Here is a 57671-nt window from a genome sequence, read left to right as displayed (position 1 = left end):
TATGGGGGACCGAGCGGGCCTTTAAGACAGAAAAACAGGCAAAACAATTAAAAAACGAGGCCATAAAGGCTGAGCTTTCTTTTTTAAAGTCGCAGATTAACCCTCATTTTTTATACAATACCCTAAACTATATTTACTCCCTGGCCATTCCGGTTTCCGATAAAATGGCTTCGGCGGTATTGCGTTTATCTGACCTGATGCGCTATACCCTCACCGAAAGCGCGGACGGGAAGGTAAGCCTGGTACGGGAGGTAGAGTATATGGAAAGTTATATAGAATTGTTTAGAATGCGTTTTGACCCTAATTTTTTTGTGGAATTCACCACAACGGGGATTAGTGAACAACAGCGGGTTTCTTCTTTGATCCTGATCCCATTTGTGGAAAATGCCTTTAAACATGGTCTGGTTAATGATGCAGGTTTTCCTGTAAAAATCCATCTGGAAGTTTTAAATGGCAGGCAGCTGGTTTTTACAGTGCTCAATAAGATCAGCCATCACCAGAAAGACAGGTCCAGTGGTATAGGGTTGCTGAACATTTACCGCCGACTGGACCTGATTTATCCGCAAAAGTATGAGCTGAATATAGACAATGATGGAGCGTCTTATCAAAGCAGGCTGCGCATTGAGCTTTAAATTGTTTACCTTCAAAAACTCCAAAAAACCTTTACCAGATGATCCGTTGTATTGCTGTTGACGATGAAGCTTATGCTTCCGAAATATTGGCCACTTATATAAAAAGGGTCCCGTTTTTAGAATTGGTTGGGACAACAACCAACCCCTTTGAAGCTTTAGGACTGATCCAGGATGGAAAGGTAGACCTTGTTTTTCTGGACATCCAGATGCCGGAACTGACCGGGATCCAGTTTCTGAAAATATGCGGGAACAAGTGCAAAGTGGTATTGACTACAGCCTATCCGGAATATGCCCTGGATGGTTTTGAGCACGATGTGATTGATTATTTGCTGAAGCCCATTCCTTTTGAAAGGTTCTATAAGGCTGCGCAAAAGGCACAAACGATCCTGGAGCCGGCAGTGTCTGCTGCAGGGGCAGGGCAGAGGGCAGAGGGAATATCTGCTGTTGCTGCAAAACAGCCCGTACAGGATTATATTTTTGTGAAGGGGGAAAGTAAAAATAAATTCCTGAAGGTCAATTATGAAGACATCCTGTATATAGAAGGTTTAAAAAACTACATTTCCATTTATACACCTACACAAAGAATTGTAACGTATCAAAGCCTTCGGGATCTGGAAGGCCAGCTGCCACGGCCACCTTTTTACAGGGTCCATAAATCTTATATTGTTGCCCTGGATAAAATCAGGCTGGTGGATGGAAACAGCATTTACATTGAAGACAATTCGATCCCAATAGGAGAGACCTACAGGGAAGAGTTTTTTAAGCTGATCCGTGAACGTTAATACAAACTATATAAAAACGGGTGTCCGGTTTTCGACGTTGTACTTAAAGTTTTTAATTTCCTTTTTTAACAATTGTTCGAAATAAGGGTTTAATAATTTTGACAGGCCAATACCTAAGCCGCCGCCAGGGGGGTGGTAAGAAAGGACTATTTTGAGCAGGGTAATGTTGGGGTCTGCAGTTTTTTCAAATTCTACGCGGCCTACATGTCTTAACAAGCTGTCTTTGGTAGCTCTCCAGCCAATTAAATGACCGGGCTGGTCTTTTACAATTTGCGCTTCCCATTCCATAGAGAAAAGGTTGTGCAGTATGCCGGCTTTCCAGCTGGACAGTTTTTCATCCCGTACCTTTACATTTAGCAGGCGGTCAATATGGCCGCTCAGGTTGTTTAAGTTTCTCCACTGGGAATAGACTTCTGCAGGCGGGAGTTCTATTTCAAATTCACCCCTGATGTTGATGGCATGTGGTTTTTTTCCATTGATGCCCAGATAGTCATATAGAACGCAATTGCCGGTGAAACCCCGGTAAGCCAGGTAGGCGCCATAAAGAAACCTGCTCCGGAACGGATTTCCGATAGAGCGGCCCATGAGTACGCCACCAAGCAGCATAGAAATGAGGCGTTCATTTAGGCCAACATTTTCGTAGTGCTGTCTTTCGATAGAAAAATTTCCTGAACGGGCCCTGGGGCTGTGTAACTTCAACTCTGCCATTTTCTTTGGTTTATTTACAATAAACACCCAAAGGGCTGCAGTGTTTTGATGCGGATAAAAAAATGTGTTTGATAGGGAACGCTCAAGATCTGCCAATCTTTGAGCGCCCCTACAAACACTACCTAACCAATTGGAACTTCTCCCAATGATGTTTTTATGCCTCTGATGATGGTTTAATCAGTTGCTTTACTTTTTTCTGGTAAGACCAGTAGAATACGATAGGATATACAAATAAACTAAACAGGGTATTGGTAATCAGACCACCAATGACCACAATAGCCAGTGGTTTGGAAGCTTCAGAACCGATTCCTGTAGAGAGGGCTGCAGGCATCAGACCAATGGCCGCCATTAAGGCCGTCATAATTACCGGTCTTAAACGGGTGGCCACCCCATCTTTCACTGCATCTGCGAAAGTCCATGTCGGATGGTGTTTCAGGTCTGCGATGTTGCTTTTGAAGCGGGTAATGAGTATGACCCCATTTTGTACGCAAATCCCAAACAAGGCAATAAAACCTATCCCCGCTGAAATGTTAAAGTTCACATGCGTAATCAGCAGGGCGAAAATGCCACCGATCATTGCAAATGGGACGTTGTTTAAAACCAGGAGTGAATCTTTTATATTTCCGAAAAGAACAAACAGGATAAAGAAAATGAGCAGTAAGCTGATTGGAACAGCCTGGGATAACCTGGCCGTAGCACGTTGCTGGTTTTCAAAATCCCCGGCCCATTCCAGTTTATAGTCTTTGGGCAATTTGATCTGGGCATTTACTTTTGCCTGGGCTTCGGCGATGGTACTGCCCATATCCCGTCCGCGGATAGAAAATTTAATGGCACCATATCTTTTATGTTTATCGCGATAAATAATACTTGGACCGGTGATTTTACGAATGGTGGAAATTTCACTCAAAGGTACCTTTGCGCCCGAGAGTGTAGGGATGCGAAGCGCACCGATAGAAGCTTCATCTTTTCTGAAATCTTCCGGATAACGGATCCTGAGGTCAAATTTTCGCTCTCCTTCATAGATTTGTGTAGCGGCCTTACCGCCAATAGCCATTTCAATAATGGAATTGGCGTCATCTGTTCTTACCCCATACAGGGCCATTTTACTTTGATCGAGGTTGATCTGTAATTCCGGCTGGCCCAGGTTTCTTAAGATTCCAAGGTCTTCAATGCCATTAACCGTTTTGAGGATGTTGTATATTTTCTCCTCGTGTTTTTCTATGAAATCATAATCATTACCAAACATTTTGACCACGATAGAGCCCTTTACACCCGATACGGCTTCTTCCACGTTGTCCGATATGGGTTGTGAAAAGTTTAGGCTGATGCCCGGAAAGCTTTTCAGCTTTTGTTGCATTCTATCAATCAGCTGCTCTTTGGTTTCCTTGCGTTTCCATTCCTCCTTAGGATAAATATCGACCAGAAATTCCATGTTGTAAAAACCCGTAGCATCTGTTCCGTCATTCGGGCGCCCGGTTTGGGAAATAACCTGTTTAACTTCTTCAAAACTGAGGAAGATTTTACGCATCTCATTGGACAGCTTTTTTGTTTCAGTGAGCGAAACACTTAAAGGGGCACTTGCCCGGACATAAATAGAACCTTCATTCAGGCTGGGTAAAAATTCTGTACCCAGAAATTTAAAACTAAACAGACCAATGACCAGTACAACAATAGAAATGGTAAAAGCCAAACGCCGCGCTTTAAAACAGGTATTGTACAAGCTCATGACACCTTTAGTGAGGTATTCCAGAAAAATGTTGTGTTTTTCTTTTACATTTTTGTTGAGCAGGACACTGGCCATTGCCGGAACCAAGGTAAAGGTAAGCAATAAGGCACCCAGAAGGGCAAAACTTAAAGTCCAGGCTAAAGGAGAAAACATTTTTCCCTCTACTTTTTCGAAAGTGAAAATGGGCATTAAGCCGGTAATGATAATCAGTTTGGCAAAGAAAATACCTTTGCCATTTTCCAGACAAGCCTTTTTGATGATCCCCAGTTTACTCATGCCGTTGAACTTGTCCATTCCGTTTTTATGGGAGCTGTAATCCAGGGCCACAAAAATCCCTTCGACCATGACGACCGCGCCATCTATAATGATCCCGAAATCTATGGCGCCCATAGATAAAAGATTGGCCGACATGCCCTTTAATTTCAGGCAGATGAATGCAAATAACAGGGCCAGAGGAATAATCAGGGAAACAATTAAGGTGGTCCTCCAGTCTGCCATAAACAGAAATACAATCAGGGTCACAAAGATGATCCCTTCCAGCATATTGTGCATCACGGTGTGCGTAGCGAAGTTCACCAGGTTCTCGCGGTCATAAAAAGCACTGATTTTCACATCACCCGGCAGGATGTTATCGTTCACGTCCTTAATTTTTTCCTTGAGGTTATGGATCACTTCACTTGGATTTTCACCTTTACGCATCACCACAATACCTTCTACCACATCGGGGTCACGGTCCCTGCCTACTTGTCCTAACCTTGGTAAAGCAGACTCTGTTACTTCTGCAATGGTTTTGACATAAACAGGGGTGCCGTTAAAGTTGTCTACAATGATGTTTTTAATGTTGTCAATGTTGTTGAGCACGCCAATTCCCCTTACCACATAGGCCTGACCGCTTTGTTCAATAACATCGCCACCGACATTGATGTTGCTTTTGGAAACGGCATCAAAAAGCTCTGTGGCGGTAACCCCGTACTGTAATGACTTTTGTGGGTCGACGGTGATCTGATAGGTTTTAACTTCTCCTCCAAAACTCACCACATCTGCAACACCAGGCACCGAGAGCAGTTCTCTTTGAACCACCCAGTCTTGCAATGTTTTGAGCTCCCGGACAGACTTCTTGTCGCTTTTAAGGGTATAGCGAAAAATTTCACCGGTAGGCCCGTAAGGAGGCTGAACCTCTGGTTTTACCGAGGCCGGAAGATCGGCTTCGTCGAGGTGGTTGTTGACCTGTACCCGGGCAAACTGGTAATCGACATTGTCTTCAAAACTGATTTTAACAACTGATAAACCAAATAAAGAAGAAGAGCGAATGCTTGTTTTTTTCTCCGTAGGGTTCATTGCAATTTCCAGCGGACGGGTTACAAACTTTTCGACCTCTTCTGCACTCCGGCCCGGCCATTGGGTAATGATGGTAATGTTGGTATTGGTTACATCGGGGAAGGCCTCGATGGTTGTATTTTTAAAACTTAAATACCCGGCCAGAATCAAAATGAAAGTGGCAAAGAAGATAAAATACTTATTCTTCAGGGCAAAATTTATGATGGACTTAATGAACTTATTCATTATTGAGGATTAAAAGGTGAAGGAATATTAAGGTTTCAGACTGTCGTACAGGAACAGTTGCTTGGAGGCCACCACACGGTCGCCTGCATTCAGTCCTTTACTGATATAAGCCTTATCCTCGAATTTTCTGCCGATCTCCACTTCCTGTATCCTTACTTTTTTGACCGGGTCCAGCACAAGCACATAGTATTTATTGTTGTCGAAAATGAGGCAATCTGTATTCACCACCGGCAAACTTGCACCATTTTTTGTAGCGATTTGTACAGTTGCCATCATTCCCGGTTTGAGCAGATAGCCAGGATTGTTGATGACCACGCGCGCGTTCATTACCTTACTATCGTTGTCCAGCATATTGTAAATTTTGCTGATTTTGCCTTTAAACTGTTTGTCCGGATAGGACAGGATTGAGATGTTTACTTCATCCCCTTCTTTTATTTTTGAAATGTCCGACTCATAAATGTTAATCAGGGCCCATACATCAGACAGATCTGCTATTGTAAACAGGTTCTGGCTGTTGTCTGGCCGTACCTGCATGTTGTCGGTTACATTTTTATCAATCACAAAACCGGAAATTGGCGATTTTAGGGCATAAACTCCATTTTTGTTGCCACCATTCAGGGATAAAATCGATTTGCTCCTTTTATCTTCTGCCTGTTTGACGGTCAGGTCATTTTTTGCCTGTTCCAGTTCCCTTGCAGAGGCCAGGCCACTTTTGTACATGTCTTCGGCAAGTTTTGCATTCCGCTGTGCATTTCTTAATTCTGCAGAGGAACTGATGGCTTCTTTATCAAAACCAGCCATTTCTGCACTGGTCATGTTGGCCAGCAATTGTCCTTTTGTTACCCGGTCTCCGAGTTTTACAGGAGCTTTCTGTACCCGGCCGCTCACCATTGGGTAAATTTTAGCCATTTTTTCTTCATTGGCTGTTATTTTTGCTGAAAAATTCAGGTCTGCCTGGTTGTTTGCGCCTTGTACGGTATCTATCTGCAGTCTTTTAATCAGGGAGTCTGTAAGTACAAATTTGTCTTCTTTGGGGGCTTCTTTACTTTGTTCAGTACAGCTTTGTAAGCAGATAAAAGCAGTGATGGCAGTCATTGCTCCTAAGGTCTTGATGATGTTATTCATTTGTTTGCGTTATTTAAAAATGGTGGAACCGGTAACAAAATTGATTTCTTCCTTTGAATTCATGCGTTGGAACTTCAAGGTATTCATTTGCAGGGTGCTGGCTTTATAAGAGTCATAAAAGTCGAGGAACTCAATTAAGCTGATGTTCCTGTTTTTAAAGTTTTTGATTACTTCAGCAATAAGCTTATCAAAGTCTGCATTGAAGTTTTTATCGAAACCATGGTATAAATTTTCTGTTCTCAGGGCAGAAGCATAACTATTGTATACTTCGTTTTCCAGTACAGCTTCCTGTTGTTTCAAGTTGGATTTTCCGGCATCTATGGCAATTTTGGCCTTTTTGATTTCTCCCTGGTTCCGGTTAAACAAAGGAATGGGAAGTTTTACACCAATACCTGTATATTTTTCCGGGTAACTTCCCTTCAGGTCATAGGTAAGGGACAGCTCTACATCGGGAATGGCATTTGCTTTTTGCAGTTTCAGATTGCTTTCGGCGTAGGCAATACCGGTTTTTGCCAGTTGAAGGTCTGCGCGGTTGTTGCGGGCAGAATCCAGTAAGTTGATGTAAGCCTGTTTTTCGAGCTGGTAATTTTGTTCTTCCTCGGGGGAAACCACCAGTACCAGATTGGCTTCTGCTTTAATATTGGTTAGCAATTTAAGTTGGGTCTGAAGATCCTCTATGTCATTCATCAGGCTGCTGTATTCACCTTGCAGGCTGTACAGGAGTGATTTGATCCTGATGATGTCTTTCATAGCCACATTTCCCATTTTCAACTGTTGCTCGTTTGCACTGAGCAATAGCTTTAACGAATTGATTTGCTGCTGGTAAACTTTAGCCGATTGCTGATCATAATACGTTTTGTAAAATGTAGAACTCAGGTTGAATTTCAGGGTGCGGATTAAATCGAAATACTGGTATTCGGCCAGTTTAACCCCCGAATTGGCCACCTGAATGTTTTTGTTCCTTTTGCCTGCAAGTTTAATCATCTGCGACAAGGCAGCCTGGTATTGACCGGTGGCACTATTGGTTTCCAGGAATTTTTTGGTGTCTTTGTTGTACAGGAGGTTTTCGTAGCTGATTTGAGGGTTGTCAAATAACCTGGCCGTAATGACATCAGCCCTGGCCTGATCGACCTGGTATTGCTGCGCAATGAGCTGGTAATTGTTCTTGACAAAAAGCCTTTCGGCCTCCGGGAGACTTAATTTTAATGAATCGGTTTGGGCCGACGCACCGGATGCAAGGTATAGCAGTACCAGGCATCCTAAGAGTTTTTGAAGTTTCATTGGATGGTAATCATTTTTAAGATTAGCCAAACCTAGCCCAGTGGCATTAAAGTAAAATTAAAGCAAAATTAAAACGGGATTAAAATTTCGGGAAAAACACCAGGAAGCTTGTACCTATACCTTTTTTTGACGTTACAGTGATGCTACCATGATACATACTGATGATTTTATGGGCCATATACAGTCCCATTCCGTTTCCTGCGTGTTCTGCTTTCCCGGAAGAACTGTAGAAAGGTTTAAAGATATGCCCGATCTGACTTTCGTCCATTCCTGTTCCCTTGTCTTCAATATAAATATGAATGCCTTTGTCGTTAATGTCAAGAATGCATTTTACGGCTTGCTGATCTGAAAATTTGAAAGCATTGGAAATGATGTTGTCCAGTGCAATTTGTAACAGAGTAGGGTTGCAGGCAATGCTCAGGTGTTCTTCTTCCATTGGCAGATCGCGAACTTCAATTAATAACTGATGCGCACCGTTTTGGTTCCATTCCTGTTGCAATTTCCAAAGAAGTTCATCAATACGCAGCACAACCAGGTTGGTTGCTCCGTATTCCAGATCTGTTTGGGCGAGGTTAAGCAGGCTGCTGATGATTTTTTCCAGCTTTTCTGAATCTTCCAGTACTGCCTGTAATGCTTTTTGATAATCTTGCTTACTCCGTTCCTGGGACAAGGCAATTTCTGCCCCTATGATCATCCGGGTAATCGGGGTCCGGAGTTCATGGGAAGCATTGGCGACAAAGGTTTTTTGCAGGATGAAGGATTGTTCAATATGCTCCATCAGGTTGTTGAAATTTTGGGCCAGCAATTGGATTTCATCTTTGTTGTTGCCTTCCTGGACCCTGAAATAGAGATTGTTGGATTTTATGAGCTTGACCTGACTGATGAAGACCTCTAATGGCTGAAGTATCTTTTTTGCGATCCAGCGCGCGGACAACAGCAGGCCGATAAAGATGATCAGGAAAATGACCAGCATAATTTTCCAGAGTTTGTCGATCCTTTTTTGAGTGCTCTGGTCTATGGCAGAGGCCAGGATGACAAAATTCCCCTGGTTGTCTTTATAGTAAATGCCAACGACCTGTCTTTGGCCGTCTCTAAAATTGATTTTTTTTAGACGCCTTACTTTTTCTATGGTTTCGATGTTCCAGTACTGTTGGTCATCTCCAATAAAAGTTGCATCATTTTTATCGTTGTAAATCCGGATCACTTCCCCGTTTAATTTTTCCAGATATTGTGCCCTTACGCGGCTTAAAGAGTCACTGGAGATTTCATCTGCCTGGAGGTACAATTTTGCCGTAACCATCGTCCGGTCTGTAAGCCGGGCAAAAAATTCGGCCTGCATAAACTTATGGAAGGTAAAATAAACTGTAAAAAGAACCCCTAACAATACCAGTGTACTTATTAAGGTGAAGTACAATGCCAGCCGGTCTTTGATTTTCATCTTCTTATAGATCTTTAAGAATATAGCCCATTCCTATTTTAGTATGAATAAGACGTTTGTCAAATCCCTTTTCGATTTTTTTTCTTAGAAAATTCACATACACGTCAATGACATTGGTGCCGGTATCAAAACTGATGTCCCAGGCATTTTCAGCAATGTATTGTCTGGAAAGCAACCTGTTTGGATTTTTAAGGAACAGCTCCAGGAGGGTGTATTCCTTGGCCGTCAGTTCTACTGGTATTCCAGCCCTTTGTACAGTTTTGCTATAGGTATCAATCGTGATGTCCGCAAAACTGAGTAGGTTTTTAGGAGCAAAATTTTTGTGACTGCGTCTAAGCAATGCTTCCAGTCTGGCCAGCAGTTCTTTAAAATGAAAGGGTTTGAGCAGGTAATCATCTGCGCCCGAACCCAGCCCGATGACTTTGTCTTCAACAGAGCCGAGCGCAGTTAAGATCAGGATCGGAAGGTCTTTGTTTTTGTTTCTGAGTTCCCTGCACACTTCAATTCCATTTAAGCCAGGCATCATAATGTCCAGGATGACCAGGTCGTATGGATTTTTTTGAAATTCCTCAAGAGCAAGTTTTCCGTCAGGTACAGCGGTTACCTCATACTGATGCTCTTCCAGACCGGTTTTGATCAGGCTTGCTATTTTCACATCGTCTTCTGCCAGTCCAATTTTAAACATAGAGACAAATATAACGGAAAATCTGTGTTTTAATTTCGCCGGATTTGTCTTTAATTTGGGCCATGGAGAATGAATTCAAAAATCCTTATGTTTTATTTAATCAGGAAATTTTAAAGGATTGGAAAGAAAATGGGGTAAAGTATATTAAGGTGGTAGAACTTGAAAGTGATTTGGCGGTTAAGTTTTTTGAATTGATTCCAGATTCCGAAATACCAGATACAGCCGAGACAATTTACAGCATACATTCAGAAGATGTTTCTGAGCTGCTGGAAATCAACAGGCACGTCAAGTTTTTAGTTCACGAGATTTATCTGGAAGAAGATTAATTTGAAAACCTGCAGGTTTTAAGGCTTCAGACCAATTATGGAAATCAGGAAGCCTTTTGCTCTTCTGTGTTAGTAGCTGCCGGTTTTTCTTCATCAACGGAATTGATGTTCCGATGAATTTCTCTTTTTACACCTTCAGAGGCATCTTTAAATTCACGGATCCCTTTGCCCAGGCCTCTTGCCAGTTCCGGAAGTTTTTTTCCGCCGAATAATAAAAGGACAACCACCAGTATGAGCATGATCTCCCCACCGCCCATATTTAAGAATTCTAATAATACCATGTCTTTTTTTTCTTAAAAACAAAGTTACATGCCTGAAATTAAACGGGGATTAAAATGCCATTAAAATTAATTAATAGTGTATGTTTATATAGGGACCCGGGTTAAACTTAGGCCTCTGTTTTGAAAACGGAAATAATCAAAGCTCTTTTGATGCTTGTCTCTGATAGGTGGCCTGATGTTACAGTTTTTTTTGTCATTTTTTTGTAATAAAATATTTGTTGGTTAATTGTAAAATATTGTAATGTATCAAAATTGTTATATTACTGACTCAACTATTTATTAACCTAAATCTTTTTTTATGAAAAAACTCCTACAGAGTTTGTTCCTCCTGCTGCTGCTTGCAGGTTTTGCGAAGGCACAGGAAAGAACAATTACCGGTACAGTTACGGGCAAAGAGGACAACCTACCTCTTCCGGGTGTGACCATCCGTTTTAAAGGTGCCCGGGGTGGCACTCAAACCAGTGCAGATGGCCGGTATTCGGTCAAAGTTCCTGCTTCAGTAACCACCATTGAATTTTCTTCATTAGGTTACATTTCCCAAAGCAGGGAAATTACCCGGTCGGGTGTCATTAATGTTTCATTGGAAAATGAAGCAAAAACCCTTAGTGATGTGGTCGTAGTGGGTTATGGAACCCAGAAAAGGGGGGAGATTACCGGAAGTACTTCTTCGGTAACCGGGGCTGCAATTGCAGAAAAACCCATTCAAAGTCTAGAAGCCGGCTTGGCAGGAAGGGCCTCAGGGGTGCAGATTACGGTTCCCTCGGGCTTGTTGAATTCTGCACCTGTGTTTAGAATCAGGGGTACAAATTCTATTTCTTTGAGTTCCCAACCCTTATTTGTTATTGACGGTATTGTAGCAACCCAAGGGGATGCTGCAAATGTGGGTAGTCTTACTGCTTCAGCTACGAACCCCCTGGCAAGCATAAACCCCAATGACATTGAGAGTATTGATATTGCCAAAGATGCCGCCTCAACCGCAATTTATGGAAGCCGTGCTGCAAACGGAGTTGTATTTGTGACCACTAAAAGAGGTAAAACCGGTGCCCCAAGAATCAATTATGATGCCTGGGTAGGCTGGTCGAGCCCATACAGATTGCCAAAATTACTCGACGCCTTTCAATATACCGATTACAAAAATGAAGCAGTAGCGAATGCAAACGCAATCCGGGCGGGAAGCGTAAATATTACGGTTAATGGGGTTTCCCAGCTTCCGAAGTTTGCTTTGACAAACGGACCTGACGGGCAACCAATTAATACCAGATGGTATGACTATGCTTACCATACGGGTTTTTCCCAGACCCATAATGCCAACGTTTCAGGGGGAACTGAAAGTACAAAATACTATATGGGGCTTGGTTATACCAATCAGAATGGTATTTACATCAAAAACAGTTTTAAAAGATTAAATGCCGTTTTTAATGTAGACAGCAAGATCAATGATTATTTGAGTATTGGTGGTAAACTTTCTTATTCCAATGAAAAAAACCTTGCAGGGATCAATTCGGGGTCTACCTATGGTGATGCCTACGGTACTTCCGGGGTGGCCAGAACCGCTTTAGTTAATGCGCCGAATGTTTCTCCTTTTAACAATGATGGCAGTTATAACCTGGGGGCCACATTTGTAGGACCAATGAATAATGTGGTTAGTGGCGGTCAGGTGGGTTTTTACAACTTTGCGCAAGTTTTGGCTTTTAACAGGGAAAATAATGAAACAGACCATATGCAGTCAAATGCTTATGTTCAGGTTAACCCTTTTAAATGGCTGACTTTAAAATCCCTGTATGGAATAGACAATATTAATAGCGATAATGATATTTTTTACAATCCGGTGCATGGGCCCGGACAGGGGGTGAGCGGAAATGGAATTGCCATTTTCAGGAAAAGAAAAAACTGGATGTGGACCAATACCGCTCAGGCCAATTACAGTGTAAATGATCATAACTTCAATTTTTTAGTCGGTCAGGAACAACAAAGGAATACGGTACAGGGTTATGGTATCGACCGCCAGGGGCTAACGGATCCGGCATATACAAGCGTAGAAGCTGGCTATACCCTGAACAATGCGACAGCAATGATTTATGGTGAAAATTACCTGCTGTCTTATTTTGGACGTTTGAACTATAATTACAAGGGTAAATATTTTTTAAGTGGAAATCTCAGACAAGATGAATACTCTGCACTTGGTCAGAAAAAAGGAACTTTTTGGGGTGCTTCAGCTGGTTGGGAAATTAACAAGGAGGATTTCTGGGCAACTTCCGGCCTGGCAAATATTTTTAGCAGTTTGAAATTAAGGGGGAGCTACGGAAAGGTAGGGAATATTGGAGGGATAGATAATTACGCCACATTTACGACCCTTACTTCTGGTTTGTATGGCGGCACACCGACTTCAATTTATAATGCCACAGGTAACAAGGCTTTAAAATGGGAAACCAGCAAAAAGACAGATATAGGTGTGAATTTTGGCGTTCTTGACAACAGGATTACTGCCGAAATTGCCTATTACAAAAATAACATCGATGGTTTGATTATTAATGTGCCACAGGCGCCTTCTGCGGGTGTGCCTTCGAGTATTTTGCTGAATGCAGGCTCTATGTACAACAAAGGTTTTGAGTTTAATATTAATGCCGAACCTTTGAGGTCCACAGATTTTAGCTGGAACTCTAATTTTAACATCTCTTTTAATAAAAATGAGGTTACAGCCCTGGCTCCCGGACTAAATGAAATCATTTTTGCTACAGGAAGTACCACTACAGGAGAGAATGTAAACAGAACTGCGCCTGGTTATTCTATCGGTTATTTATATGTAGTGAGAACGGCGGGTGTGGATCCTGCTACGGGTAACCGGATTTTTTTGAATGCCGCAGGAAGGCAGGTGACTTACCAGCACATTGTTCCAACGGGTCAGTCCAACTGGAAATATTTGGATAACGGGTCAGCTGCACCTGCGATTACGCAAAGTGCCGATGCGGTTATGTATAAAAACTCTGCCCCAAAAGTTTATGGTGGATTTGACAATACCTTCCGTTATAAAGGTTTTGACCTGAACGTAATGCTGACTTATCAATTGGGTTTTTATGTTTCTTATGGAACAAATGCCGGTTTGCATGATCAGCGTTTCTGGAATAACGCTGTGGATGTATTAAACCGCTGGCAGAAACCAGGCGATGTAACCAACTTCCCAAGAGCGGTGTACGGAGATAATGTTTCTTATGGCAACACCATTCCTTTGGACATCAATGTTTTTAAAGGAGACTTTTTGAAGCTTAGGAATGTTTCTTTGGGTTATAATATTCCAAAATCGGTTCTGGCTAAAGTGAAAATCAATAACCTGCGGGTATATGTAGCCGGTCAGAACCTGGCCATCATTACCAAATACCCTGGACCGGATCCGGAGGTTTCCTCTAACGGATTGAATTCTGCTGGTCAGGGTTCCGACAGAAATGCAGGCCCTAATGCAAGAACGTATACCATTGGTCTTAACATAGGTTTTTAACTGGTCAAAAAATAAAATTATGATTAAAAGAAATATATATATAATGGCATTGTGCAGTGCTGCAATGCTGTTTTCGAGCTCCTGCAAAAAGGATCTTTTGAACCCGGTCCCTGAAACGACCGTGTCAATTGAATTTGCATTTGACTCCCCTTTTCGTATCGAGGCGCAGGCTTTGTCTTTGTACGGCTCTTTAAAAAGTGGAAATTTTTATGGCGGAAGGTATGTGGTGTATGGAAATTTGAGAGGTGAGGATTTTATCAATGAAACCAGTAACCTGGTGACTGCTTCAGATGTTTGGAGTATGAATTTAGCCAATAGTGCAACCTCTGTTAAAACCGCCTGGGCTCAGGGTTACCTGACCATTAACAGATGCAATGTTTTTATTGATGGAATGAATTCAAAAGGAACTTCCGTAGTTGGCGCTGCGGCCGGAATCAAATACATTGCCGAAGCAAGACTGGTCCGTGCTTTATCCTATTACAGTTTACTGCAGCTGTTTGCCCGCCCTTATGCGGATGGAAACGGTAGTAAGCCAGGTTTGCCGCTCCGTTTGGTTGGGGTTACTGCTCAAGGTTCGTCAGACATGGCCAGAAGTACGGTAGATCAGATTTATACCCAAATACTATCGGATTTAAATTTTGCCGAAACCAATTTACCTTTAACCAATACAGGGAACTTTAATGTGACCAGGGCACATCGGAATACAGCGATTGCCTTGAAAACAAGGGTTTATCTGAGTATGGGTAAATACCCGGAAGTGATTGCTGAAGCCAATAAAATAGTTCCGGCAGTTGCTCCATTTAAAGCAACGAGCGGAGTTCCAAATGATCTTCAGGCAGATATTACTGCGGTTTTTAAAACTTATACGACCAGCGAATCTGTATTTTCATTACCGATGAGCACTTCAGCGAGTCCGCTGGATTATCCGGGTACCCAGAATTCACTGGCTTCTTATTTTTACTTTACTGCAAATACACCAGGAACAACTGAGTATTCTTTGAACCCTGCGGGAATTGTTGCAGATGCAAACTGGAAAGCAACAGATAAAAGAAGAAGTTTGTTGTTTACCAAAGCAGATGGAAAGCGCTTTATGGCCAAATTCACGGCACCAAGCCCTTATACAGACTGGGTGCCGGTGATCCGTTGGGCAGAGGTGTTGTTAAACCTTGCAGAAGCCAGGGTACGGAGTACAAATACGGTAGATGCGCAGGCTTTGCTGTTGATTAATGCTGTTCGTCAGCGGTCTGATCCAAGTACCACACTTGCACCAGCAACAGTAGCTGCATTTACAGATGCCTTGCTTAATGAAAGAAGGATTGAGTTTTTAGGTGAGGGTTTAAGAGGTCCTGACCTGACCCGGTTATTGTTAACCATTCCTGCTAAAGGAAGCGCGCCTTCTAAGGGCCCTACCGAAGCTGGATATATATGGCCAATTTCTTCTGAGGAATTGTCTTTAAATAAGTTGATGACTGATAATTAAAATTCTTTTAAAATTGGGGGTCTGTGCGGCTATCATACAGACCCCCTTATTTGTGTCTATAGCTACAAGCATACCTCCATACAATTAAAATCTGGTTTTACCGGAAAATGCTTTTTATCAGCAGGATAGACATTTTCATTAGAGTATTGCAAGGATATATTTCTGGTTATTTTAACAGCAGAACTTTGTGCGTTTAATGAATTTCCATTACCTTACGGCTACAAACCAAACTAAATCATTCTTTTTCATTTGAACCAGGGAAAGGGTGTGCCTAATACTAAACCAACCATGAGTAAGAATTTGCCTGTTGCAGATGTGGAGATGCTGTTTCGGTTAAAAAGTGGAGACAACAGGGCTTTTGATTTTTTTTACAAAAAGCACAGGGGCCAATTGTATGCCAATATTCTGAAATTGATCAAGATTCCGGAAATTGCCTCAGATATCCTTCAGGAGGTGTTTGTTACGATATGGAACCATAAACACACTATAGATGTGGAGCAGTCTTTTGATAGTTATATTTTTCGGATTGCCCAGAATAAAGTTTATGATTTTTTTAGAAAAGTTTCCAGGGATAAAAAACTGGAAGAAAGACTGATGACTTTGTCGATGGGAGAGGAATACAATCCTATAGAAGACGGTTTACATTTGAAAGAACAATTTAGTTTACTGGAACAGGAAATAGAGCAATTGCCCCCTCAATGCCGAAGGGTGTTTAAAATGTGTAAAGTGGATGGAAAAAGTTATCAGGAGGTGGCTGAATTGATGAATATTTCAACAGCAACGGTTAACAATCATATTGTAAAAGCAACCCGGATACTCAAAAGAAACCTTTCGCATATTGATCTTTCTGTAATTTTAATATTAATGAAGCTCTTTTACAGATAAGAGGACTTAGTTTATTGCCTGTTTATCTTTTTTTTTAAAAAAAACTTTAATGGAGTAGTTGGTTTTTTCTTGATGAGCGTATTAGCTTAAAATAAGAAAAATAAATGCAAGCCATCTCAGAGTTATTCCATCGTTATCTCAACAATCAATGTACTGCTGAGGAAGTCAAAATTTTGCTGACTTATTTTGGTGAAAATAAAAGCCGGCAAGACCTGGAACAGTTGATTTTAAGTCAGCTCAATTCTCCTGCGCCTGAAGGCTTTGAGGAGCGGCCAGAGGTTGTTGCACTTTTTAAGCAAACAGATCTTTATCTGAATAACGAGATTTTTAATAAAAAAGAAGAAAAGAAAATCCGTTTTCCTTTTTACAAAGGTTTGGTGATCGCTGCAAGTGTCGCACTGCTATTTTCTGTGTCCCTTTATTTATATATACAATCTAAAAAACCGCATTCTTTTTCTCAAAGCCTGGCCGCTATGAATGTAAAACCAGGTACAGATAAGGCTACACTCACTCTGGCCGATGGTACTACTGTTATACTGGGTACCGATGACCAGAATGCAGTTTTAAATGACAAAGGCATCCGTATTAAAAAAACAAAAGACGGTACACTGGTTTATGAGATTCAAAATCAGGCCGAGGCAGAACATGCCGGGGGCTATAATGAACTCAGCACCCCAAGGGGGGCCAAATACCAGGTGCTGTTGCCCGATGGGACTAAGGTTTGGTTGAATGCTTCTTCTACATTACGTTATCCACTGGTGTTTGCAAAAGCCGAAAGAAGGGTGGAGCTCAAAGGCGAAGGATATTTTGAAGTTGAAAAAGTTTTTAAAGATAACCAGCGTATTCCTTTTTACGTGGAAACACCCAAACAGATTATCCAGGTACTGGGAACAGAATTTAACATCAGTGCCTACGATGACGATGCCGAAGCCAGAACAACATTGGTTTCAGGAAAAGTAAATGTATGGGGACGTAAAGGAAATGAGCATGAGATTTTAAATCCTGGTGAACAGGCCATTTCTGTCTCTGCAAATTCCATAGAAGTGATCAAAGTCAATCCGGAGATTTCCAGGGCTTGGAAAAACGGGAATTTTATGTTTGAAGATATGTATTTAAAAGACATTCTGAAACAGGTTTCCCGCTGGTATAATGTTGAAATTGATTATGAGCACCTGCCCCAGACCCGCTATAATGCTTTGGTGTCCAGATCGGAACCCTTATCAAATGTGCTCAGAATGCTCGAAAAGACAGGAAACATCAAATTTAAATTAACCAATAATGTGATTAAAGTAACTTATTAAATGAAAAGGCCTATGTAACATACGATACGTTCTTAAAAATGAACCGGCTGCGCGGCAACGCAACCGGTTCTATCAAGATAACCGTCAATCAATAAACCAACTGTTAACCAATTACCTTACAAACAAAAGTATGAATTTAAAAGTTCAGCGCAAGCTATTGCCATACCTATGGCAAAAATTTAGCCTTGTGAAAAATTTTATCTATAAATTTTCATTAGCCATGAAGTTGACCGCTGTTTTACTAATTGTTGCAAGTTTGCAAATTTCAGCTAAAACATTTTCGCAGAAAATTACACTTTCTGTAAAAAATACAGCACTTAATGAAGTTCTTCAGGAGATTAGAAAACAAAGCGGCTATAAGCTGGTCTACAATACCGACCAGTTAAAAAAGTCTCATCCGGTGAGTATGTCTGTCCATGAAGCTTCATTGGAAGAAACGCTGGCTAAAGCAATGACCAACCAGCCCTTTGAATTTGAAATAGAAGACAAGACCATATTAATTAATCCCTCTCTTCGAAAAACGGCAACGGAGCTCACGCCTGCTGTACAAAAAATTGTCATTACAGGTAAGGTTGCCGATGGCAAAGGCCCTCTTGTGGGGGCTACTGTAATGGAAAAAGGTACTAAAAATGTGGTGACCACAAATGACAAAGGTGAGTTTTCCATAAAAGTTGATCAGGCCGGAGTAATGCTTGTTTTTAGTTATATCGGCTTTAGCAAAAAAGAACTGCCGGCAAGCACCACTTTTATGAATGTTGTTCTTCAGGGCGGAGATATGGGGCTTAATGAGGTGGTGGTTACGGGATACCAAAAGATCGATAAAAAGACATTTACCGGCTCGGTGAGTCAGGTCAGCAAAGAACTGGTGAACCGCTCTGGTTATACCGATGTTTCCAGAATGCTGCAGGGGGCTGCTGCCGGCGTGAGTGTAGAAAATGTTTCGGGAACATTTGGGGCCACACCCAAAATCAGGATCCGGGGTAATGCCTCCATCAGTGCCAACCAGGAACCCCTTTATGTGATCAATGGGGTGCCCATTGCATCACCGGCAAACATCAGTGTAAACCAGTTGTATTCAGGAGATCCTGCATCTTTACTGGGTTCGGCAATTGCCGGATTAAATGCTTCTGATATAGAGGATATTACTATTCTTAAAGATGGTTCGGCAACCGCTTTATATGGGACCAGGGCTGCCAATGGTGTAATTTCCATTACCACCAAAAAAGGGAAGAAAAACTCTACTGTCATTAATCTGAGTACCGCTTTTACTGTAGGGGTTAAACCAAACATTAACCAGTACAATGTGATGAATTCAGAACAGCAAATGGACCTTTCCCGTGACTTATTTAATTATGGTTATTTGTCTGTTTTAAATTACCCTTCTACAACAGGCGCATTTAGCGATCCCTATATGAGGTATGCAAACAACCAGATCAGCAAAGATCAGTTTAATGCCGAGCTGAACAGGGCCCGTTCGGTGAACACCGATTGGTTTGATGTGCTTTTCAGGAACAACCTTTTGCAGGAGCATAGTTTATCTTTTTCAGGCGGCGGTGATAAATCGACCTATTATTTATCAGGAAGTTATGCGAATGATAACGGATCGGCTGTGGGGTACAACATGAAAAGGTATACCACGGATTTTAGGGTAGTCCTTAACTTGACCCCAAAACTTGATGTGGATTTTAACCTGAATGCCTCTTTTCGTAACCAGCTTTCACCAGGTACCTTTAACGGGACACAAAATAATTTTGAAACCACCCGTGCCTTTGAACTGAACCCTGCTACTTATGCCGCAACAACCAGCAGGGCGATGTCTCCATATGATGAAAATGGAAATTATAAGTACTATTTGCGTAGTTATGCCCCTTTTAACATCCTGGAGGAGATTAACGAAAATTTTAACACCCTGAAATCACAGGATGTTCGTTTTGCAGTCCGCCCGACTTACAGGATTACAAAAAACCTGACTTTTGAAACCCTGGTGTCTGCTAGAAAAACTTCTGCGAATTACGATCACGTGATGACTGAATATTCTAACGTAGCGGCAGCTTACCGTGTAGCCACGAATGATAAACTGAGGTCATTAAACCCTTATTTGTATAAAGATCCATCTGATCCCAATTCTATTCCGGAGACCATTTTACCGCGGGGTGGGATATTGGAAGCGCGTCAGAATATCGGAAACTTTTTTTACATGACCAATACACTTTCATGGAAGCAGCAATTTAATCAAAAGCATAATTTAAGTGTTTTTGGAGGATTTGAGCTGGCTTCAGATAAAGTGACCAGCAGTTTTACCCGCGGTTATGGTTATATGTATTACGGAGGGAAAATTATTTCTCCAAGTATTCTGGCCATGAAGAAAGCGCTGGAAACGGACGACCGTTATTACATTGAAGGATTTACTCAGGAGAACAGAACCGCCTTGTTTATTTCCACTCAGTATAGTTTTGACAATAAATATAACATTGAACTTGCCGGAAGGGTGGATGGCAACAACATGTTTGGAAGAAAAACCCAGACCAGATTTTTGCCAAATTACAGTATTGGTGTTTCCTGGAATGTGGATAAAGAAAAATTCTTTAGTGCAATCAATAGCGCTGGTAAAATTGATTACTTAAAAATCAGGGGTAGTTATGGTTTAAGGGGAAATGCGTACCAGACTTCTCCAAATATCAATGCCAATTATGTGAACCTGAACCGCCCTGATGCAGTAAATAGCGAAATAGGAATTAGAATTTTTGCGCCTGAATTGTATAGTTTAAGTTGGGAAAAGGATTACACAGCCAACCTTGGCTTTGAAATCGGTTTGTTTAATAAATTAAACCTGGTTACCGAATTTTACAGCAGAAGAAATAAAGACCTGATTAAATCCAGTACCGTAGGTTATGAAGATGGTTTTTCTTCTAAAACCATCAACTGGGCTTCTTTAAAAAATGAAGGTATTGACATTACCCTTGGTGTAAAGGATATTGTGGCTACACGGAATTTTAAATGGGGCGCCGATTTTATATTCGGTTATGTTAAAAACACCATGACCGAAGGTGACCTGTTTTCTCCTTTACTGACCGAGAAAACCAAGCCTGACGGCTATGGTACTAAAGGCAAACCTTTGTATGGCTTGTACGCCTATAATTTTGCCGGTTTGGATGCCAACGGACAACCTTTGTTTAAGGATAAAAGCAATGGCAATGTTGTGGATAATATCGTGCTTTCCAGCACAAATGATGGCTTGATCACTTACATGGGCCCCAGACAACCAACCACAACTGGATCTTTAACCAATACTTTTAAATACAAGTCACTTGAATTGAGGGTCTTTTTGACCTATAGTTTAGGCAATAAGGTATTCCGCTCTCCTATGGTGAAAAGGATTTATGCCGATGACCTAGCTGCCTCGCAGGACATTGATGCCCGCTGGCGTACTGCCGGCGATGAACGGCTGACCAATATTCCAGGTTTGGTTTCCAATATCCAGAATGCTTATTTATCCTCTGCTTTTATCCAGAACGAATTTGCATACAACCGCAGTGATTTAATGGTGGTCAGCGCAGATGTACTGCGTTTAAGTGAGGTCATGCTTTCCTATAACCTTGGACCTAAAATTCTGCAAAACACCCCATGGTTAAAAAGTGCACGACTTACATTTTCGGCCAATAACATTCATTACTGGGCAAGCAGCAAACTGAGGGGAGTGGACCCGCAAAGCTTAATTACCGGGGTGAGCTTGCCAAACCCAAGAAGTTATACCTTAAGATTAATTGCACAGTTCTAAAATATAAAACAATGACTCTATTCAATATAAAAAATAGTATAGCCTCATTATTGACCGTGCTTGCACTGTGTTTTGTGGGCTGCAAAAAATTTACAGAGAAACCCTATGACAACAGGATTGAACTGAAATTTACGGAGCATTATCAACAGATACTGGCCGATGCCTATCCGGCCAGGCATGAAATGTTTACAGATATCCTGACCGATGATTATGATTTTCATACCAATTTGGCCCAGGCTTCCATTGTGGGTTACTTTTTACCTATGTATTTATGGAAGGACGATTATCCGGATAACAATTTTACGGGGCCAGACCTGGCTTACCGGGAGTTTTATGCAAAAATATACCGGTCAAATATTGTTATTAGCGGCGTGATGGGCTCTGAAAAGGGTAGCGCGGAACTTAAAGCTGCTGTACTTGGGGAAGCCCTTGTGCTTAGAGCCTATTGCCATTTTATGCTGGTCAACTTATTTGGACAGCATTATAACCCCTCAACTGCGGCCAGCGATCTTGGGGTGCCGGTTGTGACAGAAGTGAACGAGGACAATGTAAAGCATTATGCCAGAAATACGGTTCAGGAAGTGTATGCACAGATTGAGAAAGATGCGGCCGAAGGGATTGCGCAACTCCAGAAAGGAGGCAACAGTGTCTCTAAGAATCCTTATCATTTTTCACTGGCCAGTGCCAATGCCTTTATGTCCCGTGTAAAGCTATACAAAGGGGAATGGGCAGCTTCAATTAAATTCGCTGATGCTGTAATTGCAGATAAAGGCCGGATTGTAAGAGACCTGGCAACTGACCTGACCTTGATTACCCAGAGTGGTATACAGTTTTTTACGGCCAAATATATGGACCCGACCACTCATCCCAATATATTACTGGATTACTACAGCCCGAGCTTAAGTTTTCTGGCGCCAACAGGATTTACCTTGTGTGGATTTTTTCCGGCAGACAACATTACCCCTGTGTTTACCAGTCAGGATCTGAGGGCCAAACTCTTGTATCCGGTTGGAACGGTTATCGACAAAAGGGTTATGGTGACCAAATATGAAGTTCAGCCAAACAATCCGAATGGTTCTTTCAGGGCTTCTTATCTTTCTATGGAAGAAGTTTTACTCAACAGGGCAGAAGCAGTGCTCCGGAGTGGGGGGACTGTGCAGGATGCGCTGACCGATCTGGAAGTTTTACGTAAAGCCCGGTACAGTCCTTATACTGCACTGAACCCAGCAGGTTTAAGCACTGCCGATTTATTGACAACGGTATTGCTGGAACGCAGAAAAGAATTTATTAATGAAGGCCTTCGCTGGTTTGACGTAAAAAGACTGGGGTTAAAAGTAGACCATAGCTTGTCCAGGGGACAAGCACCTGAAACTTTGCAGGCGAATGATTTAAGAAAAGTACTCCAGATCCCGAGAAAAGAAAGGGAGGGTAATCCAAATATTCAGTTAAATCCAAGATAGAACAGATGACCATCCATTCATTCAAACAGATTTAAAACAACATTAAATGAATAGCATCATGAAAACAAGATATTTAACCGGCCTTTTAGTTGCATGTATTGCAGTGGCCCTTATTGCCAGCTGTAAAAAGGACAGTAAATTACCCGATCAGACCCCTATAGACTATACGGCCATCAAGACCGGGGTGCCCAATGCCCTGGACAAATTAACCGATACCCTGTTTAAAACCTATGGGGTGCGGGTGTTCTATGAATTTAACCCCCGGGTTATAGATCCGACTACTTTTTATGTTCCGGCGCAATTTGATAAAGCGCAACTGTATACCAAGTATGTGATAGAGAAAACCTGGCTGGAACCCCTGAGCAAAAGCTTTCCAAAATTTTTGAATGACCAGAAACCTATTGAATTTCTTATTGTTGGTACCGGAATCCATTTTAATTCCATTAACAGTGGAACTGCAGCCGGTGCAGGATTAAATGCACAGTATTACCGGCTGGGAATGGGCGGGGTAGATAACCTGGCTTTTACCAAAGCGGGAATAAGGGAACATATTTGTATCCTTTATCATGAACACGCCCACCAGCTGGATCAGAAATATGGTCGGGGATATGCCTATGACCGGGTTTCGCAGGGGACATATTACCAGTTGAACTATGCCAGCAGAACAGATGCCCAGGCGCAGACGGATGGCTTTTTCAGGGCTTATGGTGGTTATGCACCGGAAGAGGATTTTGCAACTTCAGTAGAAGCCATGATCCGTTATTCAAAAGCCGATATATTGAAAATTGTAGCTAAAAATGCAAAGCTCGCAACGAAATATCAGATGGTCTATAAATTTTATCTGGACAAAGGGATAGACCTGCACCAAATGCACGATGTGCTGGATGATGTTGTTAACCGCTTACCCCTACAGTAATTCTAAAACGAACCAAAATGAAAAAACTATATAACCTAATTTTCCTGGCTATACTTTTTTGTATGGTCCTGTCCTGTAAAAAGGAAGCCTTATTGGATGGAGGACAATCCATTGAAAGATCAGGTAAACTGGAAAGGGACCTGAAGGCCCAAATGCATGATGCCAAGGATGGCTGGATCTTATTTGTATCCTCGCTGAACACCGATGTTAAGACTGCAACCCCTTTTATCATGAAGTTTGATACGACTCAAAATAAAGTGAGCATGACTTCAATTTATGGAAATGCCGTAGAGTCTTATTTTAAAATCTCGGCTTCAACAGGTATGCCTTTGCTGAGTTTTTCGACTGGATCGGCAATTTCAAGTGTCTATGAAATTGGTGGTACAGAAATTACAGACTACTTTTTTAAAATTGTAAGGGTAGTTCCCGATACGATTGTGATGCAGTCTTACCGCCAGGGCGGAACCTATCAAAAAGAAGGTGGTGCAATTCTTAAACTGATTAGAAATACCAAACCTGCCTGGACCCGGGACTGGCAACAGGAAACCACAAAAATTTACACCCAGGCTCCTCAGTTTTTTGGTTTTTACATGACAGCCAACCTGCGTTATGCCAGTGGCGAAGCTTTTACTCCGGCTACCATTGCATTTTTGAAGCAATCGGCAGGTAATTATGCTTTTTTTAAGGCCAGTTATCCGACAACGGTAAATAATAAACAAGTTGAACCCATTACCTGGGCTTATTATGCAACTCCATCTACTGGAATTGGGCCCTTGGGCATGCTTGGGTATAACTCTTTATTTTGTGAGGTGAGCAACGGCTATAGCCCGGCAAGTTTATTCAGCACCGGGCCTGCTACCCTTCAAAAATTATTTAAAACAAATTACTTTTTAATCAGAAAAGTGAATGCGACCTCAATTGATGTTTTTGCGCTGGACAAAGACGGAAAAGAGATCATTACCGGGACAATTTCCCTCAATTAGACTTAGGTTAGTAATATATAGCGAAAAAGTGGTTTGGCGGATGCCGGCCACTTTTTTTGATTTTAATGCGCCGGGACTTTAGTGAAACTGAAACTCGTCATTTTTATGCTCCATTAAGTACAACATAGCCTCACGGACTGCAGTTGCAGGATCTTTAGGATTAAATTCAAGCTCTGTTCTGGCTTTGGAGATGTCGAAATCCTGCTGAAGGCCCGAAAACATTGCAATGTCTTTTGTGGTTAGCAGTGGCGCTTTTCCACTGATTTTGCTTCCCATTTCCATGAGCCAGGCGACACCGTACAATAAGAACCTGGGTACTGAAACAGGTAGTTTTATCTGCAGTTCGGGGAAGAGCTCCTGAGCGATTTTAGTGGTTTCTTTTATGGAAGTACATTTTTCATTGGCAAGGATATAACGCTCCCCTGTTTTTCCCCTGGTGGCCGCAAGGTAACAGCCCTGGGCTACATCCTTTACGTCAATCCAATTTAAGGTAATGTTGGTTTCTACGGGGATTTCCTTTTTAAGGATGAGCCGGATAATGTTATAGGAAACACTCAGGTTGTCTGTTGATTCTGCCCCAATCATGGCAGAAGGAAGTACTGCAACAAGTTCAATATGGTGCTTTTTGGCCAGCTCAAAAGCCAGCTGCTCCCCGTCATTTTTCGAATTGTAATACATGTCCCGCCGATCGGGGTTGTGGCCATAACTCTCTTTTGCTGGCAATACAGCGTAATTGAGTGCAGCAATAGAGCTCACATAGACAATACGTTGTACCCCTGCCTGAGCAGCGGCTTCAATCATATTTTTTGTTCCCTGGAGGTTTACATCATAAATTTCCTTTTTAGGGTCTTTTGCCCATAGTTTGAAAGCTGCCCCAACTGCATAGAGTATTTTTACCCCTTGCATGGCTTTGATCAATGAGGCCTTGTCGGTAATGTCTGCCTGTACAATTTCGCAGTCCAGGCTGTTTAACGCAGAGCCGCTCTTTAAGGTCCGGACGGAGGCGCGTACAGGGATACCTTTGCTGATGAGCAGTTTTGCTAAATTATATCCGAGATGACCATTGGCCCCGGTCACCAATGCTAAATTTTCTTGTGTCATGTTTTTGATTTTAATGAACAGCACAAAATTCTGTTGTATTTATCCGGATATACTTGACATTTGTTAGTTAATTGTTTTTTCTGCGGATCCGGCTGAGGCTTTCGGGTTTCATTCCTAAAAAAGAGGCAATGTACTGCAAGGGGACCTGGAGCAGGATTTCGGGGTAGTTTTTTAGGAGGTTTTGATAACGTTGCTCGGCACTTAAACTGGCCAGTTCTTTGGAGCGGTTCTCGTTGTAGGTAATGGATTGCTGGAAAACCAAAATGCTGTAATCCTTAAAGCTGCTGCTTTGACTGCAAAGTTTATCCAGGCCAGACTTATCGATTTTAAGTAGTTCGCAATTGGTAATGCATTCTACATATTCATTTGATTTGGTCCCATTGATAAAGTGTGTGTAAGAGGTTATAAATCCGGGCGGGCAATTGATGTGCGTGGTCAGCTCGTCACCCTGCTCATTGTAATGAAATAACCTCATGAAACCAGATACAATATAATATAAGTATTGTGGAACCTGCCCGGCTTCTTCTATGACCCGGTTTTTTGGGAAATGAACGGGTTCGAAGTAAGTGCTGCACAATTGCTGGTCTGCCTGGGACAGTTTAATTTGGGCGGAGATGTTACGGATCAGGTGCTGGTGCATTTTTTTTAACTTTTTGCAAGGTCTGTAAATAATTCCTTTTTGAAGGGAAAATGATACAAAAAATTGAACCCCTAAAAAGCAGCCGATGCTTGTCGATTTAATCGGGGCGTTGGTCGATGAATAGCTGTTTATGGTATAATACAGGCATTTTGGCTGAAACGTTTGTGAATTAATGGTGTCTTATGTTCAAAAGGAATTAAGAAAATTAAAATATTAAAGATATGAAAACTGCTATCCAAACATTATTCGCCAGCGCATTAACTGTTCTGGTATTAAGCTCTTCAGCATTTACAACTTTTGCAAAAGACGGAATTGAAAAAAATACTTCCAGCCATGTTTCTGCAGCAGCAGGTTATAACATGATCAAAGTGAATGGAAATGTACAGGTTTACATTAGCCAGGGCAACAAAGAAAGCATCCGTGTGGTGACCAGCGCAGCCGGAGATAAAGTCTCTGTTCAAAAAGAAGGCAAGAAACTGCTGATCAGTTCCAGCGAAGAGATGCCAGCCAGTGTGTACGTTTGTGTGAAAGACCTGAAAAGGATTGAAGCATCTGACCGTTCTAGCATAAAATCACAAGGTAATATCGATTTGTCTGTACTACAGGTATTTTTATCAGAACAAGCTTCTGCCGAGCTGAATGTCAACACAGAAGGTTTATATACTGTGGTTAAAGATGGTTCTGATTTAAAATTAAGTGGTAAATCCGAAGAGCACATTTTGGTAAAAGGTCAGTCATCGACCGTAAAAACAACGGGTTTTGTTTCTGGCAAAACAGAAAGTTCTGAGCTTAGCTTTGCTGCTCCGGTTGATTTGGATGCACAGTTTGAAGAAAGCCTTAAACTGGAAATGAGCCCGGTTAAAGTTTCTGTTTTTAGCCATACAATTGATTTGGATGCACAATTTGAAGAAAGCCTTAAACTGAAAATTAATCCGGTTAAAGCTTCTACTTTTAGCCACACAATTGATTTAGATGCACAATTTCAGGAAAGCCTGCTTACAGGACAAAGCCTGCTGAAATCATAAGCGATCACTTTTTACACACACCAGCCAGGAAATCATTTAGCTTTCCTGGCTTTTTCGTTTTATAAATTAAAATCTTCCCATCTTTGTAGCTGAAAATATCCCAGCCCAATGTCTGCAAAGTCAAAAAATTTCTATACGATTTTAATTTTAGGTTCTTTGTCCGCTTTAGGGCCATTTTCCATCGATATGTATCTTCCGGGCTTTGATGCCATTGCGAAAGACCTTCATACCACCATTCCAAAAGTTTCCCTGTCTTTATCTGGTTTTTTTATTGGTATATCGGCAGGACAGTTGCTCTATGGGCCGCTTTTGGATAAGTTTGGGAGAAAAAAGCCGCTTTATTTTGGGCTGCTGATTTATATACTTGCTTCCCTGGGCTGTCTGGCGGTCACTGACATTAATCAGTTGATTGTGTTGCGTTTTGTTCAGGCTATAGGGAGTTGTGCGACTGCTGTGGCATCGGTAGCTATGGTCCGTGATCTTTTTACCATAGGGGAGAGCCCTAAGGTTTTTGCCTCCCTGATGCTGGTCATTGCAGTTTCTCCTATGTTGGCCCCAACTGCAGGAGGGTATTTGATTGCAGGTTTAGGCTGGCAATATGTATTCGTTTTTTTGGCTTTCATGGCCGTTTTGATGTTCCTTGCTGCTTTCTTTTTTTTACCGGAAAGCTATGTTCCAGACCCGGCTTACTCTTTAAAGCCCGCGCCGATTTTAAAAAGTTTCCGCTCGGTTGCAATAGAACCACAGTTTTACACCTATGCCCTGATTACTTCTTTGGCTTTTTCGGGCCTGTTTGCTTATGTTTCTGCTTCACCTATGGTGTTTATGAACTTGTACGGAATCAGCAAAACAGGTTACGGATGGATCTTCGCGCTGCTTTCAGTTGCATTTATTGGTTCCAGCCAAGTCAATAGCCTGATTTTAAGGTGGCACAACAGTAAAAAAATTGTCACTTCGGCTTTGCTTGCGCAAGCTATTTTTAGTTTGCTGTTCCTTTTGGCAGCCACAAATCACTTACTGAATATTTATAGCACCGTTATTTTTATCGCACTCTTTTTAGCTTGTCTGGGTTTAATTAACCCGAATGCTGCGGCTTTATCTCTTGCCCCTTTCAGTAAAAATGCAGGAAGTGCCTCGGCCTTACTGGGCGCACTGCAAATGGGTCTTGGGGCGCTGGCTTCTGTGGTGGTTAGTTTTTTTCCTGAAAAATCGACCCTGGCCATGCCCCTGATTATGACTGTAGCTTCTTTTCTGGCTTTGTTTTGCCTGATGGCTTACCAAAAGAGAAAGTCCGTTTAATAAATCCCATTGGTTTTTTACCCACATATCCTTAGATTTGAACCATGAGCAAAGCAAAGCAAATTAAAGAAGCCTCTTCGAAATTTAAATTACCCAGAAAACTCAAAAAAGCCCAGACCAAAGCGCGTCTGAAACAGGCTTCGGAATACCTTTGGAATGAGCTGGCAAAAGGTTTTGAAGAAGCGAAAGGAAGCTAAGCGCGAATTGCCTGCTTTCTGCTGCTAGATATGGATGGCTGTATGGAAAGCCATATCTGAAATATCTCTTTATCTTTTTTTATAATTTCTGTTTTCCTGCATCATAGAACCCTCTATGTATGTGCGGGATAATCCCTTATTTTTTTAAATCCTTCCGGTAGGTTAAAAAAAGCAAGCGATGCTTGTCGATTTAATCGGGGCGTTGGTCGATGAATAGCTGATTATGGTATAATACAAGCATTTTGAGTGAAACGTTTGTGAATTAATGGTGTCTTATGATCAAAAGGAATTAAGAAAATTAAAATATTAAAGATATGAAAACTGCTATCCAAACATTATTCGCCAGCGCATTAACTGTTCTGGTATTAAGCTCTTCAGCATTTACAACTTTTGCAAAAGACGGAATTGAAAAAAATACTTCCAGCCATGTTTCTGCAGCAGCAGGTTATAACATGATCAAGGTGAACGGAAATGTACAGGTTTACATTAGCCAGGGCAACAAAGAAAGCATCCGTGTGGTGACCAGTGGGGCCGGGGATAAAGTGTCTGTTCAAAAAGAAGGCAACAAACTGCTGATCAGTTCCAGCGAAGAGATGCCGGCCAGTGTATACGTTTGTGTTAAAGACCTGAGAAGGATTGAAGCATCTGACCGTTCTAGTGTAAAATCACAAGGTAATATCGATTTGTCTGTACTACAGGTATTTTTATCAGAACAAGCTTCTGCTGAGCTGAATGTCAACACAGAAGGTTTATATACTGTGGTTAAAGATGGTTCTGATTTAAAATTAAGCGGTAAATCCGAAGAGCACATTTTGGTAAAAGGTCAGTCATCGACCGTAAAAACAACGGGTTTTGTTTCTGAGAAAACAGAAAGTTCTGAGCTTAGCTTTGCTGCTCCGGTTGATTTGGATGCACAATTTGAAGAAAGCCTTAAACTGGAAATGAACCCGGTTAAAGCTTCTGTTTTTAACCATACAGTTGATTTGGATGCACAGTTTCAGGAAAGCCTTAAACTGGAACTAAGCCCAGTTAAAGCTTCTGTTTTTAGTCGTACAATTGATTTAGATGCGCAATTTCAGGAAAGCCTTAAACTGGAAATGAACCCGGTTAAAGCCTCGGTTTCTAACCGTACAATTGATTTAGATGCACAATTTCAGGAAAGCCTGCTTACAGGACAAAACCTGCTGAAATCATAAAATTACAGATCTGCCAATCGTAGAAAAGCCAGGGAATTGTTAAAATTCCCTGGCTTTTTTGCCTTATGGGTTTTGTGGTATGAAAATTTCGTTAAAATAAGTATCTTGCTTAGGAGCGGTGAAACTTTTTTTCATCATTTGCGTTTAGGTAGTAGAATCAATTATTAAAAGGCATTTTAAACATTTAATCATGAAATTTCCCATCCTGGCCCTAACTGGAATTGCGTTTCTCGCAATTACCCAGGGCTGTGTAAGCACCAAAAAATACGAACAACTGCAGTCCAGTTATAATGAATTGCAGGAAAAGACCAGAGACATCAATCAAAAATACCAGAGCAGTCAGCAGGAACTTTCCGGTTCCAGTTCCAGGGTAAAGAGCCTGGAAGAGCAAATTGCTTCGGAACGTTCTAATGTTGCCTCTCTTCAGGCTGCTTTAAACAAGTGTTTAACTTCTTCTAGCCAGGGCAATGTAAACATCTCTAAGCTGGTCGATGAAATCAACAGTTCGAATAAATACATTCAGCATTTGGTGAACACCAAAAACAAAAGCGACTCTTTAAATATGGTGTTGACCAATAACCTTACCCGTTCGTTGAGCCGGGAGGAAATGAGAGATGTGGATGTTCAGGTATTAAAAGGAGTTGTTTATATTTCTTTATCGGATAATATGCTTTATAAATCCGGAAGTTATGAGATTTCTGATAAGGCTGGAGAAACGCTAAGCAAAATTGCAAAAATTATAAAAGACTATAAAGATTATGAGGTTTTGATTGAAGGTAACACCGATAACGTGCCGATTTCAAAAGTAAACATCAGAAACAACTGGGACCTGAGTGCTTTGAGGGCTTCCTCTGTTGTGCAGGCTTTACAAAATACTTATGGGGTAGACCCAAAGCGTTTAACGGCTGGTGGAAGAGGGGAATATAACCCTGTTGCCGGTAACGATACAGATGCAGGGAAAGCAACCAACCGACGTACCCAGATTATCATTACACCAAAACTGGATCAGTTTATGGAACTGATTGGAAAAGCTCCGGATACGACCAAGCAGTAATTTTAATGCAATGGGTTTAAAAAAACAATAGCCAGGTTCAGGCTTTTATTTGCTCAATCAGGTGCCTGATGGTGAGCATAATTTTATCAAGACTGGCCTGGCTATTTGTAACCTTTGCAATCATAATACCGCCTTCAATGAGGGCAATAATGGACAATGCCATACGGGTATGGTCGGTTCCTTTTTTGAATTCTCCGGCCTCCACGCCCGAAAGGATTAAATGCTCCAGGCCTTTTTTCCACCTGATAACGGCTTTTGCGGCCTTGTCTTTAAGCAGGTTATGGGTGTCATCTGCCTCGGTAGCGGTGTTGAGAATCGGACATCCTCCCTGTGGGAAGCCAGCGATGTTAAACTGGTCGTAAACCTTGGCATATACCATTAATTTATCCTGAAAACTGTCTGCCTTTTGAATATGTTGCTGAACAATCCTGTTGATCTTTTCGAGGTTGTAATCAAAAACAGCAAGTGCGACTTCTTCTTTGTTTTCAAAATTTCCATAAATACTACCTTTAGATAACCCCGTTGCCAGGGTAAGATCGGAGAGTGCTGTTCCGGCGTATCCTTTTTTATTAAAAATATCGGCTGTTACCTCTATAATAAAATTGCGGGTACGTTCAGATTTGGATAATTTGTTTTCCATGGTGCAAATATACCAAATGGTATTAATATGAGGGGTGGTCATCTGCATTAAAAAATATGTTGTACCTTGTGTAAGAGATTTGAAAATCTGTGATTTATGAAATTAAAGAATGTTCTGCTGACCTGCTTTTTTCTGACCCTGCTGGTTGCTGCCAATGCCCAGGTCCCGGATCGAAAAATTAAAACTTCCAAAGCGCTGATTGGAAAAATACAGCCTGAAGAACTGCAATACAGAGAAAGGTATGTACCTAAGCCTTATGTTCCGGAATCTATAGAGCTTTATAAGGCGATTGTGCGGATGGATAGTTTGTATTTTGATACTTATAACCACTGTGACCTGGATAAAATGAATGCAATGATGTCCGATGACCTGGAGTTTTATCACGACAGGAACGGATTATCGACCTCAAAAAAGGAAGTGATGGAAGGCATTAAAAAATACATCTGCGGCAAAGTGACCCGAACGCTGGCTAAAGGAAGTATAGAAGTTTATCCGATAAAAGATTTTGGTGCGGTTGAAATTGGCTACCATAGTTTTCGCAACAATACAGAGCCCGGGGAAAGTACACCTTCCAAATTCATTATTTTTTGGAAACTGAAGGATGGAGACTGGAAAATAACCAGGGTTGTCAGTCTTCATTAATGGACTAAGGGCCTGACCATCATTGAAATGAGAGGGTGCTAAGCTGTGTTTTGTTTTATAATTAATTGAAACTTAATGTGATTCGAAGAAAAATCTGCGTATCTTTGCGCAAATTTTATGAAGAAGATCGTCGATTACAGGAAATTGTTAGGTGTACAGAAGGATACCGAGCTAAAAGAATTAAAAACTGTTTACAGGAATTTAATGAAAGACTGGCACCCGGATAAGTTCCAGGAAAGTGAAGAAGCTAAGCTTGAAGCCGAACACAAAAGCAAAGAGATTATTGAGGCTTATCATTTTCTGGTTAGTATTGCCCCTGAAACCCTGGAATTGTCACTTGAAGAATATACGCAAACCACATCTTCCTGTGGTATTGCCGATTTTACCTGGGAACGCCAGGTTTTAAAGGTTTATTTTCTGGATGGCAGCGGTTACGAATATTTTGAGGTGCCTAAAGCCACTTACATCAAATTGGTTAATGCAGATTCTCCGGGCAGATTTGCCCGCAGACATATCTTTAATGTATTCCCTTACAGAAACATTGCCAAGCAGGAAACAGCCTAAGCGGTGTTTTAAGATAAAACTTTTTTTAAGTTAATAATAGTTCTAGTTTTGTTCAAACCAAATGACAAAACCAGAACTATTGAACTTACCTGTCCTTTCCCCCCTGAAAAAACTTTTTGTTTTGAGTGCTGCCCTGACTTTGTTTCTCAGCTCTTGCGGAACAAAAAAAATGGCTGCCCAAACATCTACTGTAAATCCTGTTGAAAAGAAACAGGAAATTTTGTTGCCAGGCCAAATGCCAAAAGCTTCCAGGGAATTCCGTGCAGCCTGGGTGGCATCTGTAGCCAATATTAACTGGCCTTCCAAGCCGGGTTTGAGTACGGAGGAACAAAAGAAAGAAGCCCTTTTTCTACTTGATTTTCTTCAGAAAAATAATTTTAATGCCGTTATTTTGCAGGTGAGGCCTCAAGCCGATGCCCTGTATAAAAGTGACCTGGAGCCCTGGTCGTATTTTTTAACCGGCAAGCAGGGACAGGCACCAAATCCATATTATGATCCTCTGGAATTCTGGATAGAAGCGGCACACGACAGGGGTATAGAGCTGCACGTCTGGCTGAATCCTTATCGTGCTTTTCATACTTCTGGGAAAGACATCAGCGAAAGTTCGGTCGTGAAAAAAAGACCTGATCTGGTCCTGAAATTAAAAGACGGACAATACTGGATGGATCCTTCGAAAAAAGGAACGCAGGATTATTCTGCAGCTGTGGTGAGAGACCTGGTGAAGCGTTATGATATTGACGGGATACATTTTGACGATTATTTTTATCCATACGATTCTTATAACGGCGGACTCGACTTTCCGGATGGGGAGAGCTGGGCAGCTTACCAGAAAAATGGCGGACAGCTTTCCAGGGCAGACTGGAGAAGGGAAAGTGTGAATACCTTTATTGAAAGGGTTTATAAAGAAATTAAGGCCGAAAAGAAATATGTGAAATTTGGCCTGAGCCCTTTCGGCATCTGGCGTCCGGGTTATCCGGCTTCTGTTGAAGGTTATGATCAATACGATAAACTCTATGCCGATGCAAAGCTTTGGCTTAATAAAGGCTGGATAGATTATTTTGCTCCGCAACTGTACTGGACGGTAAATGATATCCCTCATAGTTTTCCGGTTTTGCTGGGCTGGTGGGCAGGTGAAAATACCATGGGTCGTCACCTTTGGCCAGGAATGAATGTTGCCCTTGGCGGAGACGATAAGAATGTCGATGAGATTATCAATCAGATTATGATTACCAGAGGTATGTTGCCGGGCAGCATGGGAGCCATTCATTGGAGTATTGCGGGCTTGTTAAAACACGAGAAACTGATTAATGGGATTCTTAATGGGCCTTATCAGAAGGGGGCGCTGGTTCCGGAAAGCCCCTGGCTGGACCAGGTTGTGCCGGCCAGTCCATCGGTGCAAACCGAGCAGCAACCCGGACAATTAAAAATCAGCTGGAGCCATCCAAAGGAAAAGGATGTTTTCAGGTGGGTGGTTTATTTTCAGTACGGAACAAAATGGGGCTATACCATTATGAACCGGAACGACCGCTTTTTGGTTAAAGCACAGGCGAACCTTAAACGGATTGCGGTGTCGGCAATTAGCAGAACCGGTGTTGAAAGCCTCCCGAAAGAAGTCGCCCTTCCTTAAAAAAATCTTTTCAGCCCAGCTTATAAGCCGTTTCGTGCTTGTGCTGGGCAATAACAAAATGACTTTCCACGGCACCTAAATTTGGAACGGCCGAAAGCCTGCAGCGGATAAAATTGTTGTAGGCAGGCATATCGGGAATAACCACTTTTAGTTTAAAGTCGTAGTTGCCGGTCATGTGGTAACATTCCATCACTTCATCAAAATTTGTAACTGTTTCCTGGAACAGGTTCAGCGCCTGTGCAGAATGTTCATTGAGCTTTATCTGAACATATACGGTGAGCATCTGTTGTATTTTCTGCAAATTGAGCAGGATCACAGACGATTGTATATACCCTTTATTTCGCAGTGACCTGATCCTGTCGTAAATAACGGGCTCCGACTTGTGAAGCAGTTTGGCAATTTGTTTGTAAGGGAAGTCTGCATTGTTTTGCAGGATCTTTAAAAGCTGGATATCGGTCTGATCTAATTCTGGTAGTTTAAACATAGGTTGTCCTTTGGTTAGCAATTGGGCTCACGCATTACAAATGTTCTCTACAAATTAGGTTGACCAAATATAACGGAATGTTCCGGTAATAAACAAGTGTTTTGGAATAAAATTTTAATTTAAGTATATTGATTTCTTTTTTTAAGAATAAAAATTGGAATTTTTAAATTAAACCTTAAAGTTTATCGAAAAAATAGCTCTGGATTGATCCTTGTTCTGCCGCACTGCAACTTTGCAGAAAACAAATCGTATATGTTAAAAATTGCTGTTCAATGGAGTTGTGTTGTGGTTGCTTGTCTGAGCCTGGTCACAGCCTGCAGAAACCAGAGCCCGCAAGAAATTTCGGCAGGAGCATTTGAGAAAGAGGTGGAGGGCAAAAGCGCAGCACTTTATACCCTGGACAATGGTAAAGGAATGAAGGCGCGGATCAGTAATTACGGAGGCAGACTGGTTAGTTTACTGGTGCCTGACCGTATGGGTGAATTAAGGGATGTGGTATTGGGTTTTGACAGCTTATCGGGCTATATGAAGTCTACAGAGCCTTATTTTGGGGCCATTGTAGGAAGATATGCCAACCGGATTGCAAAAGGCAGGTTTAAGATTGGTCAGGATACTTTTCGGCTGAGCATCAATAATGGGCCCAATACTTTGCACGGGGGCCTTAACGGATTTCAGTACCGTTTGTTTTCGGCCAGCCCCAGGGGGGACAGCAGTCTTGTTTTGAATTATGTGAGTAAGGATGGAGAAGAAGGGTTTCCGGGTAACCTGCGGGTGCGGGTACAATATACCCTTACAGCTTATAATGAACTTAAATTGAATTACCAGGCCGTATCGGATAAAAACACGGTGATTAATTTAAGTAACCATGCTTTTTTTAACCTGAACGGGGCAGGCAGCGGAACCGTCAATAAGCATTTGCTCCGGATCTTTGCCGATTTTTATACCCCAGTTGATTCGACACTTATTCCAAGTGGTCAAATTAGTCCTGTTGAAGGAAGTCCTTTTGACTTTAGAAAGGCAAGGGCAATTGGAGAGCGGCTTGCAGAGGCCAATGTGCAGCTCCGTTATGGAAAAGGCTATGACCATAATTTTGTATTGAGCAGTAAGAAGCTATGGAAAGAAGCAGCAATAGTGAAAGGGGACCAGTCTGGTATTATGATGACGGTTTATACTACAGAACCGGGACTGCAGTTTTACGGGGGTAATTTTATGCAGTCCAGGAATAAAATGCGTGGGGTTAAGAGCGATGATTTCAGAACTGCATTTTGCCTGGAAACGCAACATTTTCCGGATAGTCCAAATCAGCCAGACTTCCCCTCCACGCTGCTTAAGGCGGGCCAGATTTATAAAAGTACTTCTGTGTACAGATTTTCTACTGAGTAGTAAAAAAGCAGTAGAATAAAGATAAAGGTGTTTTGTGCAAATGCCTTGTTCATGAAGACCCGGTTTCCGGGTAGTTGAAATATGCCTGTGATATCCCAAAGCAGGCGTAAAATTTAGGTGAGGGGGCATGGTATTTTCCCGGATGGGGGCCATGCCTTATTTTTTGTGCAGCATTTTGTAACTTTTGTAATCTGCAGCTTTAAAAACAGCCCTTGAAAAGCGGTCAAAATCCAGAGGTTTTAAAATATAATCAATGGCCTCCCGTTGAAAGCGGTCAAAGGTAAAGTCTTTATGGGCAGTCATAAAGATGACCATAGGTTTCTTTTCGGCTGGTGTGGCCTGATCTACTACCGCAATATTGGGCAGGTTGATGTCCAGAAATACCAGGTCTACTTCATTTTGGGCAAGGTAAGCTGCACCGGAAGCCGTGTCCTTAAAGGTATCCAGCAGCAGCAAGCCCGGGGACCTGGAAATATAGTCACGGATCAGGTTCAGGGCCGGTGGCTCATCATCAATAACGATACATTTTAACGACATATTCTTCATTTAGAGCTAAATATATGTATAACCTTTAATACTTGTGTATTAAATTTTACAATGAACAGATTGCTTTGATTATCAGTGTGTAAGCCCTTTTTTTTGCTGAACCGCATTCAGGCTGTATCCAGAGTGTTTTTTGGATTTTTATTTGCTAATATAAATAGTAATAATAATTTTATAATACTAAATATTTTAGTGTAATTTTGTTATCGGAAACCCCGGATATGCAGGATAAACAGATTATACATATAGATCAGGATGCTTTTTTTGTTTCTGTCGAGTTGCTGAAAAACAGCAAGCTGGTTGGAAAACCAGTCATTATCGGAGGGACATCAGACAGAGGTGTGGTGTCTTCCTGCAGCTATGAGGCCAGAAAGTATGGGGTGCATTCTGCGATGTCTTCCAGAATGGCCAAACAGCTCTGTCCTCATGCGGTTTTTATCAGGGGCAGTATGGAAGAATACAGCAGGTATTCCCAAGAGGTCACCGAAGTGCTGCAGCAAAGGGTGCCCTTACTGGAAAAAGCGTCTATAGATGAGCATTATATTGACATGACTGGTATGGACCGTTTTTACGGATGTATGAAATATGCACGGGAACTCAAGGAACTGGTCAGGAAAGAAACCGGGCTACCCATTTCTTTTGGTTTATCCGTAAATAAAACGGTTTCAAAAATGGCCACCAATGAATGTAAACCCAATGGAGAGCTTTTTGTTGCCCAGCCGGAAGTAACGGGATTTTTGAACCCCCTGTCCATTAAAAAAATACCCGGCCTGGGGCAGTCGACTTTCATAAAGCTGAGTGAGATGGGGGTGAAAAAAATCAGTACCCTGGTGCAGGTTCCGCGGCAGCAGCTTTTTAAAGTGCTGGGAAATAATGGATTGTCCTTATGGCAAAAAGCCAATGGAATAGACTATAGTCCGGTGGTCCCTTACCGGGAGCAAAAATCCATAGGCAAACAGCATACCTTTCAGCGGGACAGTATTGATTTTGCGGAAATTAAACAGCTTATTACCAGTATGGTGGTAGAGCTGGCCTATGAACTTCGCAAGCAGCAGAAACTAAGCGCCTGTATTACTGTTACCATCCGGTATTCTAATTTTGAAACCGTTAGCCAGCAGGAAAAAATACCCTATACAGCACTGGACGATTACCTGATCGATAAAGCCAAAACGCTTTTTGACCGCACTTATAACCGGCGGATGCTGATCCGCCTGGTCGGTGTAAAATTGTCTAGCCTGGTTAATGGATTTGAACAGATTAATCTTTACAACGCCTCTGAAGAGCGTTATAGTTTATACCAGGCGATGGACAGGATCCGAGACCGTTTTGGGGAACAGGCCATTTCCCTTGCCTCTACTCTTGAACTTAAACTGTAAGTTATGTTTTTGAATGTGCATTCCTGTTATAGCCTGCGTTACGGCACGATGAGTATTGAAAAGCTGGTAACCGAAGCCGCCTTTATGGGCATCAGGGAAATGGCACTCACAGACATCAACAACTCTACAGGGATTCTGGAATTTTTCAGGGAATGCAAAGCAAAGGGGATCAAAGCAATTGGGGGAATAGAATTTAGAAGAGAGGGCCGCTTGTTGTACACCGGTATTGCGCAAAATAAAGAAGGGATGAAGGAGCTGAATGATTTTCTGACCGGCTGCAACCTGGAAAAAAGAACCCTGCCAGACCGGCCCATAGATTTTAAACATGCTTATGTTTTGTATACGTATGGAAAGGAGATATTTGAGCTGCGTGAAAATGAATTTCTGGGCATCAGGGCAGAGCAACTGCACCTGTTATACAACAAAGATCTTGGAGACCTTAAAAAGAAGCTGGTGGTATGGCATCCGGTTACGGTGAACAGCCGGACCAGTTACCGTTTGCACCAGTACCTGCGGGCTATAGACGGAAATACGGTATTGAGTAAAATCGGCACAGAGGAAAGCTGCAGCCCGAGAGAGGAATTTTTACCACCGGGAGAATTGAAACGCTTATATGCCGGTTACCCCTTCATTGTGGAAAATACAGAAAAGCTTTTAAGCAGTTGTTGCCTGGATTATAGTAATAAAACACGCCGCAACAAACGTTCCTATACCGGAAGCCGGCAAGAGGATCAGGTTTTGCTGGAAAAGCTGGCCTGGGCGGGTTTGGAAGACCGTTATGAACCAGGGAACAAAGAAGCTGCTGAAAGACTTAAAAAGGAATTGAAAGTGATTGCAGAGCTGGATTTTATGGCCTATTTTTTAATTACCTGGGATATTATCCAATACTCAAAATCGAAGGGTTATTATCATGTTGGCAGGGGCTCGGGGGCCAATAGTATTGTTGCTTTTTGTTTGCGCATTACCGATGTAGACCCCCTGGAACTTAAACTTTACTTTGAACGCTTTTTGAACAAACACCGAAGTTCCCCGCCCGATTTTGATATTGACTATTCCTGGGACGAAAGAGAAGATGTGCAGCGCTATATTTTTGAACAGTATGGGAAAGCCTATACGGCCTTACTGGGTACCATGAGTACCTTTAAGGACAAATCTGTATTTCGTGAAATTGGTAAGGCCATGGGATTGCCTAAAGAAGAAATAGACAGTTTCACCGATCCTACGCAGCAAGGTAAACACCTGGACAACCCGGTGTTCAAAAGAATTATGAATGCCTATGACCTGATGAAGGATATGCCCAACCAGCGTTCTATTCATGCCGGAGGGGTGCTGATTTCTGAAGAACCCATTACTTATTATACCGCCCTGGACCTGCCGCCTAAAGACCTGCCTACGGTGCAGTGGGATATGTACGAGGCCGAGGCCATAGGCTTTGATAAATTTGACATCCTGAGTCAGCGGGGAATAGGCCACATCAAAGAAGCGGTAGAACTCATTGAACAAAATACAGGAGATCAGGTAGACATTCATGAGGTCCGGAAATTTATGGACGACCCCCTGATCAATGCCCGCCTTCGTTTGGGAGAAAGTATAGGTTGTTTTTATATTGAGTCACCAGCCATGCGGCAGCTGCTGAGCAAGCTGGAATGCGAGGACTACCTGACTCTGGTGGCAGCGAGTTCCATTATCAGGCCTGGTGTAGCACAATCGGGTATGATGAAAACCTATATTTACAATTACCATCACCGGGACCAGATCAAATACCTGCACCCCATTATGAAACAGGAACTGGAAGACACCTTTGGGGTAATGGTGTACCAGGAGGATGTGATTAAAGTCTGTTACAGTTACGGCGGACTGGATTTGGCCGATGCCGATATTCTTCGGCGGGGCATGAGTGGAAAATACCGTTCCAAAGCAGAGTTTGACCGTTTGGTTGAAAGCTTTTTTATCAATGCCCGGAACAAAGGTTATGATGAGGCCATTACAGCAGAGATCTGGAGGCAGGTGGCTTCTTTTGCCGGCTATAGTTTTTCCAAAGCGCATTCTGCGAGTTTTGCTGTAGAAAGTTACCAAAGCCTGTTTTTAAAAACACATTATCCAATGGAATTTATGGTAGCGGTATTAAACAATTATGGCGGCTTTTACCAGCGCTGGGTTTATGTACATGAACTGAAAAAAACAGGGGCGAGGGTGCACCTGCCCTGTGTAAACCACAGTGATACCAAGGTGAACATTAGCGGTCAGGATGTTTATATGGGGTTTATTGGAATTAACGGGCTGGAAAGCCGGTTCATTCAGCTGATTCCGCAGGAGCGGGAAAGGAATGGCAGGTACACAGATCTGGAAGATTTTATTCTGCGGACCGGGATAACCTTGCAGCAATGTATTTTGCTGATCCGGACAGGGGCGCTGCGGGATTTTGGGAAAAGTAAAAAAATATTGCTCTGGGAAGTGTACAATTATTTAGGGACCAAAACACCCGAACCGCCTGCACAGGCATTGTTTAAAGTAAAAAGTAAAAGTTATGTGCTTCCGGAGCTGGAAAGTTCTGTGCTGGAAGATGCTTATCATGAGCTGGAACTTCTAGGCTATCCGCTTAGTATGGAAATGTTCGATTTGCTTAAAACCTCCTATCGTGGAGATGTAATGGCTGCTGAATTGAAAAAACATACCGGTAAAACCGTGAAAATGCTTGGGCAGTATGTGTGCGAAAAAACCGTTCGTACCAAAAACAATAAGAAAATGTGGTTTGGTACCTTTCTGGATGTTAAAGGGGACTTTTTTGATACCACACATTTTCCGGCACAGGCACCGGTGTATCCTTTTAAAGGCAAGGGATGCTATTTGATTTTGGGTAAAGTGACCGAAGATTTTGGCTGTCCGAGTGTAGAAGTGCTGCGGTTTGAAAAATTGCCCATTGCAGATAATCCGGTACTCGGTGATTTTTAGCTTTAATATTGCGGTTTATAAAATTAAAGCGCAGTAACTTCTTTTAAAGAAAGTTTGGTGACTTTTAATATCTCTGAAATGGGATAGCCCAATTGTTTTAGCTGCTTTGCGACGGCCAATGCTTTTTCATAGGCCCCCTTTTCAATTCTCTTTTCAATTCCTTGTTCAATTCCCAATTCAATGCCTTCTTCAATGCCTTCTTCCCGGGCAAGCATTATTACTGTTTCTTCAATTCCCATATTAATTTATAATGCAGTAACTTCTTCTAAAGAAAGTTTGGTGGCTTTTAAGATCAATGAAATAGGCAAATCCAATTGTTTTAGCTGTTTTGCAATGGCCAATGCTTTTTCATTGGCTCCTTTTTCAAACCCTTCTTCAATGCCTCGTTCAATTCCCAATTCAATCCCTTGTTCAATCCCTTGTTCAATGCCTTCTTCCCGGGCAAGCATTATTACTGTTTCTTCAATTCCCATATTAATTTTTTCTTTAGTTAATTCAGTAATTACGATATCAAAGTTACGATTTATATTTTTATTTTCTACATAAAGGAAATTTTTAAGAAAAATAATTAATTTCCTTATCTTTTTGTGATCATATGTTTTGTTGGCCAGTATGGCCTTTGCAATGATGGTACGTTCTTTATTTAATTCCTCTTCTGGGATTTTATTTTCCCGTAGCGCTTTTTGGGCGGCAATTACAATAAGGGCAAAGGGGTTATCCATATTGAGCAATTGAAGTTCAGTATGGTCAAAAATCTGATAGGTTTTGTATCGATAAATAATTTCAGTGCCCAATGAACCCATTTTAAATTCACCGGGTTGGTGCTGATTTTTACGGCCGGTAAAAACAACCAGAGAAACGACTTGTACACCAAAACGATCCAATAAACGATAGTGGTATTGGAACATTCGGAATGAAAATGCCTTAGTGTTCTGTGCCTGGATTTCAAGGTGGACAAGAAACCATTTTTCCTTTCCGTTGAGCAGGAAAATCTTAACCAATAAATCTGCAATGCGGGTTCCTCCTTTACTGCTGCGCTCAGGATAAATTTCACGTAATTCTTTATCCATGAATTCGAAATTGCGGTTCATATCAAATATTTGGTCTGCATTAGTGTAAAAGAAACGCAGCAGGTCATGAAAACACTCTTCAAAGGCGGCCTTTAAAAGAAGGTCATTCTTTTTTCGCGGTTTTTCTGTTGGGCTTTCCGGTATATTCGCTTTCATTTTTTAACAAATGGTTGCTCCAAAGCTATATCAGGTATTTTATATGTTGGTTATTTATTTAATTAAAAGTTATTTTAAATTCTTCTGTTAATATGTTGTCTTCGTATTCTGAAATTTTACTTAAATGATTCTGCTAAGGAGCGTTATTGCCTTTTTACCCAATTCTTTGATTTTTTTCTCAAAACAAATGTTTTTTTATTTCAGAGAAAGAATATAGCTTTACATATATGGTTGTTTATACCGAACTCAGTGATAATGAATTAACCGTCTTGCTGAGGCAGGGGGAGCGTTTGGCATTCAATGAAATTTATAACCGGCATTCGGAGTATCTATACCGTTTTGCCTTTAACATTCTCAAAGAAGAAGAGGAATGTACAGATGCGATACAGGACATTTTTGTCTGGCTTTGGGAAAACCGTGAAAAAGTACAGGCCACAAGTTTAAAAAGCTATTTGTGTGCGGCAGTAAAGTACAAATTGGCCAGGGTGATCCGGGGCAGTAAACGGCGTGCAGAGATCCTGTTGTCTCATCCTGATGTAAAAGAGGAAGCCTGTTATACCGAAGATGCTTTAGAGGTTAAAGAACTTAAAAGCCTGATCAGCCAGTTCACAGGAGCTTTACCGCCCAGGGCAAAAGAAATTTTTGAAATGAGCCGCAACGAATATCTTTCCAACAAAGAAATTGCTGTCCGCTTGGGTATTTCCGAAAAAACAGTTGAAAATCAAATGACCATTGTTTTGAAAAAGTTAAAATCAAACCTGGGCAAAATGTCGTTCTGGTCGGTGCTGATGTGAGGTCATGTCAAACAGAGCAAGTCGTAATTATCAAATGTTTATAAAGCGATAGCAATAGTATCAAAACCAGGGCTTTCAAAATTGATGATGAACATTTTGTTCAAGCTAAAACAGCCACCCATTCCGATGAAGTCATTTACAGACGATGAACAGACAAGAACGTGGCTGAAACAATATCTTTAGAGACATTTCTAAATAATGACCTTCATTTATAAAATGTTTAATTATGAGCCGATTAATTTAATTAATCGGCTCATAATTTTAGAGTATTTGAGTTGATTAAGTAAAAGTAATTGGCGCAAGGTATATATTAAGTAAGCTCTTTTTCCTGTAGGTATAAACGACAGGTATTCTATTGATAATCCCGAATTAATAATTGCTTTATAGTAACGATAATATATTTACCAAACAGAATTAATGGCATAACTAAAAATTGATTGTCGCATAGGTGGTCATCCGAAGGTAGGTTAGGGTAAGTTACAACTAAATGAAAATGAAAAAAATTATAGGAATAGTATTGCTTTTTATTGTTTTGGTCATTGCGCTACAGTCTTGCAATGAGGAGAGGGTTGACCAGATTGTTAAAAAGTATGACCAAACAGATTTTAGTGATTTAAAAGGTTTCTTTATCCATTACAGAGGTGTCCGGCACCAGGAAAATACCTTCATCTATTTGGTAAGTACCTATGATGTGAAATGTTCCCCATACATGGTAGAAGTTGATGAGAAGAATTCTATTGTGAACATAAATAATAATCTGGTTCTGGAAAGTTGTGGTCGTGATTATTTGACCAAAGAGAAAATAAAGCAAGTTTTTGCAAAATATAGTCAATATCATTTTTGTCTCTTACAAGTTGATAATGAAGGAAATGTATATATCAACCCAGACAACCAAGAACGGCCAACATTACTTCGGAAATCTGTCCATTCGAACCCGAAAGACTTAGCCCTGTTTAGCCATTACAAAGGCAATTGGTACACAAAGAAGGAGTAGCCTCTTATGTTATCTGTTTCTGTTTGAAAAATATTTTCGTGTAGCGGGCTAAATAAATACCTTTATAACAATAAACCATTAAAAATGAGATTACTTGTTTTATTATTACTGCTGCCTGTAGCGTGCTTTGCACAGACGTTTGAAGGAAAAATTAGTTATGCCAATAGCTATAAAAGTAAATCGCCCCAACTGAAGGATGAGCAATTCGGAGCGATGATGGGCACAACACAAGACTATTATATTAAAGGGGGTGATTACAAATCTGTTTTTAATGGCACATTTATTAAAATGCAGTTGTACCGCCATACTGAAAATAAAAGCTATACCCTTACCGGTAAATCGGATTCGTGTTATTGGAAAGGCTATGATAAAAATGACGACATCGCAACAAGATTCGAGATTGAAAAAGGAAAAGAAACCGTTATGGGTGTACTTTGTGATGCGCTAACGGTTTATACCCCGAAAAGTAAAGCAGTCTATTATTACAGCAGCAAATATGGTGTAAACCCTGATCTGTTTAAACAGCATGAGTACGGAAACTGGTATTATATATTATCAAAAACAAAGGCGGTTCCATTAAAAACCGTTTATGAAGCCGAATTATTTACCTTAACGAGCACAGCTGTAAATATTTATCCAATGAAACTGGAGGCAAAATTATTTGAGGTACCCGATCAGAATAAAATTGCAGCAGCAACATGGTAGGATAAGAAAGAGGTAACTATACCCGATGATTTCCTGAAAGCTTCACGGTGCAGCTGGCTAAAAATAAAAATATGGTATCGCATTTTGCGATACCACTATCGTAGCTAATAAAACAAGATCAAAAGATAGAATCAATTTATTGAAATCAGATTGCCTAAGGCCAGCATTGATGCTGGCCTTATTTATTTGGGGCATTCTGAATCATGTGGAAAACTTTTTTTGAGAAAAATGCCCAGTGCAGTTTGGCCGCACTGAAGATCATTAGGTTAGCCGGAACAAATTAATACTTCGGTTTTATGATGAAAAGAATTACACTGGCCATTGTGGCTTTACTTCCTGTTTTTTGCCTGGGACAGGAAACCTATGTAAAAGTTAAACAGGTGGCCCCCCAAGCACCTGACATTGCTGCACTAGGCAAATTTGGTGACATACCCGTGGGTAATTTTACCGGCACAGCCAGTATATCGATACCCATTTACACTTTGAAAATCAAAGATTTTGCCTTACCCATTAGTGTTGCTTATCATACAGGCGGCATTAAGGTAGAAGAACAAGCTTCTAATATCGGGCTGGGTTGGGCATTGAGTGCAGGAGGGACAATTTCCATCTCCCAGAATGGTTTGCCAGATTTTGGACAGAATGGTTTTTGCTCAGTTTTGGGTGATGTACAAAAACAATTACCGGCTACTGCGGGTGATTTCATTTTTGATACCAACTACGCAGATGGGGGAAACAGATATGCCTTTGCAAAAAATGTGTCTGAAGGCATGGCAGACACGCAACCCGATTTTTACAGTTACAATTTTGGTGCGTATAGCGGTAAATTTTACTTTGACCAATACCGTCAGGTCCATACAATCCCTTTTTCGACCCTGAAGTTTGATTATGCGATTAACACAGCTTATTTTACGGTTACAGACGATAAAGGGATAAAATACTTTTTTGATAAAGCTGTTTACAGCGCTATGCCAAATAACTGTGGCCCTGATATCCTAAGCAGGAGTTTACAGCTTTCCAAAATTGTCCTTCCGGATAACAATGTCATTGATTTTAACTACGATTATATAGAGTACGATACCAAAATTCAGCCTTACCGGGTCAGGGAGATTCCTTTGCCAGGTAATGCAACCAGGCATTATGTAGAGTGCAACAACAGTATGGTTACTAGCAATCACATTAAGGAGGCACGCTTAAGCAGTATCATATCCAGTACTGGAGTACGGGTGCTTTTTAACTACGCTAGTACAGACCGGGAAGATCAGCCGGGTACAAAAAATTTATCCAGTATACAAATTAACGGTGTATCTGGGCCTATTGACTCCTTTACATTTGTGCAATCGTACTGGCGGTCTAACCAATATAATGCAACAGTACCCAAACCTGAAGATTCCAGGCTCCGGCTGGACCAGGTGATCCACCAGGACGGTGCCTGGAAGTTTGAATATGAAAATGGCATAGCCCTTCCAAACAGGCTATCTTTTGCACAGGACCACTGGGGTTATTACAACGGTAAATTTACCAATGCTTCTTTATTGCCTGCTGAACCTCAGTATGGTTTTATCGAGGGGGCAGACAGGGAGGTTGGCAGTGCATTTGCACCTATGGCCATTCTTAAAAAAGTCACTTATCCAACTGGTGGAAGCAGCACTTTTGAGTACGAATCGAACCGGTATGCTTTTTCTGGACAAGTAGAAAGTGTTGTAGACAGGGAATATAATTTATATAGTATTGCCGATGGGCAGGCCAGTAAGGAATTTACGGTCACCTCCATGTCTGCAGACCTTCCTGGCGTTTATGTACGTTATGATGCCGGACCAGAAATGGATCAGCCTTGTTATATTACCTTAACAGGCCCAAATGGATACCTGCGCATATTTGGTTCCCCTGGTAATGGTGCACAGCTCCCCAATTTAGCGCCGGGTACATATACCATGAATATTTCCACCACAGGTTCCTATCCAAACGGCTATTTCAATATTACTTTTAAAGAAAAGATAACTCAGCAGGTAAATGAGGATAAGCTGGTTGGTGGGCTCCGGGTAAAAAGAATGGTGGACTTTGATGGGCAAAGCAATAAAGTTACCCGTTTTCTGTATACAGATCCGCAAAGTGGAAAGTCAAGTGGAAACATCAACTTTAAACCTGTTTATACACGCAAACATAGCCGGAGCTTTTTAAATCCAGAATGGATGCGGTATGATATAGAAGATTACTGGAGGCAAACTGCTTCTTCAGTTTATCCTATGGGCTCTGTTCAAGGTGGGGCTGTTGGTTATACCACAGTACAGGTACTCAATGGCGATAATGCCGAAAATGGAAAAACAGTGTATGATTATTCATTTTATGGAGACAGGGGCGGAAGCGAATCACAGCCAGAAGTGCCTATTGTTAGTTACGACTGGGCCAGCGGACGTTTGCTAGGCGAAAAAATTTATAAAGTGAATTCAATCGGTCAAGCAGAGCTGGTTAGGGAGACGAGTAATTTTTACAGCATCCGTGACGACTCGGAATACTGGAACTATCATTTTACACCTCAAAGTAAACCGTCCGATAATTACTACAAGGGTTGGGGTTTAAGCATTATTTATAAGAAACCGGAATATTCAAATGGATTGATAAAATTCCCTGCTGAATTTTCATGGAATGACTTTAAATATGTTTCCGAATGGCAGCACCTGGATTCTACCATTGTTAAGGAATATGCAGGTCCGACAAACTATCTACGGATTAAAAAAGATTACCAGTCCAGTCCGGCCAATTTATTGGTTACCAAAGAGAATTTAATCAATAGCAAAAAAGAAAAAATAACTACTGAATATAAATATCCTCAAAATACAACTGGCCTCAGTGGCGAGGCTGAAGCTGCAAGGAATACACTCATTAATACACACAACTGGTCGGCAGTATTGGAAAAAAACAAATACAACCAGGATGTTTTTTTAGGGCGGGAAAGAATCAATTACCGGAACTGGGATAGTGCCATTACAGAACCCATGAGTATAGAAACGCAGGCAGCTAATAAAGCCCCGGAGGAGCGCATCCGTTTTTATGGCTATGACTCCAAAGGAAATCTACTGTCCCAGTCGATGGTCAATGGCGCTAAATCCTGTTTCATTTGGAGTTATAGTGGACAATACGCCATCGCCAAAATTGACAATATCGATTATGCAACTGTGCAAAGTGTGCTTACAGCGGCAGGTATTAGCAACTTCAGCGCCCAGGAAAACCCATCAGATGCAGCAATAGATGCTTTTTTACTCCCATTAAAAAGCTTACCTGGAATTATGCTAAACACTTATAGGTACAAACCCTTGGTTGGGCTAACCAGCCAAACCGACCCCAAAGGAATGACCACAAGTTATGACTATGACCAGTTTGGCCGGTTGCGGTTTATCAAAGACCAGGACGGGAACATTGTTAAAGCCAACGAATACCATTACAAACCTTAAACAGCGCAGCGATGAACCATAAAAAGACAATCAAGAGCCTGTTTTTAGGCTTCGTACTGGCCGGTTTCTGTTTTGAAGCCAGTGCACAGCATATTACCAGAAACCTATATAGCGATGAAGCCGAAATTCAGGCATCGGGCAGTGTGACCCTGGCCGATGGATTTTATGTACCCCAGAACAAAAACCTGCGGGTATTTACAGGATACAGTTTTCGGGAATGTGCTGCTTTTTTAAGCACACCCAGTGTTGAACAAAATTACGTGAGCACCAAGGTGTTTAAAGTAGCCGGTGTAACAGAAGCGAACCTGAATTCGCCTCGTAATACCTGCGAGGTGAACCAAAGCATTCAGTACATCGATGGCCTGGGCCGTCCGCTGCAAACGGTAACTGTACAAGGCAGCCCGAGTTTTAAAGATGTGGTGCAGCCTTTTGCCTATGATGCCTTTGGGCGGGAAAACAAAAAATACCTGCCTTATACCGCAGCAGGAAACAGCGGTGCTTACCGCAGTGATGCCCTTGCAGCCCAGGCTGGTTTTTACAATAGTCCGGTAGCGGGCATCCCTGCCATCCCGGGCGCAGCCTTTGCAGAAACTAAATTTGAAGCCTCGCCCCTGAACCGGGTGCTGGAACAAGGTGCCCCGGGTGCGGTCTGGCAACCTGCGGGGAGCCGCAGTGCTGGCAGTGGCAGGACAATGGTGAGTGATTACGGGGCCAATACGGCGGCCGATGGGGTTAAACTCTGGACGGTAAATGCCGGCAGTGCCAGTGCAGGGGTTTATCAGGTGGGTACCCTGCAAAAAACAATCAGTAAAGATGAGAACTGGGTTTCGGGTAAAAGTGGAACGGTGGAAGAGTTTAAAGATCTGGAAGGACAGGTGGTGCTGAAACGCTTATGGGAAACGGAAAGCAAAAGTTTATCGACCTATTATGTGTACGATGAATTGGGGAACCTGCGATATGTATTGCCCCCTGCAGTGAACGAAGGAACAGACAAAAGCACCGGGGTGATCAGTAGTTTTACAGAAAACGATGCGGTTTTTGACCAGTTTATCTATGGCTATCATTACGACGAGCGTAAACGGTTAGCTGAAAAGAAAATCCCTGGCAAGGGCTGGGAGTTTATGGTGTACAACAACCTGGACCAATTGGTGCTGAGCCAGGATGCCAGACAAAGGACCACAGGCCAATGGATATACAGCAAATACGATGCTTTGGGCAGGGTGACCAGTACGGGTATGTACACAGATGCTTCCAGCAGGACAGTTTTACAGACCAGCCTGAACGGGCAAACTACGCTATGGGAAAACCGCCCTGAAGGCTTGGATTACAGCAATGTGGCTTTTCCTCAAAGTGCTACAGAACAATTGACGGTCAACTATTATGACAACTATGGTGTTCCCGGCATTCCGAACAACCAAAGTTCGGGTTACACCAGTCAGCTGACAGGGCTATTGACCGCCACCAGGGTCAAAGTACTGGGCAGCAGTGATGAACTCTGGACGGTGAACTATTACGATAAAGAAGCCCGGGTACTGAAAGTGTACAAACAGCACTACAAAGGGGGCAGTCTGAATGCCAGCAACTATGATGAGGTAGAGAACACCTACAACTTTGCCGGAGAGCTTACCGCAAGTACCCGCAACCATTATAGATTAGGTGGCGCCTTAACCACGATTGCCACGCGTCATGAATATGACCATATGGGCCGCAAAAAAGCAAGTTTTGAATCGATCAATGGAGCGGCAGAGCTGGTGCTAAACAAACTGGATTACAATGAAGTGGGGCAATTGATGAAAAAGTCGCTGCACAGCACCGATGGCACCAATTTCCTTCAATACAGTACCTATGCCTATACCCCAAGGGGCTGGTTAAAAAGCAGTACCTCCGATCAGTTTAACTTAAGCTTGCAATACAACGAAGGTGCTGCTCCTCAGTACAATGGCAACATTGCCGCCCAGCAGTGGGGGCCTGGCCTTGGCAATGCCTTTAACTACAGTTACGATGCACTCAATAGATTGTTGTCGGGTATAGGTTCCGGCCCGGCAGCAGCAGGCAAAAGCGAAGCCTTGAGTTATGATGTAATGGGTAACATCATGAGCTTAAACCGTAATGGGGCTTTGGGAACTTATAGTTATACCGGTAACCGTTTAAACCAGGTGAGCGGTGGCCTGGCCACAGGCGTGTATGGTTACGATGAAAACGGCAATGCGACTACCGATGGCCGTAATGGGGTAAACATTGTTTACAACAAACTGGACCTGCCGGCTACGGTAAATAAAGGTGGTTTAAGTATGGCGTATATCTACGATGCGGCAGGTGTCAAACTGAGGAAAGTGAGCAATGGCACTTCCAGAGACTACATTGACGGAATCGAATACAATGGAGCAGATATAGACATTATCCATACCGAAGAAGGAGTAGCCAGAAGGTTAGGTACAGACTACAGTTACGAGTACAATTTAACCGACCATTTGGGCAATGTGCGTTATACTTTCCATAAACATCCCGTTACCGGAGCATTGGAAGGCATCCAGTCGGATGATTATTATCCCTTTGGAAAAAGATTTGCGGATGGCGGGGTAAACAAATATCTTTATAACGGCAAGGAGTTGCAGGATGAGCTGGGACAGCTTGATTATGGGGCAAGGTTTTATGATCCGGAGATAGGGAGGTGGAATGTGGTGGATCCGTTGGCGGAGAAGAGCAGACGTTTCTCTCCTTATGTCTACGGAAATAATAATCCGATTAGGTTTATCGACCCAGATGGGATGAAGGCGGCAGATTGGTATCAATCAGATGAAACTAGAACAGTTAAGTGGTTTGATGGGAGTGGTGACCAAGATGGTTATACTCATATTGGAGCACAAGGGACTGTAACTTCGAGTGGATCGACACAGGGTAACAATGGTGTGGTGAATCTGAATTCGGATGGGACAGCAACTAATGCAACAACTGGTGAAACAGTTACTTCTTCTGTAAGTGGTAAAACGAGTATTGTTGCTAAGGATAATGGTGACTTTGCTATTCTTAATAAGATTAATGATTTTATTACAGGAGGATCTGTAAGTCGAATGAGTGCAGCTATGGATACGTATGATCGTGAGGGTAGTCAGGCATATCTCTATCATATGATAGGAAATGCGCATACAGATGAAATGATGAATTTTATGTCCGGTGCAAGAAATTTTGGATCATCAAGGGCTGCAACGGTTGAAGGCATTGAGGATGTTTTAGAAAATCCAAAATTATTGCAAGGGAAATCTCTCGGTCAGGTTCAACAAGCACTTGGCAGTTCAAAAGGTTGGGTAAATGATGTTATGCGTCAAAGTAAGAGGGCTGATGGATGGGTCTTACGTGAAATGAATTCAGCAGGCACAAATCCGACAGGTAGAATGATACAGTATCATCCAGGTACGCCAAGGCACTTTGGAGGATCCCCATATTGGAAAGTTTCAACAGGACCTGGAGGGACTGTTAGATTTCCGCAATAACCCTAAAGAAACAAAAATGGAAGCAAGAGAACATTACATTAAAGTAGTAGAGAGTTTACGACTTTTATCGTCTTCATATGAAGACCAAAAAAAGTATTTACCTGATTTCGCGGATGTCCCAGACGATGTCACATCTAGTTTTGAGAATGCATTCATATTAATTCCAAGTCTTATTGAAAAGGGAGAATTTTCTTATAAGGCAATTGCTTCGATTATAAGAGTTTATAACAAAATGGAGTGGTGTTTAAGAAACGTCGATTTGGATGATTTTTCCAATATGGAATGGAATAAGTTACGAGAACTTTCAAAAGAGACATTGTCTGTATTAGATGAACCGATTCAACAACCGAATATGAAATATATTTAAGTATAAGATCTTTGGACCAATTATTTAGAAAAGCGTATGGTTAAAACCATGCGCTTTTCTGAGTTCTTAAAATTACTTTTTCCATCCGGAATGGAGGTAGAGGACCAGTTAACCAAATAAGACCAAAACCAAGAGAAAAATGATATGTCTTTATCACAAGTAGATTTAAGAACAAAATTTAATCATGAATATTCTGAGCGTTTTAATAAGGAGAGTTGGTGTATTGCAGAGCTATACTGGTCATATTTAGAAAACTATCAGGTAGGAAAAGTAAAAAAGTGTTTGATTGTCGTTAGTGATGATTGGGGTTCCGAACTTCATTATTATACAAGTAGGAATGATTGTAAAGGAGTTAATCTGGAAATCAACTTTAGTGAGTATTTTTCCTATGATAGTTACCATAGGAAAGAAGCGCTGTTAAAAGTAGTTCACTCGGGTTTAACATTTATTGCAACGAAAGAAAAATGGGAAATAGATCCTCTATTAGATGCCTTTAATTCTTGTATTAAAGTAGGTTTAAATTATAAATTTTTAGTCCAGAATAAATTTAAAACATCCCCAAATCGTAAGCATAAGCTTGGACTTTGGTGCGAATGGAATATAGATGAATTTAAGGTGTTTTGGATTTTGCTAGATAAGGATAAAAAACAAATTAAGAAAGAATTATTTATTGATGAGAACCCTTCTTTTGGAGAATTTATTTATTATGTGAATTTCAAATGGTTGAATGATAATATAGTATTAGTTACTGATGATTATAGAAGTGAAAAAAGAAAGTGGGAAATTATAGTCTCTTGATACTAGTAAATTTTTCCTTTAATAAAGGAGAATAAGTATTACACAAAAAGTCCTGGCCTTTCAAGCCAGGACTTTTTGTGTAATACTATGGCCTTACTATTTTTAGGAATCTTAGTGTGGATCTAAACTAGCAAAAGAACAGAAGGCCTGGCATATGAAAAATGGTGAATTTAAGCGATAAGTATCAAGTAGAGTAAACGATTTAGATTTAAACTTATAATGGTAGCGAAACAGTAGATAGAACCGAAAGTAATTCTGTTCTGCTCTATCGAATCATCGGGGTGGTAAATTCAATTTATTGTATCTTCCGCCAAAAAAAACAAATGAAGAAAACCAAACTACTAATTCTAAGCCTATTTATTGCCAATTTCAGTTACGCGCAAACCACATTAATGGATAGTTTAATTCAAAAAAACTACTCCACCTTTAAAAAAAATAACAACAACGCTTTCGAAGGCAAAGGATGGACTATCCTGCTGGATGAAATGAGCAAAAACAACTCTGTGTTACTGGGTGAGCAACATTTTACCAATGAAGTCCCTTACTTCACAAACGCAGTGATCAATACAATTAAGTTCGACAACTATATTTTGGAAATTGATCCATTTACAGTCAACACCATATCCACAAAAATTAAATCCTTATCTCCTGCAGAGCTGGATAAATTTCGTACTGAATCGGGTTCGGCTTTATCTTTTGTACAAGGAGAAGCGGAGTTTGATTTATTCAAAAACATAGTTCAAAAGAATATAAAAGTGTTTGGAGCCGAGCAAATTAGTTTGTTTTCAGACCGCTTGCTGTTTTCGGAATTGAGTAAACAAACCAAAAATGCTAAAGCAAAAGAAATTTATAAGCAGCTAATTGCCAATTCAGCTGCTTATGATACCAAAAACAACACCACATTCTATTTGTTCTCTGACGATTGTCTGGCAAAAATGAATGCATTGAGCGCCATGGATTTATCAACCAGTGAGAAAGAGCAGGTTGAAGCCCTAAAATTAAGCAGGGAGCTATATTTAAGTCGAATTCATCCTTTAAGAGTTCAATACTTGAAACACCTGGTTCTTGAAAAACTCCCTGAATGGAAAGACAAGAAGAATCTTTTCAAATATGGTGCGAATCACATGCCTAAAGGAGAGAGTTTAATGGAAGTATTCGATATTGGCAACCTGGTTTCCAATATTGAAGAGGCAAATTACCGGAAGTCGTTGCACATTATGCTCATCGGAAAAGAAGAAGGTGAAACATTGGCTGATTTAAAGCAGTATAAACCTTTCTTAACCGTGGTAAAAGATGACAATTGGTATGCCTATGATTTAAAACCTTTGAAACAAGCCATCTCTAAAAAGAAGCTTAAAGTAGAGGATTTGACCCTGGAAAGAATTATAAAAGGTTACGACTATTTGATTTTCATTCCAAACATCACCATAACCCCAAAAAAAGGCAAAAAAGACCATTAAATCTACTCAAGAGCCGGCTGTTTTAAGTGCGGCCGGCTTATTAGTGTGATTCATATAGATAATAACTTTATGTTAAAACGATGAAAAAACCGCTGGTTTTACTACATTTTAACACCCACAGCTAATCAAGATAAGGCCTTATTCTTTTTTCATAAAACCACAGAATAAACATCATGAAAAGCAAAAATTACATCCCTCAGAATACTAATGACATTGAAGCAGTTGAACAGCTTAAACACTTGCCATTTGAATCTGTTAGGGCTGATGTTCCGGCATTGTTGGAGTGGCTTCAGGATGGACATTGGGAAGTGGCAGAAGGGATAGCTAAATATTTAATTCCTCATGTTAATGAAATAGCGAAAGAATTGTTATTTGTGCTCAAAACAGAGGATAGCGTATGGAAGTATTCTGTCATTTGTATTTTGATAGGGCGATCACAGCATAAACTTTCTCTTGGAATTATTGAAGCACTGAGGAGAATCGCAGAACATCCGTCAAAAATAGATGCCGAGGATACCGTTGATGATGCAGCAAAAGATATACTTGCAAATGAATTCTTATGCGGTTAGTATTGTCGTAAAATATTCATCAGTCTCTAATAAAGGATAACAAGGAGAGAGCTGTACAATTAGCTTACAGATCTCTCCATCGTTCCTCCTGTCGAGATGACGATCGTATATAACGCGTTTTCTTTTTATCAGCCATAATACGCTTTCTTTTCATCTAACTTTCAATACCCTGCTTTAACTCCCCCAAACCCCCTTAAAAAAAAAATAAAAAAAAATATTTTCATTTCCTTTAGGGGGTAGGCCCTTCTCATGTCCCTATACATTAAAGAGGCAGAAAAAATGCGGCTTTAAAACAAAGGATATGACAAACCCAAACCTGCTCCATTTGCTGGAGTGCATTTCAAACGGTACAGCCACAGACGCAGAGCTGGCGCGCTACCATGCCTGGTGTAATGCCTTTCAGCAAAATGACGTAAAGCCACTTGGTATTGAAAAAATCCAGCAGCAAATGTTCCGGCAAATCAACAAACAAATTGACCGGCACAAAACCATCAGGCTGCGTAACTTCCGCATTGTTGCGGCAGCGGCCATTGCTTTGATTATGGGTATGGCCTATTACTACACCCAGCCCCAAAACAAAAACAGGTCCATACAAACGGCCAAACAAAACGATGTAAAGCCCGGTGGCAACAAAGCCTACCTGACCCTGTCTAATGGCAAACGCATTACCCTAAGTGATGCCGCAAACGGACAGTTGGCCACAGAAGCCGGGGCACAGATTACCAAAACAACGCAGGGCGAAATTATATATACGGGCCTGCAAGCTACAAAAACAGGTGCCCCGCAGTACAACAGCATAGAAACCCCTACAGGAGGCACCTATCAGCTGCGTTTGCCCGATGGGACCAAAGTGTGGCTCAACGCCGCTTCAGTGCTGCGGTATCCGGTTTCATTTGCCGCGAGTGCAAACCGTACAGTAGAATTGAGCGGCGAAGCCTACTTTGAAGTGGCCAAAGACAAACAGCATCCCTTTAAAGTGACGTCTGCAGGGCAACAGGTAGAAGTGCTGGGCACACACTTTAACATCAGTGCCTACCCCGACGACAACAGCCAAAAAACCACTTTGCTGGAGGGAGCAGTAAAAGTGAACAGTAGTGTGCTGAAGCCCGGGCAGCAGGCGCAGCTGTTGCAAAACGGAGCAGTACACATCAGTGAGGTCAATACCGAAGCAGCCGTAGCCTGGAAAAACGGCATTTTTATGTTCGAGGGCGAAAAGCTCGAAAGCATTATGAAAAAGGTGGCCCGCTGGTACAATGTACAGGTGCAGTACAGCAGTCCTGCACTGGGTCAGGAAATGTTTAGCGGGACCTTGTCGCGCTTTGACAATATATCCGTTTTACTGAAACAACTGGAAAACACCGGGCCGGTTAAATTTGGCCTGCAGGGAAAAACAATTACGATCTCGAAATAACCGATAACGAACACCAAACCAACAACAAATGAAAAAGATACTGAACATTTAGGCCCGGCGGGCAGGAGGCTTAAAAAGAAGCCGGAAAGTGGTGGAACACAATCCGGCAATGGTTTGAGCTGACCTTCCTGGCGATATGCACCGCACAGGTAAATAATTTTTTTGCAGAACTATTTTATACAAACTCAAACCGTTACAAAGATATGCATAAATATGCGTTTAACCCAGGTATGCCGCCCCGGCTCTGGCTGCCGTATAAATTATTACGGATCATGCGATTAACCATCGTTTTACTAGTTGCAAGCTTAGTACAGGTCAGCGCTGCTGGCTATGGACAAAAAATTACCATTGTTAAAAATAACATTAGCCTTACAGAGGTATTTAAAGAAATTAGAAAACAAAGCGGCTATAACATTTTATGGCAGCCCGATAAGGTCGACGACAGCAAAAAGCTTAACCTTAAACTAAAAGCACAGGAGCTGGAGCAGGTGCTGGACGAAGTTTTAAAAGGCCAGCATCTGGTGTACAGCATAGAAGACCAAACCATACGCATTAAATACCAGGCGCCTTCCTTTCTGGAAAAGCTGGCTGCTGCCTGGCGCAATGCCGATGTGCATTGCCGTGTGGAGGATGAAAAAGGCGAGCCCTTGGCGGGGGCTTCGGTTAGGGTAAAGGGAACCAACAAAGCCGTGGTAACCGACGATAAGGGTGAGTTTACCATAAAGCAGCTGGAAGAAAACACCGTACTGGTCATTTCGTACCTGGGCTATAAAACAAAGGAGATTTTAGCAAAGGAAGTTTCGGGCTCTTCGGCCATACAGCTGGAACCAGCGGCAGGAGA

47 protein-coding genes and 1 pseudogene (1 of these 48 running past the window's edge) are annotated in these 57671 nt (G+C 41.6%); 34 read left to right on the top strand and 14 right to left on the bottom strand.

The features are described 5' to 3' along the window. Together B0O44_RS22590 and B0O44_RS22585 are read left to right on the top strand one after the other, a co-directional pair. Positions 1–632 carry the 3' portion of a sensor histidine kinase gene (locus B0O44_RS22590; protein WP_110834373.1) on the top strand. The gene continues 376 nt to the left of window position 1, outside the view, so 632 of the gene's 1008 nt are visible here — the last part of the coding sequence; its start codon lies beyond the left edge, outside the window; it ends in the stop codon at positions 630–632. A 38-nt stretch (positions 633–670) separates the two neighbouring features. Further along, positions 671–1414 carry a LytR/AlgR family response regulator transcription factor gene (locus B0O44_RS22585; RefSeq protein ID WP_110834372.1) on the top strand — a complete coding sequence of 248 codons (744 nt, stop codon included), beginning with the start codon at positions 671–673 and terminating at the stop codon, positions 1412–1414. 6 nt (positions 1415–1420) lie between these two features. Here B0O44_RS22585 and B0O44_RS22580 read toward each other — a convergent pair whose 3' ends face one another. From B0O44_RS22580 to B0O44_RS22555, 6 genes are all read right to left on the bottom strand, one after another. Next, positions 1421–2122, bottom strand: coding sequence for a YgaP-like transmembrane domain (locus tag B0O44_RS22580; RefSeq protein WP_110834491.1), 702 nt, complete (start codon positions 2120–2122; stop codon positions 1421–1423). 154 nt (positions 2123–2276) lie between these two features. Further along, positions 2277–5411, bottom strand: a complete 3135-nt coding sequence (locus tag B0O44_RS22575; RefSeq protein WP_110834371.1) for an efflux RND transporter permease subunit — start codon at positions 5409–5411, stop codon at positions 2277–2279. A 27-nt stretch (positions 5412–5438) separates the two neighbouring features. Further along, positions 5439–6536, bottom strand: a complete 1098-nt coding sequence (locus B0O44_RS22570) for an efflux RND transporter periplasmic adaptor subunit (protein ID WP_110834370.1) — start codon at positions 6534–6536, stop codon at positions 5439–5441. A gap of 9 nt (positions 6537–6545) precedes the next feature. Then, positions 6546–7817, bottom strand: a complete 1272-nt coding sequence (locus tag B0O44_RS22565; protein ID WP_110834369.1) for a TolC family protein — start codon at positions 7815–7817, stop codon at positions 6546–6548. A 79-nt stretch (positions 7818–7896) separates the two neighbouring features. Next, complete coding sequence (locus tag B0O44_RS22560; RefSeq protein ID WP_110834368.1) at positions 7897–9255, bottom strand: sensor histidine kinase; 1359 nt, start codon at positions 9253–9255, stop codon at positions 7897–7899. A 4-nt stretch (positions 9256–9259) separates the two neighbouring features. Continuing rightward, entirely contained in the window at positions 9260–9940 is a 681-nt protein-coding gene (locus tag B0O44_RS22555) for a response regulator transcription factor (protein ID WP_110834367.1), read from the bottom strand. A 62-nt stretch (positions 9941–10002) separates the two neighbouring features. Here B0O44_RS22555 and B0O44_RS22550 point away from each other — a divergent pair, with 62 nt between their 5' ends. Continuing rightward, positions 10003–10266 (top strand): hypothetical protein, encoded by a 264-nt coding sequence (locus B0O44_RS22550; protein WP_110834366.1) that lies wholly within the window; start codon positions 10003–10005, stop codon positions 10264–10266. Between the two features lie 44 nt (positions 10267–10310). Here B0O44_RS22550 and tatA read toward each other — a convergent pair whose 3' ends face one another. Then, positions 10311–10547 carry a twin-arginine translocase TatA/TatE family subunit gene (gene tatA / locus B0O44_RS22545; RefSeq protein WP_110834365.1) on the bottom strand — a complete coding sequence of 79 codons (237 nt, stop codon included), beginning with the start codon at positions 10545–10547 and terminating at the stop codon, positions 10311–10313. A gap of 298 nt (positions 10548–10845) precedes the next feature. On the opposite strand from tatA, the gene B0O44_RS22540 reads away from it, so the two are divergent. The 8 genes from B0O44_RS22540 (at position 10846) to B0O44_RS22505 (ending at position 24843) form a co-directional block, all read left to right on the top strand. Next, positions 10846–14040: a SusC/RagA family TonB-linked outer membrane protein gene (locus tag B0O44_RS22540; protein ID WP_110834364.1), complete on the top strand. Its 3195-nt coding sequence runs from the start codon at positions 10846–10848 to the stop codon at positions 14038–14040. Between the two features lie 19 nt (positions 14041–14059). Beyond that, entirely contained in the window at positions 14060–15520 is a 1461-nt protein-coding gene (locus tag B0O44_RS22535) for a RagB/SusD family nutrient uptake outer membrane protein (RefSeq protein ID WP_110834363.1), read from the top strand. 288 nt (positions 15521–15808) lie between these two features. Continuing rightward, entirely contained in the window at positions 15809–16405 is a 597-nt protein-coding gene (locus B0O44_RS22530; protein ID WP_110834362.1) for an RNA polymerase sigma factor, read from the top strand. Positions 16406–16509: 104 nt separating this feature from the next. Continuing rightward, positions 16510–17706 (top strand): FecR family protein, encoded by a 1197-nt coding sequence (locus tag B0O44_RS22525; RefSeq protein ID WP_110834361.1) that lies wholly within the window; start codon positions 16510–16512, stop codon positions 17704–17706. A 220-nt stretch (positions 17707–17926) separates the two neighbouring features. Next, a complete protein-coding gene (locus B0O44_RS22520) occupies positions 17927–21484 on the top strand; it encodes a SusC/RagA family TonB-linked outer membrane protein (protein ID WP_170123393.1) in 3558 nt (1185 codons plus the stop codon). 11 nt (positions 21485–21495) lie between these two features. After that, the gene (locus B0O44_RS22515) at positions 21496–22944 is read left to right on the top strand and encodes a RagB/SusD family nutrient uptake outer membrane protein (RefSeq protein ID WP_110834359.1); all 1449 of its coding nucleotides are present in this window, start codon (positions 21496–21498) and stop codon (positions 22942–22944) included. A 58-nt stretch (positions 22945–23002) separates the two neighbouring features. Next, positions 23003–23860 carry a substrate import-associated zinc metallohydrolase lipoprotein gene (locus B0O44_RS22510; protein ID WP_170123392.1) on the top strand — a complete coding sequence of 286 codons (858 nt, stop codon included), beginning with the start codon at positions 23003–23005 and terminating at the stop codon, positions 23858–23860. Between the two features lie 17 nt (positions 23861–23877). Continuing rightward, entirely contained in the window at positions 23878–24843 is a 966-nt protein-coding gene (locus B0O44_RS22505) for a hypothetical protein (protein WP_146229890.1), read from the top strand. Positions 24844–24921: 78 nt separating this feature from the next. On the opposite strand, the gene B0O44_RS22500 is transcribed toward B0O44_RS22505, so the two are convergent. Together B0O44_RS22500 and B0O44_RS22495 are read right to left on the bottom strand one after the other, a co-directional pair. Beyond that, a complete protein-coding gene (locus tag B0O44_RS22500; RefSeq protein ID WP_110834356.1) occupies positions 24922–25944 on the bottom strand; it encodes an SDR family NAD(P)-dependent oxidoreductase in 1023 nt (340 codons plus the stop codon). A 67-nt stretch (positions 25945–26011) separates the two neighbouring features. Further along, on the bottom strand, positions 26012–26584 hold the full coding sequence (locus tag B0O44_RS22495) for a Crp/Fnr family transcriptional regulator (protein ID WP_110834355.1): 573 nt from the start codon (positions 26582–26584) through the stop codon (positions 26012–26014). A 221-nt stretch (positions 26585–26805) separates the two neighbouring features. Between B0O44_RS22495 and B0O44_RS22490 the strand changes: the two genes are divergently transcribed. The 5 genes from B0O44_RS22490 (at position 26806) to B0O44_RS22475 (ending at position 31355) form a co-directional block, all read left to right on the top strand. Beyond that, positions 26806–27609, top strand: coding sequence for a GIN domain-containing protein (locus tag B0O44_RS22490; RefSeq protein WP_110834354.1), 804 nt, complete (start codon positions 26806–26808; stop codon positions 27607–27609). Between the two features lie 108 nt (positions 27610–27717). After that, a complete protein-coding gene (locus tag B0O44_RS22485) occupies positions 27718–28908 on the top strand; it encodes a multidrug effflux MFS transporter (RefSeq protein ID WP_110834353.1) in 1191 nt (396 codons plus the stop codon). 44 nt (positions 28909–28952) lie between these two features. Continuing rightward, positions 28953–29105, top strand: coding sequence for a hypothetical protein (locus tag B0O44_RS25015; protein WP_170123391.1), 153 nt, complete (start codon positions 28953–28955; stop codon positions 29103–29105). A gap of 314 nt (positions 29106–29419) precedes the next feature. Continuing rightward, complete coding sequence (locus B0O44_RS22480; RefSeq protein ID WP_110834352.1) at positions 29420–30301, top strand: GIN domain-containing protein; 882 nt, start codon at positions 29420–29422, stop codon at positions 30299–30301. Between the two features lie 190 nt (positions 30302–30491). Next, positions 30492–31355, top strand: coding sequence for an OmpA/MotB family protein (locus B0O44_RS22475; protein ID WP_110834351.1), 864 nt, complete (start codon positions 30492–30494; stop codon positions 31353–31355). Positions 31356–31392: 37 nt separating this feature from the next. Here B0O44_RS22475 and B0O44_RS22470 read toward each other — a convergent pair whose 3' ends face one another. After that, the gene (locus B0O44_RS22470) at positions 31393–31995 is read right to left on the bottom strand and encodes a TetR/AcrR family transcriptional regulator (protein WP_110834490.1); all 603 of its coding nucleotides are present in this window, start codon (positions 31993–31995) and stop codon (positions 31393–31395) included. Positions 31996–32091: 96 nt separating this feature from the next. Here B0O44_RS22470 and B0O44_RS25120 point away from each other — a divergent pair, with 96 nt between their 5' ends. The 3 genes from B0O44_RS25120 (at position 32092) to B0O44_RS22455 (ending at position 34828) form a co-directional block, all read left to right on the top strand. After that, a complete protein-coding gene (locus B0O44_RS25120; RefSeq protein ID WP_211321434.1) occupies positions 32092–32637 on the top strand; it encodes a nuclear transport factor 2 family protein in 546 nt (181 codons plus the stop codon). Between the two features lie 117 nt (positions 32638–32754). Further along, complete coding sequence (locus B0O44_RS22460; RefSeq protein ID WP_110834350.1) at positions 32755–33201, top strand: KTSC domain-containing protein; 447 nt, start codon at positions 32755–32757, stop codon at positions 33199–33201. A gap of 61 nt (positions 33202–33262) precedes the next feature. After that, positions 33263–34828, top strand: a complete 1566-nt coding sequence (locus tag B0O44_RS22455; protein ID WP_110834349.1) for a glycoside hydrolase family 10 protein — start codon at positions 33263–33265, stop codon at positions 34826–34828. A 10-nt stretch (positions 34829–34838) separates the two neighbouring features. On the opposite strand, the gene B0O44_RS22450 is transcribed toward B0O44_RS22455, so the two are convergent. Further along, positions 34839–35312, bottom strand: a complete 474-nt coding sequence (locus B0O44_RS22450) for an Lrp/AsnC family transcriptional regulator (protein ID WP_110834348.1) — start codon at positions 35310–35312, stop codon at positions 34839–34841. 252 nt (positions 35313–35564) lie between these two features. Here B0O44_RS22450 and B0O44_RS22445 point away from each other — a divergent pair, with 252 nt between their 5' ends. Continuing rightward, positions 35565–36695, top strand: coding sequence for an aldose epimerase family protein (locus B0O44_RS22445; RefSeq protein ID WP_110834347.1), 1131 nt, complete (start codon positions 35565–35567; stop codon positions 36693–36695). Between the two features lie 156 nt (positions 36696–36851). On the opposite strand, the gene B0O44_RS22440 is transcribed toward B0O44_RS22445, so the two are convergent. After that, positions 36852–37232 carry a LytR/AlgR family response regulator transcription factor gene (locus tag B0O44_RS22440; protein ID WP_170123390.1) on the bottom strand — a complete coding sequence of 127 codons (381 nt, stop codon included), beginning with the start codon at positions 37230–37232 and terminating at the stop codon, positions 36852–36854. A 227-nt stretch (positions 37233–37459) separates the two neighbouring features. On the opposite strand from B0O44_RS22440, the gene dinB reads away from it, so the two are divergent. Both dinB and B0O44_RS22430 read left to right on the top strand, forming a co-directional pair. Beyond that, complete coding sequence (gene dinB, locus B0O44_RS22435) at positions 37460–38614, top strand: DNA polymerase IV (RefSeq protein ID WP_110834345.1); 1155 nt, start codon at positions 37460–37462, stop codon at positions 38612–38614. A 3-nt stretch (positions 38615–38617) separates the two neighbouring features. Further along, entirely contained in the window at positions 38618–41566 is a 2949-nt protein-coding gene (locus B0O44_RS22430) for a DNA polymerase III subunit alpha (protein ID WP_110834344.1), read from the top strand. Between the two features lie 23 nt (positions 41567–41589). Here B0O44_RS22430 and B0O44_RS22425 read toward each other — a convergent pair whose 3' ends face one another. Continuing rightward, positions 41590–41805 carry a hypothetical protein gene (locus tag B0O44_RS22425; RefSeq protein WP_110834343.1) on the bottom strand — a complete coding sequence of 72 codons (216 nt, stop codon included), beginning with the start codon at positions 41803–41805 and terminating at the stop codon, positions 41590–41592. A 6-nt stretch (positions 41806–41811) separates the two neighbouring features. Beyond that, positions 41812–42792 (bottom strand): RpnC/YadD family protein, encoded by a 981-nt coding sequence (locus B0O44_RS22420; RefSeq protein ID WP_110834342.1) that lies wholly within the window; start codon positions 42790–42792, stop codon positions 41812–41814. A 227-nt stretch (positions 42793–43019) separates the two neighbouring features. Here B0O44_RS22420 and B0O44_RS22415 point away from each other — a divergent pair, with 227 nt between their 5' ends. The 12 genes and pseudogenes from B0O44_RS22415 to B0O44_RS22360 form a co-directional block, all read left to right on the top strand. Beyond that, positions 43020–43586, top strand: coding sequence for an RNA polymerase sigma-70 factor (locus tag B0O44_RS22415; protein WP_110834341.1), 567 nt, complete (start codon positions 43020–43022; stop codon positions 43584–43586). Between the two features lie 42 nt (positions 43587–43628). Further along, positions 43629–43769, top strand: a pseudogene (locus B0O44_RS25420) (DUF7793 family protein); the annotation flags it as partial. A gap of 310 nt (positions 43770–44079) precedes the next feature. Next, on the top strand, positions 44080–44580 hold the full coding sequence (locus B0O44_RS22405; protein ID WP_146229889.1) for a hypothetical protein: 501 nt from the start codon (positions 44080–44082) through the stop codon (positions 44578–44580). 84 nt (positions 44581–44664) lie between these two features. Further along, complete coding sequence (locus B0O44_RS22400; protein WP_110834339.1) at positions 44665–45285, top strand: hypothetical protein; 621 nt, start codon at positions 44665–44667, stop codon at positions 45283–45285. 296 nt (positions 45286–45581) lie between these two features. After that, complete coding sequence (locus B0O44_RS22395) at positions 45582–48734, top strand: RHS repeat domain-containing protein (RefSeq protein WP_110834338.1); 3153 nt, start codon at positions 45582–45584, stop codon at positions 48732–48734. An 11-nt stretch (positions 48735–48745) separates the two neighbouring features. After that, positions 48746–52225: a DUF6443 domain-containing protein gene (locus B0O44_RS22390; RefSeq protein WP_110834337.1), complete on the top strand. Its 3480-nt coding sequence runs from the start codon at positions 48746–48748 to the stop codon at positions 52223–52225. 16 nt (positions 52226–52241) lie between these two features. After that, complete coding sequence (locus B0O44_RS22385) at positions 52242–52592, top strand: hypothetical protein (protein ID WP_110834336.1); 351 nt, start codon at positions 52242–52244, stop codon at positions 52590–52592. 144 nt (positions 52593–52736) lie between these two features. Beyond that, a complete protein-coding gene (locus B0O44_RS22380) occupies positions 52737–53390 on the top strand; it encodes a hypothetical protein (RefSeq protein WP_110834335.1) in 654 nt (217 codons plus the stop codon). 323 nt (positions 53391–53713) lie between these two features. After that, positions 53714–54850, top strand: coding sequence for a hypothetical protein (locus tag B0O44_RS22375; RefSeq protein WP_110834334.1), 1137 nt, complete (start codon positions 53714–53716; stop codon positions 54848–54850). A 173-nt stretch (positions 54851–55023) separates the two neighbouring features. Next, positions 55024–55419, top strand: a complete 396-nt coding sequence (locus tag B0O44_RS22370) for a DUF5071 domain-containing protein (protein WP_110834333.1) — start codon at positions 55024–55026, stop codon at positions 55417–55419. 301 nt (positions 55420–55720) lie between these two features. Then, a complete protein-coding gene (locus B0O44_RS22365; protein WP_110834332.1) occupies positions 55721–56830 on the top strand; it encodes a FecR family protein in 1110 nt (369 codons plus the stop codon). A 272-nt stretch (positions 56831–57102) separates the two neighbouring features. Next, a partial coding sequence (locus tag B0O44_RS22360; protein ID WP_211321433.1) for an STN domain-containing protein occupies positions 57103–57671 on the top strand: 569 nt, incomplete at its 3' end.

The organism is Pedobacter nutrimenti (genome assembly GCF_003208655.1).
Taxonomy (GTDB): Bacteria; Bacteroidota; Bacteroidia; order Sphingobacteriales; family Sphingobacteriaceae; genus Pedobacter; species Pedobacter nutrimenti.
Note: the sequence above shows the minus strand (reverse complement) of the source record. Positions and strands in the feature narration are given on the sequence as shown.

What these genes read in the sequence shown, in the direction of transcription:
- B0O44_RS22370 (WP_110834333.1), top strand. Translation starts at nt 55,024, where the DNA reads ATGAAAAGCAAAAATTACATCCCTCAGAATACTAATGACATTGAAGCA.
- tatA (WP_110834365.1), bottom strand. Translation starts at nt 10,547, where the DNA reads ATGGTATTATTAGAATTCTTAAATATGGGCGGTGGGGAGATCATGCTC.
- B0O44_RS22365 (WP_110834332.1), top strand. Translation starts at nt 55,721, where the DNA reads ATGACAAACCCAAACCTGCTCCATTTGCTGGAGTGCATTTCAAACGGT.
- B0O44_RS22510 (WP_170123392.1), top strand. Translation starts at nt 23,003, where the DNA reads ATGAAAACAAGATATTTAACCGGCCTTTTAGTTGCATGTATTGCAGTG.
- B0O44_RS22380 (WP_110834335.1), top strand. Translation starts at nt 52,737, where the DNA reads ATGTCTTTATCACAAGTAGATTTAAGAACAAAATTTAATCATGAATAT.
- B0O44_RS22515 (WP_110834359.1), top strand. Translation starts at nt 21,496, where the DNA reads ATGACTCTATTCAATATAAAAAATAGTATAGCCTCATTATTGACCGTG.
- B0O44_RS22420 (WP_110834342.1), bottom strand. Translation starts at nt 42,792, where the DNA reads ATGAAAGCGAATATACCGGAAAGCCCAACAGAAAAACCGCGAAAAAAG.
- B0O44_RS22525 (WP_110834361.1), top strand. Translation starts at nt 16,510, where the DNA reads ATGCAAGCCATCTCAGAGTTATTCCATCGTTATCTCAACAATCAATGT.
- B0O44_RS22560 (WP_110834368.1), bottom strand. Translation starts at nt 9,255, where the DNA reads ATGAAAATCAAAGACCGGCTGGCATTGTACTTCACCTTAATAAGTACA.
- B0O44_RS22415 (WP_110834341.1), top strand. Translation starts at nt 43,020, where the DNA reads ATGGTTGTTTATACCGAACTCAGTGATAATGAATTAACCGTCTTGCTG.
- B0O44_RS22395 (WP_110834338.1), top strand. Translation starts at nt 45,582, where the DNA reads ATGATGAAAAGAATTACACTGGCCATTGTGGCTTTACTTCCTGTTTTT.
- B0O44_RS22445 (WP_110834347.1), top strand. Translation starts at nt 35,565, where the DNA reads ATGTTAAAAATTGCTGTTCAATGGAGTTGTGTTGTGGTTGCTTGTCTG.
- B0O44_RS22485 (WP_110834353.1), top strand. Translation starts at nt 27,718, where the DNA reads ATGTCTGCAAAGTCAAAAAATTTCTATACGATTTTAATTTTAGGTTCT.
- B0O44_RS22495 (WP_110834355.1), bottom strand. Translation starts at nt 26,584, where the DNA reads ATGCACCAGCACCTGATCCGTAACATCTCCGCCCAAATTAAACTGTCC.
- B0O44_RS22450 (WP_110834348.1), bottom strand. Translation starts at nt 35,312, where the DNA reads ATGTTTAAACTACCAGAATTAGATCAGACCGATATCCAGCTTTTAAAG.
- B0O44_RS25015 (WP_170123391.1), top strand. Translation starts at nt 28,953, where the DNA reads ATGAGCAAAGCAAAGCAAATTAAAGAAGCCTCTTCGAAATTTAAATTA.
- B0O44_RS22440 (WP_170123390.1), bottom strand. Translation starts at nt 37,232, where the DNA reads ATGTCGTTAAAATGTATCGTTATTGATGATGAGCCACCGGCCCTGAAC.
- B0O44_RS22390 (WP_110834337.1), top strand. Translation starts at nt 48,746, where the DNA reads ATGAACCATAAAAAGACAATCAAGAGCCTGTTTTTAGGCTTCGTACTG.
- B0O44_RS22375 (WP_110834334.1), top strand. Translation starts at nt 53,714, where the DNA reads ATGAAGAAAACCAAACTACTAATTCTAAGCCTATTTATTGCCAATTTC.
- B0O44_RS22470 (WP_110834490.1), bottom strand. Translation starts at nt 31,995, where the DNA reads ATGGAAAACAAATTATCCAAATCTGAACGTACCCGCAATTTTATTATA.
- B0O44_RS22565 (WP_110834369.1), bottom strand. Translation starts at nt 7,817, where the DNA reads ATGAAACTTCAAAAACTCTTAGGATGCCTGGTACTGCTATACCTTGCA.
- B0O44_RS22520 (WP_170123393.1), top strand. Translation starts at nt 17,927, where the DNA reads ATGAAGTTGACCGCTGTTTTACTAATTGTTGCAAGTTTGCAAATTTCA.
- B0O44_RS22535 (WP_110834363.1), top strand. Translation starts at nt 14,060, where the DNA reads ATGATTAAAAGAAATATATATATAATGGCATTGTGCAGTGCTGCAATG.
- B0O44_RS22540 (WP_110834364.1), top strand. Translation starts at nt 10,846, where the DNA reads ATGAAAAAACTCCTACAGAGTTTGTTCCTCCTGCTGCTGCTTGCAGGT.
- B0O44_RS22500 (WP_110834356.1), bottom strand. Translation starts at nt 25,944, where the DNA reads ATGACACAAGAAAATTTAGCATTGGTGACCGGGGCCAATGGTCATCTC.
- B0O44_RS22405 (WP_146229889.1), top strand. Translation starts at nt 44,080, where the DNA reads ATGAAAAAAATTATAGGAATAGTATTGCTTTTTATTGTTTTGGTCATT.
- B0O44_RS22385 (WP_110834336.1), top strand. Translation starts at nt 52,242, where the DNA reads ATGGAAGCAAGAGAACATTACATTAAAGTAGTAGAGAGTTTACGACTT.
- B0O44_RS22550 (WP_110834366.1), top strand. Translation starts at nt 10,003, where the DNA reads ATGGAGAATGAATTCAAAAATCCTTATGTTTTATTTAATCAGGAAATT.
- dinB (WP_110834345.1), top strand. Translation starts at nt 37,460, where the DNA reads ATGCAGGATAAACAGATTATACATATAGATCAGGATGCTTTTTTTGTT.
- B0O44_RS22460 (WP_110834350.1), top strand. Translation starts at nt 32,755, where the DNA reads ATGAAGAAGATCGTCGATTACAGGAAATTGTTAGGTGTACAGAAGGAT.
- B0O44_RS22455 (WP_110834349.1), top strand. Translation starts at nt 33,263, where the DNA reads ATGACAAAACCAGAACTATTGAACTTACCTGTCCTTTCCCCCCTGAAA.
- B0O44_RS22430 (WP_110834344.1), top strand. Translation starts at nt 38,618, where the DNA reads ATGTTTTTGAATGTGCATTCCTGTTATAGCCTGCGTTACGGCACGATG.
- B0O44_RS22475 (WP_110834351.1), top strand. Translation starts at nt 30,492, where the DNA reads ATGAAATTTCCCATCCTGGCCCTAACTGGAATTGCGTTTCTCGCAATT.
- B0O44_RS22570 (WP_110834370.1), bottom strand. Translation starts at nt 6,536, where the DNA reads ATGAATAACATCATCAAGACCTTAGGAGCAATGACTGCCATCACTGCT.
- B0O44_RS22585 (WP_110834372.1), top strand. Translation starts at nt 671, where the DNA reads ATGATCCGTTGTATTGCTGTTGACGATGAAGCTTATGCTTCCGAAATA.
- B0O44_RS22580 (WP_110834491.1), bottom strand. Translation starts at nt 2,122, where the DNA reads ATGGCAGAGTTGAAGTTACACAGCCCCAGGGCCCGTTCAGGAAATTTT.
- B0O44_RS22575 (WP_110834371.1), bottom strand. Translation starts at nt 5,411, where the DNA reads ATGAATAAGTTCATTAAGTCCATCATAAATTTTGCCCTGAAGAATAAG.
- B0O44_RS22400 (WP_110834339.1), top strand. Translation starts at nt 44,665, where the DNA reads ATGAGATTACTTGTTTTATTATTACTGCTGCCTGTAGCGTGCTTTGCA.
- B0O44_RS22480 (WP_110834352.1), top strand. Translation starts at nt 29,420, where the DNA reads ATGAAAACTGCTATCCAAACATTATTCGCCAGCGCATTAACTGTTCTG.
- B0O44_RS22555 (WP_110834367.1), bottom strand. Translation starts at nt 9,940, where the DNA reads ATGTTTAAAATTGGACTGGCAGAAGACGATGTGAAAATAGCAAGCCTG.
- B0O44_RS25120 (WP_211321434.1), top strand. Translation starts at nt 32,092, where the DNA reads ATGAAATTAAAGAATGTTCTGCTGACCTGCTTTTTTCTGACCCTGCTG.
- B0O44_RS22425 (WP_110834343.1), bottom strand. Translation starts at nt 41,805, where the DNA reads ATGGGAATTGAAGAAACAGTAATAATGCTTGCCCGGGAAGAAGGCATT.
- B0O44_RS22505 (WP_146229890.1), top strand. Translation starts at nt 23,878, where the DNA reads ATGAAAAAACTATATAACCTAATTTTCCTGGCTATACTTTTTTGTATG.
- B0O44_RS22530 (WP_110834362.1), top strand. Translation starts at nt 15,809, where the DNA reads ATGAGTAAGAATTTGCCTGTTGCAGATGTGGAGATGCTGTTTCGGTTA.
- B0O44_RS22490 (WP_110834354.1), top strand. Translation starts at nt 26,806, where the DNA reads ATGAAAACTGCTATCCAAACATTATTCGCCAGCGCATTAACTGTTCTG.